Annotated in this window: 56 protein-coding genes and 1 pseudogene (2 of these 57 running past the window's edge); 29 read left to right on the top strand and 28 right to left on the bottom strand. The window is 37.7% G+C overall.

Annotated elements, in window-relative coordinates; translation table 11 throughout:
- A protein-coding gene (gene hrpA, locus Q9M50_01565; GenBank protein ID MDQ7089325.1) for an ATP-dependent RNA helicase HrpA crosses the window boundary here: on the bottom strand, positions 1-2,847 show its 5' portion. 1,038 nt of this gene lie to the left of the window's left edge; only the first 2,847 of its 3,885 coding nucleotides appear in the window; the start codon lies at positions 2,845-2,847; its stop codon lies beyond the left edge, outside the window.
- 389 nt (positions 2,848-3,236) lie between these two features.
- On the opposite strand from hrpA, the gene Q9M50_01560 reads away from it, so the two are divergent.
- From Q9M50_01560 to Q9M50_01530, 7 genes are all read left to right on the top strand, one after another.
- Positions 3,237-3,755: a hypothetical protein gene (locus tag Q9M50_01560; protein MDQ7089324.1), complete on the top strand. Its 519-nt coding sequence runs from the start codon at positions 3,237-3,239 to the stop codon at positions 3,753-3,755.
- 111 nt (positions 3,756-3,866) lie between these two features.
- Entirely contained in the window at positions 3,867-4,394 is a 528-nt protein-coding gene (locus Q9M50_01555; GenBank protein MDQ7089323.1) for a hypothetical protein, read from the top strand.
- Between the two features lie 72 nt (positions 4,395-4,466).
- Complete coding sequence (locus Q9M50_01550) at positions 4,467-4,844, top strand: hypothetical protein (GenBank protein ID MDQ7089322.1); 378 nt, start codon at positions 4,467-4,469, stop codon at positions 4,842-4,844.
- A gap of 280 nt (positions 4,845-5,124) precedes the next feature.
- Positions 5,125-5,583, top strand: a complete 459-nt coding sequence (locus Q9M50_01545; protein MDQ7089321.1) for a hypothetical protein — start codon at positions 5,125-5,127, stop codon at positions 5,581-5,583.
- 77 nt (positions 5,584-5,660) lie between these two features.
- Entirely contained in the window at positions 5,661-6,179 is a 519-nt protein-coding gene (locus tag Q9M50_01540; protein ID MDQ7089320.1) for a hypothetical protein, read from the top strand.
- 96 nt (positions 6,180-6,275) lie between these two features.
- The gene (locus tag Q9M50_01535) at positions 6,276-6,644 is read left to right on the top strand and encodes a transposase (GenBank protein ID MDQ7089319.1); all 369 of its coding nucleotides are present in this window, start codon (positions 6,276-6,278) and stop codon (positions 6,642-6,644) included.
- A gap of 184 nt (positions 6,645-6,828) precedes the next feature.
- On the top strand, positions 6,829-7,677 hold the full coding sequence (locus tag Q9M50_01530; protein ID MDQ7089318.1) for a metallophosphoesterase: 849 nt from the start codon (positions 6,829-6,831) through the stop codon (positions 7,675-7,677).
- Between the two features lie 235 nt (positions 7,678-7,912).
- Here Q9M50_01530 and Q9M50_01525 read toward each other — a convergent pair whose 3' ends face one another.
- The 4 genes from Q9M50_01525 to Q9M50_01510 form a co-directional block, all read right to left on the bottom strand.
- A complete protein-coding gene (locus tag Q9M50_01525) occupies positions 7,913-8,344 on the bottom strand; it encodes a transposase (protein MDQ7089317.1) in 432 nt (143 codons plus the stop codon).
- 63 nt (positions 8,345-8,407) lie between these two features.
- The gene (locus Q9M50_01520) at positions 8,408-8,542 is read right to left on the bottom strand and encodes a hypothetical protein (GenBank protein MDQ7089316.1); all 135 of its coding nucleotides are present in this window, start codon (positions 8,540-8,542) and stop codon (positions 8,408-8,410) included.
- Between the two features lie 47 nt (positions 8,543-8,589).
- Positions 8,590-9,234, bottom strand: a complete 645-nt coding sequence (locus Q9M50_01515) for a hypothetical protein (GenBank protein ID MDQ7089315.1) — start codon at positions 9,232-9,234, stop codon at positions 8,590-8,592.
- Between the two features lie 23 nt (positions 9,235-9,257).
- Positions 9,258-9,635, bottom strand: coding sequence for a hypothetical protein (locus Q9M50_01510; GenBank protein MDQ7089314.1), 378 nt, complete (start codon positions 9,633-9,635; stop codon positions 9,258-9,260).
- A gap of 379 nt (positions 9,636-10,014) precedes the next feature.
- Here Q9M50_01510 and gspG point away from each other — a divergent pair, with 379 nt between their 5' ends.
- The 7 genes from gspG (at position 10,015) to Q9M50_01475 (ending at position 16,940) form a co-directional block, all read left to right on the top strand.
- Positions 10,015-10,449 (top strand): type II secretion system major pseudopilin GspG, encoded by a 435-nt coding sequence (gene gspG / locus Q9M50_01505; GenBank protein ID MDQ7089313.1) that lies wholly within the window; start codon positions 10,015-10,017, stop codon positions 10,447-10,449.
- Positions 10,450-10,462: 13 nt separating this feature from the next.
- Positions 10,463-10,918 (top strand): GspH/FimT family pseudopilin, encoded by a 456-nt coding sequence (locus tag Q9M50_01500; GenBank protein ID MDQ7089312.1) that lies wholly within the window; start codon positions 10,463-10,465, stop codon positions 10,916-10,918.
- 15 nt (positions 10,919-10,933) lie between these two features.
- On the top strand, positions 10,934-11,335 hold the full coding sequence (locus Q9M50_01495; GenBank protein MDQ7089311.1) for a type II secretion system protein: 402 nt from the start codon (positions 10,934-10,936) through the stop codon (positions 11,333-11,335).
- Positions 11,336-12,267: 932 nt separating this feature from the next.
- Entirely contained in the window at positions 12,268-12,912 is a 645-nt protein-coding gene (gene can, locus Q9M50_01490) for a carbonate dehydratase (GenBank protein MDQ7089310.1), read from the top strand.
- Positions 12,913-12,959: 47 nt separating this feature from the next.
- Positions 12,960-14,549: a SulP family inorganic anion transporter gene (locus Q9M50_01485; protein ID MDQ7089309.1), complete on the top strand. Its 1,590-nt coding sequence runs from the start codon at positions 12,960-12,962 to the stop codon at positions 14,547-14,549.
- 166 nt (positions 14,550-14,715) lie between these two features.
- Positions 14,716-15,204, top strand: coding sequence for a hypothetical protein (locus Q9M50_01480; protein MDQ7089308.1), 489 nt, complete (start codon positions 14,716-14,718; stop codon positions 15,202-15,204).
- Between the two features lie 365 nt (positions 15,205-15,569).
- Positions 15,570-16,940 carry a porin gene (locus Q9M50_01475; protein ID MDQ7089307.1) on the top strand — a complete coding sequence of 457 codons (1,371 nt, stop codon included), beginning with the start codon at positions 15,570-15,572 and terminating at the stop codon, positions 16,938-16,940.
- Positions 16,941-17,310: 370 nt separating this feature from the next.
- Here Q9M50_01475 and Q9M50_01470 read toward each other — a convergent pair whose 3' ends face one another.
- The 4 genes and pseudogenes from Q9M50_01470 to Q9M50_01455 form a co-directional block, all read right to left on the bottom strand.
- Positions 17,311-24,495: an amino acid adenylation domain-containing protein gene (locus tag Q9M50_01470; protein MDQ7089306.1), complete on the bottom strand. Its 7,185-nt coding sequence runs from the start codon at positions 24,493-24,495 to the stop codon at positions 17,311-17,313.
- Between the two features lie 637 nt (positions 24,496-25,132).
- Entirely contained in the window at positions 25,133-25,855 is a 723-nt protein-coding gene (gene phoU, locus Q9M50_01465) for a phosphate signaling complex protein PhoU (GenBank protein MDQ7089305.1), read from the bottom strand.
- Between the two features lie 11 nt (positions 25,856-25,866).
- Complete coding sequence (gene pstB / locus Q9M50_01460; GenBank protein ID MDQ7089304.1) at positions 25,867-26,703, bottom strand: phosphate ABC transporter ATP-binding protein PstB; 837 nt, start codon at positions 26,701-26,703, stop codon at positions 25,867-25,869.
- Between the two features lie 8 nt (positions 26,704-26,711).
- Positions 26,712-27,220, bottom strand: a pseudogene (locus Q9M50_01455) (DUF2380 domain-containing protein).
- Between the two features lie 135 nt (positions 27,221-27,355).
- On the opposite strand from Q9M50_01455, the gene Q9M50_01450 reads away from it, so the two are divergent.
- Positions 27,356-28,066: a HisA/HisF-related TIM barrel protein gene (locus Q9M50_01450; protein MDQ7089303.1), complete on the top strand. Its 711-nt coding sequence runs from the start codon at positions 27,356-27,358 to the stop codon at positions 28,064-28,066.
- A 39-nt stretch (positions 28,067-28,105) separates the two neighbouring features.
- On the opposite strand, the gene fae is transcribed toward Q9M50_01450, so the two are convergent.
- The 7 genes from fae to glgC all read right to left on the bottom strand — a co-directional run bounded on the left by fae (position 28,106) and on the right by glgC (position 35,869).
- The gene (fae, locus tag Q9M50_01445; GenBank protein MDQ7089302.1) at positions 28,106-28,621 is read right to left on the bottom strand and encodes a formaldehyde-activating enzyme; all 516 of its coding nucleotides are present in this window, start codon (positions 28,619-28,621) and stop codon (positions 28,106-28,108) included.
- A gap of 38 nt (positions 28,622-28,659) precedes the next feature.
- Entirely contained in the window at positions 28,660-29,520 is an 861-nt protein-coding gene (locus Q9M50_01440) for a triphosphoribosyl-dephospho-CoA synthase (GenBank protein ID MDQ7089301.1), read from the bottom strand.
- A 59-nt stretch (positions 29,521-29,579) separates the two neighbouring features.
- The gene (locus Q9M50_01435; GenBank protein ID MDQ7089300.1) at positions 29,580-30,461 is read right to left on the bottom strand and encodes a RimK family alpha-L-glutamate ligase; all 882 of its coding nucleotides are present in this window, start codon (positions 30,459-30,461) and stop codon (positions 29,580-29,582) included.
- Positions 30,462-31,145, bottom strand: a complete 684-nt coding sequence (locus tag Q9M50_01430; protein ID MDQ7089299.1) for a TIGR04283 family arsenosugar biosynthesis glycosyltransferase — start codon at positions 31,143-31,145, stop codon at positions 30,462-30,464.
- 235 nt (positions 31,146-31,380) lie between these two features.
- A complete protein-coding gene (malQ, locus tag Q9M50_01425) occupies positions 31,381-32,853 on the bottom strand; it encodes a 4-alpha-glucanotransferase (GenBank protein ID MDQ7089298.1) in 1,473 nt (490 codons plus the stop codon).
- Positions 32,854-32,913: 60 nt separating this feature from the next.
- Complete coding sequence (locus Q9M50_01420; GenBank protein MDQ7089297.1) at positions 32,914-34,557, bottom strand: glycoside hydrolase family 57 protein; 1,644 nt, start codon at positions 34,555-34,557, stop codon at positions 32,914-32,916.
- A 28-nt stretch (positions 34,558-34,585) separates the two neighbouring features.
- Positions 34,586-35,869 (bottom strand): glucose-1-phosphate adenylyltransferase, encoded by a 1,284-nt coding sequence (gene glgC / locus Q9M50_01415; protein ID MDQ7089296.1) that lies wholly within the window; start codon positions 35,867-35,869, stop codon positions 34,586-34,588.
- Positions 35,870-35,962: 93 nt separating this feature from the next.
- On the opposite strand from glgC, the gene glgB reads away from it, so the two are divergent.
- The 3 genes from glgB (at position 35,963) to Q9M50_01400 (ending at position 40,446) form a co-directional block, all read left to right on the top strand.
- Entirely contained in the window at positions 35,963-38,137 is a 2,175-nt protein-coding gene (gene glgB, locus Q9M50_01410) for a 1,4-alpha-glucan branching protein GlgB (GenBank protein ID MDQ7089295.1), read from the top strand.
- 65 nt (positions 38,138-38,202) lie between these two features.
- Complete coding sequence (gene glgA, locus Q9M50_01405) at positions 38,203-39,636, top strand: glycogen synthase GlgA (protein MDQ7089294.1); 1,434 nt, start codon at positions 38,203-38,205, stop codon at positions 39,634-39,636.
- 18 nt (positions 39,637-39,654) lie between these two features.
- Entirely contained in the window at positions 39,655-40,446 is a 792-nt protein-coding gene (locus tag Q9M50_01400; protein MDQ7089293.1) for a type II and III secretion system protein, read from the top strand.
- 33 nt (positions 40,447-40,479) lie between these two features.
- Here the strand turns inward: Q9M50_01400 and nirJ are convergent, their stop codons facing one another.
- The 12 genes from nirJ to hldE all read right to left on the bottom strand — a co-directional run bounded on the left by nirJ (position 40,480) and on the right by hldE (position 51,316).
- Positions 40,480-41,625 (bottom strand): heme d1 biosynthesis radical SAM protein NirJ, encoded by a 1,146-nt coding sequence (gene nirJ / locus Q9M50_01395; protein ID MDQ7089292.1) that lies wholly within the window; start codon positions 41,623-41,625, stop codon positions 40,480-40,482.
- 95 nt (positions 41,626-41,720) lie between these two features.
- A complete protein-coding gene (locus tag Q9M50_01390; GenBank protein MDQ7089291.1) occupies positions 41,721-42,827 on the bottom strand; it encodes a tellurite-like stress resistance cysteine protease StiP in 1,107 nt (368 codons plus the stop codon).
- A gap of 8 nt (positions 42,828-42,835) precedes the next feature.
- Positions 42,836-44,386, bottom strand: coding sequence for a ubiquinone biosynthesis regulatory protein kinase UbiB (gene ubiB, locus Q9M50_01385; GenBank protein ID MDQ7089290.1), 1,551 nt, complete (start codon positions 44,384-44,386; stop codon positions 42,836-42,838).
- Positions 44,387-45,010, bottom strand: a complete 624-nt coding sequence (locus tag Q9M50_01380; GenBank protein ID MDQ7089289.1) for an SCP2 sterol-binding domain-containing protein — start codon at positions 45,008-45,010, stop codon at positions 44,387-44,389. It lies immediately after the preceding gene.
- A gap of 423 nt (positions 45,011-45,433) precedes the next feature.
- A complete protein-coding gene (locus Q9M50_01375; protein ID MDQ7089288.1) occupies positions 45,434-45,655 on the bottom strand; it encodes a hypothetical protein in 222 nt (73 codons plus the stop codon).
- Complete coding sequence (locus tag Q9M50_01370; GenBank protein ID MDQ7089287.1) at positions 45,655-46,848, bottom strand: AAA family ATPase; 1,194 nt, start codon at positions 46,846-46,848, stop codon at positions 45,655-45,657. The genes Q9M50_01375 and Q9M50_01370 overlap by 1 nt, the downstream gene beginning before the upstream one ends.
- Positions 46,849-46,978: 130 nt before the next feature.
- Positions 46,979-47,104: a hypothetical protein gene (locus Q9M50_01365; GenBank protein ID MDQ7089286.1), complete on the bottom strand. Its 126-nt coding sequence runs from the start codon at positions 47,102-47,104 to the stop codon at positions 46,979-46,981.
- Positions 47,105-47,147: 43 nt separating this feature from the next.
- The gene (locus Q9M50_01360; GenBank protein MDQ7089285.1) at positions 47,148-47,738 is read right to left on the bottom strand and encodes a Uma2 family endonuclease; all 591 of its coding nucleotides are present in this window, start codon (positions 47,736-47,738) and stop codon (positions 47,148-47,150) included.
- A 10-nt stretch (positions 47,739-47,748) separates the two neighbouring features.
- Positions 47,749-48,498: a bifunctional demethylmenaquinone methyltransferase/2-methoxy-6-polyprenyl-1,4-benzoquinol methylase UbiE gene (gene ubiE, locus Q9M50_01355; GenBank protein MDQ7089284.1), complete on the bottom strand. Its 750-nt coding sequence runs from the start codon at positions 48,496-48,498 to the stop codon at positions 47,749-47,751.
- A 51-nt stretch (positions 48,499-48,549) separates the two neighbouring features.
- Complete coding sequence (locus Q9M50_01350; GenBank protein ID MDQ7089283.1) at positions 48,550-48,927, bottom strand: DUF971 domain-containing protein; 378 nt, start codon at positions 48,925-48,927, stop codon at positions 48,550-48,552.
- A gap of 98 nt (positions 48,928-49,025) precedes the next feature.
- The gene (gene ubiA, locus Q9M50_01345; protein MDQ7089282.1) at positions 49,026-49,892 is read right to left on the bottom strand and encodes a 4-hydroxybenzoate octaprenyltransferase; all 867 of its coding nucleotides are present in this window, start codon (positions 49,890-49,892) and stop codon (positions 49,026-49,028) included.
- Positions 49,892-51,316 carry a bifunctional D-glycero-beta-D-manno-heptose-7-phosphate kinase/D-glycero-beta-D-manno-heptose 1-phosphate adenylyltransferase HldE gene (gene hldE, locus Q9M50_01340; GenBank protein ID MDQ7089281.1) on the bottom strand — a complete coding sequence of 475 codons (1,425 nt, stop codon included), beginning with the start codon at positions 51,314-51,316 and terminating at the stop codon, positions 49,892-49,894. The genes ubiA and hldE overlap by 1 nt, the downstream gene beginning before the upstream one ends.
- A gap of 69 nt (positions 51,317-51,385) precedes the next feature.
- Here hldE and arsC point away from each other — a divergent pair, with 69 nt between their 5' ends.
- The 11 genes from arsC to Q9M50_01285 form a co-directional block, all read left to right on the top strand.
- Entirely contained in the window at positions 51,386-51,736 is a 351-nt protein-coding gene (gene arsC, locus Q9M50_01335; GenBank protein ID MDQ7089280.1) for an arsenate reductase (glutaredoxin), read from the top strand.
- Between the two features lie 5 nt (positions 51,737-51,741).
- Positions 51,742-52,326 carry an NAD(P)H:quinone oxidoreductase gene (gene wrbA, locus Q9M50_01330; protein ID MDQ7089279.1) on the top strand — a complete coding sequence of 195 codons (585 nt, stop codon included), beginning with the start codon at positions 51,742-51,744 and terminating at the stop codon, positions 52,324-52,326.
- A complete protein-coding gene (locus Q9M50_01325) occupies positions 52,326-52,673 on the top strand; it encodes a DUF2069 domain-containing protein (protein ID MDQ7089278.1) in 348 nt (115 codons plus the stop codon). Before wrbA ends, Q9M50_01325 begins: the two co-directional genes overlap by 1 nt.
- A gap of 4 nt (positions 52,674-52,677) precedes the next feature.
- Positions 52,678-53,367, top strand: coding sequence for a DnaA regulatory inactivator Hda (gene hda, locus Q9M50_01320; GenBank protein MDQ7089277.1), 690 nt, complete (start codon positions 52,678-52,680; stop codon positions 53,365-53,367).
- 178 nt (positions 53,368-53,545) lie between these two features.
- Positions 53,546-53,812: a 30S ribosomal protein S16 gene (gene rpsP, locus Q9M50_01315; protein MDQ7089276.1), complete on the top strand. Its 267-nt coding sequence runs from the start codon at positions 53,546-53,548 to the stop codon at positions 53,810-53,812.
- 5 nt (positions 53,813-53,817) lie between these two features.
- Positions 53,818-54,321 carry a ribosome maturation factor RimM gene (rimM, locus tag Q9M50_01310; GenBank protein ID MDQ7089275.1) on the top strand — a complete coding sequence of 168 codons (504 nt, stop codon included), beginning with the start codon at positions 53,818-53,820 and terminating at the stop codon, positions 54,319-54,321.
- Position 54,322: 1 nt separating this feature from the next.
- Entirely contained in the window at positions 54,323-55,069 is a 747-nt protein-coding gene (gene trmD, locus Q9M50_01305) for a tRNA (guanosine(37)-N1)-methyltransferase TrmD (GenBank protein ID MDQ7089274.1), read from the top strand.
- A gap of 8 nt (positions 55,070-55,077) precedes the next feature.
- Positions 55,078-55,422: a 50S ribosomal protein L19 gene (rplS, locus tag Q9M50_01300; protein ID MDQ7089273.1), complete on the top strand. Its 345-nt coding sequence runs from the start codon at positions 55,078-55,080 to the stop codon at positions 55,420-55,422.
- A gap of 129 nt (positions 55,423-55,551) precedes the next feature.
- Positions 55,552-56,490 (top strand): NAD-dependent epimerase/dehydratase family protein, encoded by a 939-nt coding sequence (locus tag Q9M50_01295; protein ID MDQ7089272.1) that lies wholly within the window; start codon positions 55,552-55,554, stop codon positions 56,488-56,490.
- Positions 56,483-57,424: a GDP-L-fucose synthase gene (locus tag Q9M50_01290; GenBank protein MDQ7089271.1), complete on the top strand. Its 942-nt coding sequence runs from the start codon at positions 56,483-56,485 to the stop codon at positions 57,422-57,424. The genes Q9M50_01295 and Q9M50_01290 overlap by 8 nt, the downstream gene beginning before the upstream one ends.
- On the top strand, positions 57,417-57,671 hold the start of the coding sequence (locus Q9M50_01285) for a transketolase (GenBank protein ID MDQ7089270.1). It continues 573 nt past the right edge of the window; the window shows 255 of its 828 coding nt (coding positions 1-255); the start codon lies at positions 57,417-57,419; its stop codon lies beyond the right edge, outside the window. Before Q9M50_01290 ends, Q9M50_01285 begins: the two co-directional genes overlap by 8 nt.

The following is a 57,671-nucleotide window of genomic DNA, read 5'->3' as shown; positions in this document are numbered from 1 at the left end:
CGCCTCCCCTGTTAATTTACGCAAGCGGGTTGATAACCAATCATACAATGAGCCTTTAAAATCAGGTTCAATCAGTAGACATTCTTTTGCGGTTTCAGGCACAGGCACAAAATGTTTTCGACTGTGTTTAGGTAACGATTTAATTAACGCAATTACTTTCTCTTCTAATAAACCAAGGACTAGCCATTCAAAGGCTTGCGGGGTTAATTGATTTAATTGATGCACAGGAATAACCGCCGTCACGCCATCCTCATCATGCCCTGGATCAAAGCGATAACTGAGTTCAATACTTAAACGTCCCACTTGCTTATGATCGGGAAAATCCCATTCATTAATCGAGCCTTCATCTTCACGCGTTAAATCGGCTTTGGTCAAAAACAAAATTTTAGGATGCTCTTTTTCTTCTTGTTTCCGCCATTGATCTAAGGTAATCCCATTAACAATGGTTTCGGGTAATTTTTGGTCATAAAACTGATACAACCACTCTTCATCCTCGACTAAATCAACCCGTCGGCCTTTGTGCTGAATCATCCCCACTTCTTCTAATAAGCTTTGATTGGCTTTAAAAAAAGGGGCGTTGGTATGGTAATCTTGCGCGACCAAACCACAGCGAATAAAAATTTCACGCGCGGCTTTAGGATCAATGCGTTCATAAGGAATTTTACGTTTAACTTCTAAGGTCAAACCATATAATAAGGTGCGTTCATAAATTGCTGACCGCCGCGCTCTTCTTTCCCAATGAGGATCATAATAACTGCGTTTTACTAAGTGTTCCGCTGCCGACTCTATCCATTCAGGTTCAATTTTAGCCACATTGCGTGCATAAATTTTACTGGTTTCGACTTGTTCCGCCGCCATAATCCATTTAGGTTTGGGCTTATGCTGACTTGAACCAGGGAAAATAAAAAATTTTAAATTTCGCGCTCCTAAATATTGATATTGCTCATGACGAAAACCAATATTCGACAATAACCCCGCTAATAAAGCTTGATGAATTTGGGTGTAATCGGCATCACTGGTATTGAGGGTAAACTTTAATTCCCCTCGAATCACCTGCATAATTTGAGTGTGAATATCATGCCATTCACGCATTCTCATATAAGATAAAAAATTATCACGGCAATATTTACGAAGCTTACTATTGGATAAGTGTTTTTTCTTATCTTCAAAATGCGTCCATAATTTAAAAAAACTTAAAAAATCGGAATCCTCCGTTTTAAAAATTGCATGTTTTTGATCCGCTTGCTGTCTTTTATCGCTGGGTTTTTCGCGGGGATCTTGAATGGATAACCCCGATACAATAATCGCTACTTCAGCAACACACCCCAATTCATTAGCCGCTAATAACATACGCGCTAATTTCGGATCGGTTGGAATTTTAGCCAGTTGTTTCCCCATTTCGGTTAAATTGTCCTCTTTATCTAAGGCATTCACTTCATGTAATGAGGTTTTTGCATCCCGAATCATCTTAGCTTCAGGCGGCTCAACAAAGGGGAATTTTTCAATCTCACCTAATTTTAACGCCGTCATTTGCAGCATTACTGAGGATAAATTAGTGCGTAAAATTTCAGGTTCGGTAAATTCAGGACGGGCTAAATAATCATCATGTGAATACAGACGAATACAAATGCCGTCTGCAACTCGGCCACAACGGCCTGCGCGTTGATTAGCACTGGCTTGAGAAATTTTTTCAATCGGCAACCGTTGGATTTTACTCCGATGACTATAACGACTAATGCGTGCATGACCTGTATCAATCACGGTACGAATACCTGGTACCGTTAACGAGGTTTCGGCCACATTGGTTGCTAAAACAATTCGCACTGCGCCACTGGGTTTAAACACCCGCTCTTGCTCACTGACACTGAGTTTTGAATACAGCGGTAAAATTTCACAATGGGCAGGATGATGTTTCCGCAAGCTTTCAGCAGTTTCACGAATCTCATGTTCACCACTGAGAAAAATTAAAATATCACCGCGAATGTCACGATGTAATTCATCCACCGCCGTTAAAATCGCTTGCTGTAAATCAACGCTGGTTTCATCATCCTCTTCTAATTGTTGAATCGGACGATAACGCATTTCCACAGGATAAGTCCGCCCAGAAACATTAATCACCGGTGCATCGTTAAAATGCTTGGAGAAACGTTCAGGATCAATGGTTGCCGAAGTAATAATTAACTTTAAATCTTTACGCCTAGGCAATAACCAACGTAAATAACCCATCAGAAAATCAATATTTAAACTACGCTCATGAGCTTCATCAATAATAATCGTATCGTATTGCGTTAAATAAGGATCATTTTGCGACTCCGCTAATAAAATACCATCGGTCATTAATTTAATTAAAGAGTGTTCACGAGTATGATCATTAAAGCGAACTTTATAACCCACAATTTGCCCGATAGATTGGCCTAATTCATCCGCAATACGATCCGCTACCGTGCGGGCTGCAATTCTTCGGGGTTGCGTATGACCAATTAATCCCGCGGCGCCACGCCCAAGTGCTAAACAAATTTTAGGCAATTGGGTGGTTTTCCCTGACCCTGTTTCGCCACAAAGAATAATCACTTGATTATTTTTAATCAGTTCCGTAATTTCATCGCGCTTATCACTGATGGGTAAATCGGGAAATTCAATCTTAGGAATACTACGATGGCGTTGCTGACATTGTGCAATGGACGCATCAATTTTTTCAATTAAGGCGTTTAACTGTAGGGTCGGTTGTTGACCTTTTTGGTATTGACTGCGCAACCGATCACATTGAGATTTTAAACGGTGGCGATCTTTTGTAAGGCAACGGTTAATTTTTTGGGCGTGTTGTTTGAGGTGTTCGAGGGTAGACATGCAGATTTATAGAGGGTAAAAAAATAGACGATAGAAATTCATATTTAATATGCGTTATTTGCTGTAATAATCATTATAGCTAAATAAGGGCTAGTTTATCACTTTCAACCTTATTAAACTAAACGATGTTCCTTTAAAACGCACCCTTATAATTTATCTATTTCAAAGTAAGCGATAAATCAAGAGGCATTCAACAAGTTATCAATCAAGGAACGAGTAACCAAAAAAGAATGAAAATCAACCGTTCCGACTCCTTGAGTAAAATTTTTATAACGCATAGGAATGCGGATTTAATAAAACCCAAAAATTAATAAATTATATTAGTTGGTAACAAGCTTTGAATCAAGTATGCTCTATTGTTATGAAAATACAAAATTATCCAGTAAACATTGAAGCGCAAATGCGCAATTTTTATAATAGCTTATCGGAAAAAGACCGTCGCCGTTACTCGCGGTCAACAGGAATTAAAAACCGACCTATCTAATGAAAAGCAACGCATTCGCAAATCAGGAGGAGGACGTAACTTTTTACTGCCAACCCTTGATGGAATAGATGAGGTATTTTTAGACGTATTGAAAAATAACACGGCGGGATCTCCCATGGATGAAACGATAAAATGGACAAATTTATCGCGCCCTGCTATCGCGAAAAAGCTTGGGGAACAAGGCTTTCCAATGAGTGTAACGGTTGTTGATAGACTGTTGAAAAAACATAATTTTCGTCCACGGCAAGCTTTTAAAGCCGAGGCAGGAAAGTCTAATATCCCTTATCGAGACGAACAATTTAAGAATATTGAACGCCTCAAGCAGGAATATACAACACAGGGAGATCCTGTTTTGAGTATCAACACTTCGGACAGTTTTAAAAGTAGAGGAAATCTTCAATTCATAGGAAAATGTAGTTTCTAAAGCAACAATTTCCTGAAAAGAAGATTTCCATGCAACTAATAGAAACGATTTTAGAAAAAATGTCTAGTGGTTCTCAACCACAAAAAAATTTTATCTAGCCTATTAAGTAATTTGATAAGCTTTAGAGGTAAGGCTAACTATACAAATCTCAGCCGTTACAATGAGTTATCAGAAAAAACCTATCGTCGATGGTTTAATAAAAAGTTAGATTTTCTTAAATTTAATCAGGTAGGTAATAATGAAATTCTTTCAACGTCGGGACAAAAAATAGCGGCTTTAGAGTGTAGCTTTGTTAACAAAAGTGGTGAAAAAACTTACGGTTTAGCTAAGTTTTGGGATTCTAAACAAAAGTTTACCCATGGCGTGATCGCTAAAGGTTACCATCAAATTGGAAAATTACGTTGTGATGCTAATTTACGTTTACTCTACGAAGGTGAGCAAAAAGAAAAAGGTCGCCATAAATGTTATGACGGTAAGTGGATTGTGGGTGAGACGAGAAAATTAGAATTAGCAGGTAAACAGGGTGGTGTTAAGATTTATACAGCAATCGTTAATTCTGTCTCATTGAAATGTAATATTCGCATCGCTTATTTAGTTAAAACAACGTCACAAAGTACACATTATGCGTATCTACTTTAAATCTCAGGGTAAAGATAAAATTTCTAAAATAGATTTGACAACATATCATAAAAGAACGAACATTTACATACTTTGAATATCCACGACCTACAGGCTGAAACTAACGCCATTTATCAAGAAATCGCTCAAATTGAAAGTAGCGAAGCGCAGGATATTGTCAAAAAAATATTCAATCTTATTGAACGCTTAGCCAGTGATAAATTGTCTTTAGAAACTGAATTACAGCAACTTCGTGACGAGGTTAATCGCTTGAAAGGTGAGCAGGGAAAGCCTGATATCAAACCCAATAAAAATAATAAGAGTGATGATATTTCATCCGAAGACGAACGTAAAAAAGCACAAGTTGACGCGCAAAAAGAAACTAATAACGACACTGAAAATACGGACTCGGATAAGAAAAACGCCGCCGTAAACCCAAGATCCCACGAGTTAAAATCGACCAAACGCTAAAATGCCTACTCGACAAAACTGGCTTGCCTAGCGACTTAGTATCTAAAGGCTTTGCGGAAGTGGTGATTCAAGACATTGTCATCAAAACCAATAATATTAAGTATCTCCGTGAGATTTTTTATTCACCTTCTGAAAATAAGTATTACCGCGCCCAATTGCCTGAAGGCGTTCGAGGTCAGGGCGAATTTGGTATTGGAATTCGTAGCTTGATTCCCATGCTTAAGATGATGGGCGTGACCGAAAAACCCATGGTCGGTTTTTTGAAAATATTGGCATTGTGGTGTCGCCGACTTATGTTTCTCAGCAATGGACAGGCGGTTATGACTGGGCGCATCAGGAAAAAAGCGAGCTTTATCGCAGCGGCATTCTCAACAGTGATTATGGACAGATTGATGATACCAGTGCGCGAGTCAATGGTGATAACCACTATTGTCAGGTGGTCTGCAACGACTTGTTTACCGCTTATTTCACCACTAAAAACAAAGACCGTTTATCGGTTCTGGACGTGCTGACCGACTATGCGCCACGCCATTATATCTACAATCAACAAGCTCAATCCTTGCTTGACGAGTTCAAGTTAGCTGATAAAGCGCGGGCAAAAGTTGATGCTCAAATACCTGTCAATACAGTGATGAATGAAGCGCAATTTAAGTTGCACTTAGCGATCTTAAATACCTTAGGCGTAAGACAGGCAACGCATGTCACCGAAGCTTGCGCCATTGTCTATTATCAGCAATAAACGGATTTTCCTGTTATTGAAACCTTGCTTGCAGACGATGCGCCGCAATTCAAATTACTGACGGAACATTTGGGGTTATGCTGGGTTCACGATGCTCGCCACTACAAAAACTCCGTCCAATTCTGGAAATACATCAGCAAGCATTAGCCGATTTTCGAGGCGACTATTGGGAGTATTATAAGGAGTTGCTTAACTATCAAAAAAATCCCTGCCCCGATAAAAAGGCATGGTTGTTAACGCGATTTGATGAATTGTTTGCAACCACAAGCGATTATGAAGACCTCAATGATCGCATCGCCAAAACACTGGCGAAAAAGACCGAATTATTGCGAGTTTTGGAACTTCCGAAATTACCATTACATAACAATGCAGCCGAACTCGGCGCAAGAAGACAAGCGCGTGCGCGAGACATAAGCTTCCAGACTCGAAATGAGAAAGGCACGAAAATCAAAGACAGTTTTATGAGTCTTGCTGAAACGGCTAAAAAACTAGCCGTGAGTTTTTATGATTATGTTTATGACCGAGTTAGTGGTGAATTCAAAATGCCGTCTATGGCGAATCTTATCGCTCAAAAAGCGCAAAGTTTGCAGGTCTGATATTTGTTTTACCCTGAAATTTAAAGTGGATACTTGTCAAATCTATTTTAGAAATTTTATCTTTACCCTGAGATTTAAAGTAGATACCATTATGCCTTGTTGTTTTCAACAGATACAGAGATTGATGCAATGACACTTTATAATTATTACAAGGCACGGTTTCAGATTGAATTTCTATTTCGTGATGCTAAACAATTTACAGGACTTTGTGATTGCCAAGCACGTTCTGAACCTGCTTTACACAGCCATTTTAAGGCACGTTTTACTGCGCTAAATTTGATTAAATGGCATGACCGACTTTTAAGTCCTAAACGAAAACCAATTTCAATCGGTAGCTGGAAGACTAGATTTTTCAATGAGTTATTGATTAAACGTATTTTTTCAAACTCTGGGGTAGACCTGAGTTTAATAAAATGCTCTTCTCAATACGAGGAGCTTTGTCGCTTCGGGGTTATCTCGCATTAAAACTGTCCGAAGTGTTGAAATAAATAACCTACTGGTAATAAATAGATACCCTACTAAACTCATATTTTTCAGAACATACTATTGTCATATTATAGTGACATACTCAGTATTTATTAGTCGTAACTATACACACTTTGATACTAACGCTAAAAAAGTAATAAAATTAAAACGAAACGAAACGAAAATGAATATACTACACATCTCAGATATGCACTTTGGCCCTCGTCACTGGCTCGGAAAAAGTGAATTATTGTTGAAAAAAATAAACAGCTATGCCGCTGATATTGTCATCAACACAGGCGACAACACCACCGATGCTCTCGAAAATGAATTTGAAGCGGCTGGAAATTTTTTAAAGTCAATTGATTGCCCGCACGTTGTTTCAATTCCTGGAAATCATGATAAACGAAATATGCGCAGCGCTGACTATTTTCGCCAGTATATTGAGGACATCGACGTTGTTCGCCCACTAAATCGTGATAAATGTAAAAAGAATAATATTTTTCTTGATGGAAATACTAATGGTATCAAGGAACATTTTACGGATATTAATTTTCTTAAGAACATTACCCTCGACGGTAAGTCATTTCTAATAGTATGCTTAGACTCTAATGTACTCTACAAAGACAACGGTTTTGTTGATAATGAAATATTAAAAACACTTTCTGATGCCATTAATAAAACAAGTTACGATAAAATAATTTTGCTCAATCATCACTCTATTTTGGATACAGATTCAGACCCTCTTTTTAATTCAAGAATCGTTGTCGAATTTGTAAGAAAGCATAATATAGAACATGTTTTTTGTGGACATACGCATCATTTATCAATAATGCAATCAACTGATCTTTATCACAAGCACTCATTCACTCAATATAAGAATGGGTCACTATCAAGCGGTAATATGCTCAACGACACAAATATGTTTCTATACTATAAAAATTTTGGTAGCAAGAGGATGGAAATCCATGTGATTAGAGCGATTGTTGAAAATAAATCGATGAGATTTAAAGAAGAAGTAATTACCATTTAAGCCTAATAAGATAAGCTACAAGGATGTGTTAATGATAGGAGTAGTCAGCTGTTATTTAATTATTATCTATTTTTGTGTATAGTTATCTATATGGATAATTTATACACTCTAAGCTACAAGAAAAAAAGTGAATGTTTCAGCTAGTTGTAGATTATATGGGCTTAGAAGTTACAAAAAAATTTTAAAAAAGCATTAGAGAATGAAAGTGATACTTAGTCCAACACTTCGGACAGTTTTAATGCGAGATAACCCCGAAGCTACAAAGCTCCTCGTATTGAGAAGAGCATTTTATTAAACTCAGGTCTACCCCAGAGTTTAATAAAATACGTTCAATCGATAACTCATTGAAAAATCTAGTCTTCCAGCTACCGATTGAAATTGGTTTTCGTTTAGGACTTAAAAGTCGGTCATGCCATTTAATCAAATTTAGCGCAGTAAAACTTGCCTTAAAATGACTGTGTAAAGCAGGTTCAGAACGTGCTTGGCAATCACAAAGTCCTGTAAATTGTTTAGCATCACGAAATAGAAATTCAATCTGAAACCGTGCCTTGTAATAATTATAAAGTGTCATTGCATCTATCTCTGTATCTGTTGAAAACAACAAGGCATAACGTGTACCTTGTGACGTTGTTTTAACTAAATAAGCGATGCGAATATTACATTTCAATGAGACAGAATTAACGATTGCTGTATAAATGTATCTACTTTAAATTTCAGGGTAAAACAAATATCAGACCTGCAAACTTTGCGCTTTTTGAGCGATAAGATTCGCCATAGACGGCATTTTGAATTCACCACTAACTCGGTCATAAACATAATCATAAAAACTCACGGCTAGTTTTTTAGCCGTTTCAGCAAGACTCATAAGACTGTCTTTGATTTTCGTGCCTTTCTCATTTCGAGTCTGGAAGCTTATGTCTCGCGCACGCGCTTGTCTTCTTGATTCATCACTGTATTAACAGGTATTTGAGCATCAACTTTTACCCGCGCTTTATCAGCTAACTTGAACTCGTCAAGCAAGGATTGAGCCTGTTGATTGTAGATATAATGGCGTGGCGCATAATCGGTCAGCACGTCCAGAACCGATAAACGGTTTTTGTGTTTGGTGGTGAAATAAGCGGTAAACAAGTCGTTGCAGACCACCTGACAATAGTGGTTATCACCGTTGACTCGCGCACTGGTATCATCAATCTGCCCGTAATCACTGTTGAGAATACCGCTGCGATAAAGTTCGCTTTTTTCCTGATGCGCCCAGTCATAACCGTCTGTCCATTGCTGAGAAACATAAGTCGGCGACACTACAATGCCAATATTTTCAAAAAAACCGACCATGGGTTTTTCGGTCACGCCCATCATCTTAAGCATGGGAATCAAGCTACGAATTCCAATACCAAATTCGCCCTGACCTCGATCGCCTTCAGGCAATTGGGCGCGGTAATACTTATTTTCAGAAGGTGAATAAAAAATCTCACGGAGATACTTAATATTATTGGTTTTGATGACAATGTCTTGAATCACCACTTCCGCAAAGCCTTTAGATACTAAGTCGCTAGGCAAGCCAGTTTTGTCGAGTAGGCATTTTAGCGTTTGGTCGATTTTAACTCGTGGGATCTTGGGTTTACGGCGGCGTTTTTTCTTATCCGAGTCCGTATTTTCAGTGTCGTTATTAGTTTCTTTTTGCGCGTCAACTTGTGCTTTTTACGTTCGTCTTCGGATGAAATATCATCACCCTTATTATTTTTATTGGGTTTGATATCAGGCTTTCCCTGCTCACCTTTCAAGCGATTAACCTCGTCACGAAGTTGCTGTAATTCAGTTTCTAAAGACAATTTATCACTGGCTAAGCGTTCAATAAGATTGAATATTTTTTTGACAATATCCTGCGCTTCGCTACTTTCCATTTGAGCGATCGCTTGATAAATGGCGTTAGTTTCAGCCTGTCGGTCGTGGATATTCAAAGTATGTAAATGTTCGTTCTTTTATGATATGTTGTCAAATCTATTTTAGAAATTTTATCTTTACCCTGAGATTTAAAGTAGATACCTATAATGGTACTTAGTTTCAACCTATTTTATTTGTTAGCGAATCGTGGCTTGGGTAAGCAACGTAATGAGGGGATAAATTAGTAGAGCTGAAATGCATCGTATCGCTATAATGATGGATAGTGACTTTATTTTGAATTAATGATGAGCCTCGTAATGTGATTGAAACGAGTATTTATAACGGCTTATCTTGAAATAACACATTATTGATAACATATTACCTAATGCTTATAGATTATAAATATTGACAGCAAAATCTAATGTTACTTTATAAACAGACTTAAAATTTACTCCTATGATTAAACAAAAATTAAAGACTCAACAAGGTTTTACATTGCTAGAACTTTTAGTTGTTTTAAGTATTATCGCCTTACTCGCAGGGGTTGTTGTCCCTAAATCAATTGAGTATTTAGATGATTCCAAAATTAAAACGGCTCGTTTACAGGTTGAAGAGCTATCGGCGGCATTGGATATGTATAAACTCGATGTCGGTAGCTATCCTAAAACGGATCAGGGTTTACTGGCCTTAGTTGAAAAACCGAGTAATGGAAAACGCTGGAATGGGCCTTATGTTCGTAAAAATAAAAAAATTCCAAATGATCCTTGGGAACAAGACTACACCTATGTTTCACCCGGTGAACACGGTAAATTTGATTTATTTAGTTTAGGGGCCGATGGTCAAGAAGGCGGCGAAGGCACCGATCAAGATATTACCAGTTGGGAAGAATAGCCCTCATTAACAAATGATTGCTCATAAAGGGTTTACACTGGTTGAATTACTGATTGTCCTTGTTATTATGATTTTAGGCATCTCCCTTGTTGGACCTAATATCTCATCAGGAAGTGATCGTGCTAGTCTTAAAGCGGCGAGTCGTGATTTAAAATCCGCGTTAAGATATGCACGAGGTCAAGCCTTGATTAGCCAGCAAGAAATTACGCTAAGTCTTGATTTGGCGACAAATCAGTATAAAATTAATAGTCGCCATCAAAAGAACTATCAATTATCGCCTACAATTGAAATTACGCTACGGACGGCACAATCTGATATTCAGAGCGATCAACGAGGAAATATTCGTTTTTTCCCTGATGGCTCTTCAACTGGAGGTAGTATCATTTTATCGCAAGCTAAATTTGGAATAGAAGTGAGTATTAATTGGCTAACAGGTCATATTGAGATCAATGATGTTGATGAACCTTAGTTTTTATGATGAACAATGAAAAAATTTAAAAAACAACAGGGATTTTCACTACTTGAAATTTTAGTGGCCTTTTCTATTTTGGCCATATCACTAGGCATTATTCTTAAAATTTTTTCTGCGGGGTTACAAACGGCAAGCCTTGCAGAAAATTATACCCTTGCTGTCGAGATTGCAGAATCGTTATTAGCAAAAACAGGGGAAGAGACCCCCTTAGATTTAGGCGAGACACAGGGACAGGAAAATGAGTCTTTCAACTGGTTAATTCAGGTGACTCCCGCAGAATTAATGATGGGGGCAGAATTACCTGAAACGTTAAATGACCGAGTGGTACAAATTAAAGTGTCAGTTTCATGGGGGGATGAAAATAATGTACGTGAAATTGATTTAACGACGCTTAAAATAATGCCTATTAAATAGGGACTATTACGTAACAATATCTTCACCAATCATATAGAATACGTTGAAAATCCATTTTAAAAATTTGTAACTGATTAATTTTATTAAAACTCAAATATTAGGTTCTGAAAAATTTTAGCTCAAAATTCAAATTGGCGAAGGTATTGCTTTGAGCAACTGATAATCATCGAGCCTTCCTATCATCGAAGCCATCCTCTTTAACGTCGATTCCTTATCAGAAAGAGTCGTTGTCATTAATAACGTTAAATCACTTGAATACACCTTGTAAGAAATAGGGGTTAGGTCTTACATTTTGCGATCTCTCAATTCACCGTATAAAGTAAAACATTAAGAGTGAAAAATACAAGATATGTCCTCTTTTTCCTTCATGTTTTTAGGTTGAACTCAATAAATCGCCCTCTTAAATTTTACAAATAAAAAACCTCACTAACTAATATTTATATCTTTTTAGTATGTAATGAATCATTATAGTATCGACTCGACAATAATAAGATAGCTTTTTATAACTCAACAGGATACTATATCTTTTTTTATTTGCTTTATTCTGTTCATTCTGTTCATTCTGTTCATTCTGTTCATTATTTTTCTATTATGTCTAGTTTTATCAGTTAGGTCAGAAACTGTTTTCGAACATATTAACTTAACACAACATACAGTAGGTTTCATGGCACTGTTTGCAGTTGCCTATATACTCTAGGAGGCTGTCTGGCAATAACTAAGTAAAACTCAACTTATGTGAGTAAGTTTAGGTAAGCTTTAAAGAGCCGTTTATGTCTCAAGCCAACCTTGTATGTATATTAAATTTATCGCTTCAGCACAAAATTATTTAAGCCAAAAAATTTATAGTGATAATCGATTTCGAGGGAAATCGTTCCAGCCTCTACGCTACTATAATGCAAGACACCAAATATTTTTTTTATTGAGAGAATTCTATGCACACCTGTAACGATTTATTACAAAATAACAAGGAATGGTCTGAGCAATTAAAGACAAAGAACCCCTCTTTTTTTGAGCAGTTATCTAAAAAACAAACCCCTAAATTTTTATGGATTGGCTGTTCTGATAGCCGTGTTCCCGCAGAAATTATTGTCGGTGCAAAACCAGGCGATATGTTTATTCATAGAAATATTGCTAATCAGGTTATTCATACGGATTTTAATTGTCTGAGTGTCTTGCAATATGCGGTCGGTATACTTGAGATTAAACATATCATCGTTTGTGGTCACTACGGATGCGGCGGTATTATGGCGGCATTAAATAAACAGCGTTCAGATCTGGTCATTACCAATAAATGGCTAATGCATATTAAAAATACCTATCGTCTGCATCAGCAAGAAATAGATTCATTGGCGACCGAAGAAGAGCGAGGTAATCGGTTAGTTGAATTAAATGTAATCGAACAAATTCATGCTTTGTCTCATACATCCATCATTCAGGAGGCATGGAAAAATCATCAACGCCCGACTTTGCATGGTTGGGTTTATGGTTTAAATGACGGTCTAATTAATCCTTTAATTACTCTAAAACCCAATGACCCTATTAATCCAATTTTTCAGTATCAGGATGTTAGTACTTGATAAGTTTTACTTCTCTAAAAGTTTAATTATTAAAAAAGAGATAAATCGTGATTCATAAACATATCCATTATTATGCAACGTATTTAAAACAAGACATTCCAGCGGGAATAGTCGTATTTTTGGTGGCTTTACCCTTATGTCTTGGTATTGCACTAGCCTCTGGAGCCCCCCTTTTTGCAGGGTTAATTGCTGGTATGGTTGGAGGTATCATTGTATCTTGGGCGAGTGGTTCACAGCTTAGCGTTTCAGGACCTGCGGCGGGTTTAACTGTTATTGTACTGGGTGCTATTGAACAATTAGGCAGTTATCCTGGATTTTTAGTTAGTGTGGTTTTAGCGGGTGTTATACAACTCATTCTTGGTTACTTCCGTGCGGGTATTATTGGTGCTTTTTTTCCATCATCGGTCATTAAAGGCATGTTATCCGCTATTGGTTTAATTCTTATTATCAAGCAATTGCCTCATGCTGTCGGCTATGACTCTAGTTTTCAGGGAGGTGAAAGCTACATGAATGAAACGGCCTCTAGTAGTTTTTATGATGTACTCGAGGCTTTTAGCTCTATTTCCATGGGGAGTACTATCATTACACTGGGGTCTTTATTGATTCTAATTATCTGGGAAATGTCTTGGGCAAAATGTTTTAACTGGTTGAAACTAATTCCTGGACCCTTAGTTGTCGTAGGCTGGGGCATTGGTTTTAATAGTGCTGCCTTACAATGGTTTCCAGAATTTTCGATCAATGGTAATCATTTAGTTTCTTTGAAAATAACGGCCAATATTAGCGAGTTTGCTGGCTTATTTATACAGCCCGATTTTAGTTTTCTTAGTAACCCTCAGGTCTATTTCATAGCGGTCACATTAGCTATTATTGCCAGTTTGGAAACGTTACTGAGCTTAGAAGCGGTTGACAAACTGGACCCATTAAAACGAATTGCCCCCACTAATCGTGAGTTAAAGGCACAGGGGCTTGGTAATATTATCAGCGGAATGCTGGGCGGTTTACCCGTTACCGCAGTCATTGTACGTAGTTCCGCCAATATTAATTCAGGGGGTCGCACGCGTATTTCTAGCTTTTTTCATGGCATTTTATTGTTTCTCAGTATACTGTTTTTTACACACCTGCTTAATTTAATTCCTTTAGCTTGTTTGGCAGGAATTTTACTACACATAGGGTATAAACTAGCAAAGCCTCAGCTATTCATCTCACTTTACCGTCAGGGTTGGAACCAATTTTTACCCTTTATCATCACCGTCATTGCCATATTAACCACCGACTTATTACAAGGGGTCTTGATTGGTATCGGCTTTGGTATTTTTTTTGTTATCAAATCAAATTATCACGAATCCATTACACTGCATCATGAAGAAAATAATTACACCCTAACCATGCATAAAGACGTATCATTCTTAAATAAAGCGTTATTAAGGCGACTTTTGAATGAAATTAATGAAAATAGCACCGTAATAATTGATGCTTCTAAAGCAAAATTTATTGATTTTGATATACAAGAAACGCTGGTAAATTATCTGAAAACAGCACCTGATGATAATATTGTTATTGAAGTTTTTGGTTTGCCAACAGGACAAATACTGCAATCAAAAAGTGTGACTATTCACCCTGTTTTACCTAAAAAATAGGTTAAGATAACACGCAAAAAATAACCTCTATTGTAAATTACAAATGGGAGTACAAAACATGTTTTGTACTCCGATAAATACATTTATTGAGATATATTATTTGTTACGAGTTACCTAAATCACTGTTTACACAATGATCTTTTAAAAAATAAAGTCTAAATACATCATGAATATTTACAAGGTAATACTAACTGCTTGGCAACATGATAAAAAAAACGAGTCGAACCGACAAATGCTAATAAGAGTAGGCATAAATTTTCTATTGTTATTTTTTATTATTCTAATATTTGATTCATTATTAGATTGGTTTCTAGCGGGTATTCATTTCATTTTTGGACTTATTCACCTTTTTACCGAATCCATTGAGTATATCGTTGGAGCGATACTCGAACACTCATTGGAAACCAATTCTAAACAAAGTGACATCATCATCGCAAATAGTACGATTTTTATTGCCTTGTATCTGCTTTATCATTTTTATCGTGCTGCACCAAGGCTATGTGTTCGATTGAAAAAAATGTTATCGACTCTCTATGCAAGATGGGTAAGGAAAGAAACCGCTTATTGGCAAGCCTTACCGTTAAGCCAAAAAATTTACTGGATTATATCTCATATATCTGGTTTTAGTGGTCTGTTACTTCTGATGACACTTTAAAATAAAAAATTAGAGTTCAAGTCAATAAATCAAACCTAACCCATTAATAGTAAATTAGTTTTATGGGTTAAAATCTATATCCATCCCCCAAGTTACCCCTGTCCTCACTATAATTTCTCATATTTTTTACCTAACACTCAATCCTCAAATTTTTAGTTATTAACTTTTTAAAATAGCCTAAATTTCCCCCCAACAGGTGATTTTTTTGTGGTCTCCATTAGAATTCATTTTAATTTTTTTAAAGCGTTTGAATTTATCAAGAATAATAAAAATAGGAGGTTGTCATGGTTTTGTCATCTTGACCGATTATCCTTTGTGTAGATTTTACAACAAAATGTTTTTTATAATACAAAGGTATTTTTATTATGTTAATAAATAAAAAATGCGGCGCTTCTTTATTCGCTCTTGGTGTGATCGCTTCTGTAGCAAGCTTTTCCGCACAAGCGGCTGATAAAGAATTACTCAATATTCTATTGCAAAATGGTTCAATCAACCAATCACAATATAATACATTACTTAAAAAAGAAACCATCAGCAAAAAAGATGTCAATAGTATAATAACTAAGCTGGATAAAAATGGTTTGCAATTTGAAACCGCAGACAAAGAATTTAAAATGAAAATTGGGGGGCGTTTACATGCAGATGCCTCTTTTCATAGTGGTGATAATTATATTGCTGGCGATTCTGCAACCAATGGGACTGAAATTCGTCGCGCCCGCCTTTATATAAAAGGTGTTATGTGGGATGATTTTAAGTACATGTCTGAATTTGATTTTGCGGACAATAAGGTAGCTATTAAAGATTTACTTGTTACCTATACGGGTCTAAACTGGCTGGATATTACGGTCGGTAATCAAAAACAAGCTATCAGTATGGAATTACAAGAAAGTTCAAATGATATTATGTTTACCGAACGTTCTTTAGTTAATACGCTCACCGGCCCTGCATTTGATCGTGCTATTGGTTTAAATCTTAAATCATCAGGAAAAGACTGGTCAGCACAACTTGGGGTTTATAGTGAATCTATTGGCTCAAGCAGTTCTGCTGGGGGAGACGAGGGCTGGGGAATGTCATCTCGTGTTACTTATGCCCCCATCAATACTAAAAATCAGGTTGTTCATTTAGGTGCATACGGTGGTTTTAGAGAAACTAGCGACAATAACGATATATTAAATGGTGGAAAAAACACCCGTTTCAGCTACGAAACAACGCATTCATCTAATTTAAAGTTAACCGATACAGGCAAAATTAGCAACTCTGAAAATCTGTCAATAGCAGGGTTTGAAGCCGCCTATATGCAAGGTCCTTTTTCAGTACAAGGTGAATATGCCTACGCATGGTTAACGCGTGATGGAGAACCTAGTGTCGATTTCAATACTTTTTATGTACAAGCAGGCTGGACATTAACAGGTGAATCTCGTTCTTATAAAGGTTCTGATGGTGAATTTAAACGTCTAAAACCTGCTAAAGATTTTAGCTTAAAAAATGGGGGCTGGGGTGCATTAGAGTTAGCTGCACGTTATGATCAAGCAGATATGACTTCAGAAAATATCATTGGCGGTAGTGAAAAAGCAGTTACCCTTGCTTTAAACTGGTATCTAAACCAAAACGTTCGTTTAATGGCTGATTATCGCAGAGCATTTGATGTTGAAAATAGTGCAATTTTAGCTGCTGAAAATTCAGGTGATCTTGAAGGCGTGAATACCTTTTCTCTCCGTGGGCAATGGGCATTTTAATCTATAGTCAGCCTGATAATATTCATGCGTTTACTTTGCGTACACAGTGGGCCTTCTAAAGCGTCTAAAAACGGGGTGAGTTTTTTCAGCTTAGGAGTGCTTCAAACCTCCAAGGTCTTCAAGACCTTGGAGGTTTTAGTCTCGTGATTGCAGCTTATTCTCGTTACCAAGCTCCAGAGGCTGTGAAAGTATTCACCCATTTAATGCGATATAATAGCAGTATTATTAAGGGGTCGGAGTAATTTAAATGTATTTTATTTCATTGATTTACTAGTTTTAAACAACTCCGACCCCTTGATTTCGCCCCTTGATTTCTATTCCGAAGTTTCACTTGGGAATGCCTCTCCTTATAAACCACAACTCAATATATTTATTTTTTATATTTCGCCCCCCCCTGATCCCCCTGCATCTTATCTAAACACGCTCGTAACAACTTAGCCGTTGTTTTCACATCCTTCCCCAAATAAGTAATCTTTTCATGCTCACCTTCGGGCAACTGATAATCATCCACCCGTCCTTTCACCGAAGCCACCCACTTTAACGTCGATTCCTTATCTGAAAGAACCTTCGTCATTAATAAAGTTAAATTCCCTGAATACACCTTGGGCTGATAACGAAAAATACTATTTTTATGCGCCTCTTTGCGTAACCTAATCAGCTCATCTGTTGAAAGATTAACCGCTAATTCCGCATCAGGGAAAACTATTCTCAACGCTTTTTTACTTTTATCCACAAAATAATTAAGCCACTGGTCAAAGGAAAGCTGTAATAACGAGTTCCCATGCCGTTTAAATTTAGGCCACATTATATTAACCCATAAATCCTTAAAATTTTCACCCCCCGTGTGTAACGACGTTTCAATCAAAATTAAACGCTGAACGTCTTGCCCTTGTGCCTGTAATTGTTGAGCAACTTCTAACATAACTCGCCCGCCTAAACACTCGCCAACCAGCAAATAAGACCCTTGTGGCTGTATAGAACGAATCGCCTTAACACAATCTGCGGCCATTTCATTAACACTCGTATACGGCGCTAACACGCCATCTAACCCTCGCGCCTGTAATCCATAAACAGGTTGATCCTTCCCCAATAAATAAACCAACTTGACTAAATTCATCAACTCGCCTTCACCTGCACTCCCACCCGGCATAATAAATAGCGGCTTTTTAGTGCCTCCTTGTTGTAAAGGAACAAGAACCGACCCCTGTTTATTTTTTTGTGAAGACTGTTGTTGTAATTGCTCATCAATACATTGAGCCAACTCTGCAATCGTAGGATGCTCAAATAACGACCGTAACGGAATTTTTAGTTGAAAAACTTTTTGTATTTGAGCCATCAAATGAGCCGCAAATAAAGAATGCCCGCCCATCGTAAAAAAATCGTCATGAACATCAATATGAGTCGCGCCTGTGTCATCTAAGATTTTAATCCCTAAAATAGCCACCCAAATTCTCGCTAAACGCTCTTCGGTGAGCGTATGCGGGGATTGAAAATTATTCGCCTGTTGAGACTGATGAGTCACTTTGGGTAACGCTAACCGATTAATTTTTCCATTGGCGGTTAACGGTAAAGTCGGCAACACCTGTATTTGTGACGGCAGCATGTAATTGGGAAGCTTAGTTTTTAACCACGCCTGTAATTCGTCCTCTCTTAGATTATCCGATTCAGAGGTAATGTACGCCTGTAAACGTTCTTTTTCATCAACAATCACCACCGCTTCGTTCACTTGAGAATGCAAACATAAATTAGCTTCTATCTCCCCTAATTCAATCCGAAACCCATGTAATTTTATTTGATGGTCAATGCGCCCTACATACTCTAAATTACCCTCGGGCAACCATTGAGCAAGATCTCCTGTTTTATAAATACGTTCTTTTTTTCCCGCTAAAGTCAGTTCAATAAATTTTTCAGCGGTTAAATCAGCTCGGTTTAAATAACCCCGTGAAACGCCTGCGCCTGCAATGCACAATTCACCTATCATGCCTTCAGGAAGTAATTGATCGTTTGCATCCAAAATATAAAAACGCGTGTTAGCAATAGGCTGTCCAATAGAAGGCGAACGTTTTAAGGGCGACTTAATTCGATAGGCGGATGACCAAACCGTGGTTTCCGTCGGCCCATAAACATTCCATAATTCATCACTATTTTTTAATAAATAATTCGCTAATTCAGCAGGTAAGGCTTCGCCGCCACAAAGTAGGGTTAAGGGATGTTCGGCCTGCCAATCACTGTGTTTTAACAATTGCCATGTCGCAGGAGTCGCTTGAATTAAGCTAATTTGATGTTCAACTATCTGCTGTTGTAATACAAACGCATCGGTGGCCATTGCTTGAGTCGCAAGATATAAACACGCCCCCGAAATTAATGGCAAATAAAGCTCTAATGCAGCAATATCAAACGATAGCGTAGTTACGGCTAATAGCTTATCGTTATCCGTTATCTTGGTAAGCTGCTGCATCGCCTGTAAAAAATTCGTCAAATTCTGCTGTTCAACCATCACCCCTTTTGGCTTTCCTGTTGAACCCGAGGTATAAATAACATAAGCTAAATCGGTTGCTTTAATCGGATGAATAGGATTATTAACCGATAAGGGCGCGGTCTCTATTTCATCTAAACACTGAACCCGACAATCCTGTTTTAAGTCATTAAGGGGAAGCTGTTGTTTTAAATGACCTTGCGTAAGTAATAACGGCGCGGCACTGTCTTCAAGCATGTATTGAATTCGCGCCCGTGGGTAATGAGGATCAATCGGAATATAAGCCCCGCCGATTTTTAAAATCGCTAACAGCCCAATAACCATTTCAAAAGAACGTTCTACCGCAATGACAATTAAAGGATTATTTGTTAATAAGGGGCTGTCGTCCGTGTTTTTAAGATGAACTAAATAATCCGCCCATTGATTGGCCTGTTGATTAAGCTGTTGATAACTTAAGGATTGGTTTTCAAAAACAATCGCCACTGCATCGGGGGTATTTTTCACCTGTTGTTCAAATAAGCCGACCATATTCGTTGGCTCAGGGTAGCTAACCGTCGTTTGATTCCAGTGTTGCACGTTCTGATTATCATCGGCTGTCAATAGCGTTAACTGACACGCCGCTTGATCTGAGTGCATGACAATCGACCTGAGTAAGCCCTCAAAACGCTCACTCATTCGCGTTATCATTTCAGCATCAAATAAATCAACCGCATAACGCCATTTACAATAAAATTGCCCGTCTTTTTCTTCAATATCTAAACTTAAATCAAACTTTGCATAAGGATTTTCAACCGCTAAAGCGCGAATGTCTAAGCCCTCTAATTCCAAATTAACCGTTTCATGGGTTTGTAAGCTAAATAAAACTTGAAACAACGGACTATGGCTAGGGGTTCGTGTCGGTTGAAGCTCTTTTACAATCACTTCAAAAGGAATATCCTGATGACTATAGGCTTCAAGACACATTTTTCGCGTGGCCTGTAAAACCTCATTAAAGGTTTGTTCCCGTTTAAATTGAGTACGTAAAACTAAGGTATTGATAAAAAAACCGATTAGATTTTCTGTACTTTGATGAGGACGATTGGCAATCGGGCTGCCGATACAAATATCGTTCTGACGACTGTAACGTGATAACAACAGGCTAAACGCGCTTAATAAGGTCATAAAAACACTCACATTTTGTTGCTGACTGAGTGTGGCTATTTTTTGACTCAAGGACGGCGATAAAACCTGCTGAAAACTGTTCCCTTCATAACTTTGTTGTTCAGGACGAAGTCCTTTTAACGGAAGCTCCAATAAGGTGGGAATGCCTGTTAACTGGGTTTTCCAATAATCAATTTGTTGTTGTAAGACCTCTCCTTGTAACCAATTAATTTGCCATAAGGCGTAATCACTGTATTGAATCGGCAAGGGAGCGGAATCGGGTTGTTTATCCTGTTGAAACGCCTGATAAGCCTGTTGTAAATCCCGAGTAAAAACGCCAATAGACCCCCCATCACTAATGATATGGTGCATCGTCACCAGTAAGGTACTTTGCTGGGGATTTTGTTCAAATAAATCAAATCTAATTAAGCAATCATTGGCCAAATTAAACGGGGTATTGGCTTGCTGTTTGAGTTGTTTTTGAGTTTCTTCTAAAGTAGAAACCGAGTGATGAGTTAGACGCTTAGAAAGAGTATTTAAAGGACGCGTTTTTAGGTGCGCTTGACCTTCTTGCGTTAAAAAATTAGAGCGTAAGGTCGTGTGTCGTTCCAATACCCACGCTAAACTTTTTTGTAACACCTGATGATTTAAACCACCTGTTATTTGAAAGGCAAATGGAATGTTATAGGTCGCTTGATCCTCTTCATTAAATTGATTTAAAAACCACAGCCGTTGCTGGGCATACGAGAGTTGAATCGGGATATCGGTCGCTTGTCGTTCTATCGCAGGTAAACACACGGTATTATCAGTGCTGTCAATCGTATCCGCTAAGTTAATCAGTTTGGAATAATCAAAAATATGACGGATGGTTAATTCCACCTTAAATGCCGCTCTAATTCGGATAATTAACTGTATCGCTAATAATGAATGACCGCCTAGTTCAAAAAAATCATCTTCTTGATAAATTTTTTCATGATTGAACAGTGCCGCCCATAAACCTGCAAGCTTTATTTCTGTGGGCGAGGACGGTAAATGCGCGGCTACTTTGTCTTCTAAAGGCAGCGGTAAGGCATTCCGGTCAATTTTTCCATTAGGCGTGAGTGGGAAATGCGCCAATCTGATTATTTGTGCGGGAATCATATAATCAGGCAAGGTATTTTTTAAGGCGGCTCGTAATTCTTTTATTTCAATCGCCGTATTATCACTGGTTATATACCCCAGTAGACGCGGGTTTTCATCCTTTGAATATAAAATAACCACGGCTTCGTTCACATCGGACTGTAAGCATAAATTAGTTTCTATTTCCCCTAATTCAATCCGAAACCCATGTAATTTTATTTGATGGTCAATACGCCCTAGATACGTTAAATTTCCATCGGGCGACCAACGAGCTAAATCCCCTGTTTTATAAATCCGCTCCTGTTTGCCAAATAACGAAATCTCAAAAAACTTTTCAGCGGTTAAATCTAAGCGGTTTAAATAACCACGAGATACGCCTGAGCCTGCAATACATAATTCACCCATCACGCCAATAGGAAGAGGCTGATTCATTTGATTAACAATATAAAAACGCGTATTTGCAATCGGTTGTCCAATGGAGGGCAAGGTTGTTAACGGCGATTTTATTTGATACGCCGATGACCAAACGGTGGTTTCTGTCGGCCCGTAAACATTCCATAATTGAGTGCTGTTATTTAATAAATAATTCCCCAATTCCATCGGTAACGCTTCGCCGCCACAGAGAATAGTGAGGGGTTTTTCAGTTCGCCACTCACTGTGTTTTAATAATTGCCATGTGGCGGGCGTGGCTTGCATGATGCTAATGTTATTCAGCACTAATTCTTTTTGCAAAACAAACGCATCATTAGCGGTTTCTTGAGCCGCGAGGTATAAACGACTGCCTGAAATAAGGGGTAAATAAAGTTCTAAAGCGGCAATATCAAAGGATAAAGTGGTCACGGCTAATAAATGGTCGTTAGCTGTGATTTGAGTTAATTGCTGCATGGCTTGCAAAAAATTACTGAGATTAGCCTGTTCAACCATCACCCCTTTAGGTTTCCCCGTAGACCCTGATGTGTAAATAATATAGGCTAAATCATCGCTGTGAATTTGTTTTTTTGGGTTTAAAAATGACTGCTCGCTAAGATTAATTTCATCAATACACTGAATTAAACACGCGTGTTTAAGAGTCGCTAACGGCAGTTTATTTTTTAAAGTCTGTTGCGTTAAGACTAAGGGCGCGGCACTGTCTTCAAGCATATAGCGAATACGTTCACGGGGATAATGAGGGTCAATAGGAATATAAGCCCCGCCCATTTTAAGAATGGCCAATAACGTAATCAGCATCTCTAAAGAACGCTCGACTGCAATCACAATCAATGGATTCTTATTAAAAATGGCGTTGCCCTTAGCGTCCTTAAGTGTTGCTAAATAATGGGATAATTGATTCGATTTTTGATTTAATTGTTGATAACTTAACGATTTATTTTTAAAAAAAAGGGCGATGTTATCGGGCGTTTTCTCAACGTGCTGTTCAAAGCGGCGAATAAACGGTTGAAAGTCCGAAGTTTCAACCGCTGCGGTATTCCATCGTTGTAAGGTTGAAATTTCAGGGTCGGTAATAATCGGTAAATCACAAATAAGCGTCGTACTGTCCTTAATGACGGCTTTAAATAAATTAAATAAACTCGTTTGTAATGCACTGATTTCCTCAGCTTTAAAATACGCCCGATTGTAAACAAAATGAATTTTTACATCGGAATCGACATTAAAATCTTGAATATGAATCATTAAAGGCATTTGTTCCCACGCATATAATAATTGCGTGGTTTCGGTCTCAATATTAGCAAAACGCGCATCAAAACTAAAACGTTGATACGACACACTTAGACCAAATAAAGAAGTCGTTTTATGCGACTTATCTTGATTGATAATCCGCTTTATATCACTGGTGGGAAACGGCTGATGTGCTAAATCTTCTTTTAAGGTTTGATGAACTTTTTGTAATAAATCGGCAAAACTTAAGTGTTGACCAAAGTTAAAATGAGATGAACCGATTAGGGTAAAAAGACCTGCTATTTTTTTAAATTCAGATTCCGAGCGATTTAAAGTAGGGTAGCCAACCGCAAAATCATCCCGCTGTCCTGTTTGAGTAAAATAAACATAAAGCGTTGCTAAAAACACCCGAAAAAATGTAACACCCTGTTGATGGGCCAGTGAATTTAATTGCTGGTAAAACGAACGCGGCATAACCCATGTATTGCAATCACTGCCAATAAATTTTTCAGAGTATTGACTGCGATAATGCGGAATTAACAACGGTTCGGGCGCGGATTTATAGCGGTTTACCCAATACGCCTGTTTATCCGCAAAATCCTTTGAATCCACATAAGTACGATCATAGCGAATAAAATCGCTATAAGAAGGGCTTTCCAGTGATGGTTTTTTTTGATTGACTAAGTCGGTATAAATCTCAGCCAATGAGCGACTTAGATGAGCCATGCTAAATCCATCGACAATAAGATGATGGTATTGCATCAAGACGTAATAACAGTGAGAATCTGTTTTAATTAAGTCATACCGACATAATAATTCGGTTAATGAAAATGCATCGTCGGCTCGTTTTTCCATCCATTTTATCGCAACTGCATCTGAATTAGGCTCAGTTGAGAAATCCCATAAGGGGACGGTTACGTTAATGTCTGACACGTAAGTTTGTAATGGCGTGCCATCATTTGCGTATTCATCAGTAAGATGAGTGCGTAATGTATCGTGCTTTTTAATTAAACAATTAACAGCTTTTTCAAAGCGTTTAGGATTAATAATACCTGATATTTTGATATAACGCGCCCGATTATAAAGTGGAATGCTCTCGTGTAAAATTTGGTCAAACCAGATTTCACGTTGTGGCGCGGTCAGAGGAAAATTTTTTTTTGTCATAAAGGGTGATACTGTTTCTAATATTAACCCCTCTGAAAAGTTTAAAATAGAGGACAGTCGGTTTCACTCCGCCTAATAAATGAGGTGTAGTGAGGGAAGAATAGTAAATAAGGTTTAAAGGTTTCAGTGGCTATTATTAATAGTCTGTTTCCTAATTTTTCTTACCCTTTCAAACGATACCATTTGTCCTAGTATTCTTTCTAGATAATTTTGGGGTTTAATTAAGTTAAAAAGGTGATTAAACATTAACAGATGTAACGTAAGGAATCAAAATACTAAAAGAATTTGGGTTAAAATTCCATTTATATTTTAAAAGTGTGACTTGTATTCAATAAATATCACACTTTAATAAAATAAAAACTGAGGGTTGGGGATTTTTTTCGAGGATTTATGACCGCTCATTTCAAGGTTGAAATCAGGTGATAATTTGGCCTTCTTCATTTATCTAAAAAGGTAGTTTACTACTTTATTCTTAAAAATAGGGTGGCGTAAAATATGCGTTAACTATTTTCGTGACTCACCAACCGCTAATGCTATTAAATTCCAGTTTAAACTGTAAACCGAAAAATGAAGGATGCCCAAATAAGTGACCATAATGTATTGAGTCGATTCCCTTTACATTAAGCCACGCTAGTCGTTACGCTTTTGATTGAATTCGCTCGCTTAATTCTTCAGCACTTAAATGACGAACATCTTCCCCTTTAACCATGTAAATAATATATTCACTCATATTACACGCATGGTCGCCAACCCGTTCTAATGCACGGGCTGTCCATAATAAATCTAATGACTGGCTAATGCTTCTTGGGTCTTCCATCATCTTGGTAATTAATTGGCGTACAATTCCCTTATACTCACGGTTAACTTTTTTAACCTGTTCCTTAATCGTGACAACGTCATGAATATTTAAGCGTGCAAAGGCATCTAAGGCATTATGAAGCAGGGTACTTACCATTTCAGATATGTGTTGTAATTCATAATAGTCATCCTGATTTTCACCACCCGCTAAATGAATCGCCATTTCAGCAATACGTTTTGCTTGATCCCCTACTCGTTCAATTTCAGTGATTGTTTTAATCACTGAAATTAAGAGTCTTAAATCAAAAGCTGTCGGCTGGCGTAATGCAATAATTTTGATGCACTCACGATCAATTTCTAATTCTAAATTATTAACACGATCATCTTGTTTGATGACTTCTTCTGCAAGCTGAACATCCCCTTTGGAAAAAGCTTGCGTTGCTAATTTGATTTGTTGTTCAACTAAGCCGCCCATCGTTAACACTTTGTTGCGAATATCCTCCAGCTCGCGATTAAATTGTTCCGAAATATGATGCCCAAGTTTATTATTATTAGTTTCCATGACGATTTTCCTTAGCCGTAGCGACCTGTAATGTAGTCTTCTGTTTGTTTTTTAGACGGGTTAGTAAAGAGTTGATTGGTTTGTCCAAATTCAATGAGTTCACCCATATACATAAAGGCGGTATAGTCAGAAACGCGGGCGGCTTGCTGCATATTATGCGTGACAATTACAATGGTGTAAGTTTCTTTGAGTTCATTAATAAGTTCTTCAATTTTTAAGGTTGAAATGGGGTCAAGAGCTGAGGCAGGCTCATCTAACAACATCACTTCGGGTTTAATCGCAATGGCTCGCGCAATCACTAATCGCTGCTGTTGTCCCCCTGAAAGCCCTAATGCATTATCATTAAGCCGATCTTTTATTTCATCCCATAAAGCCGCGCCTCGTAAGGATTTTTCGACGGCTTCATCTAAGGTACGGCGATCATTAATCCCTTGAATTCTGAGACCATAAGCCACATTTTCATAAATTGATTTAGGAAAAGGGTTCGGCTTTTGAAAAACCATCCCGACACGCCGACGTAAATCCGCAACATTAACCGATTTATCATAAATATTATGGCCTTCTAATAAAATCTCTCCCTCAATTCTGGCACTATCTACTAAATCATTCATTCGGTTAATGCTGCGTAATAGCGTTGATTTACCACAGCCACTTGGTCCAATATAAGCCGTTACTTTTTTCTTAGGCATTTTCATATTAACATTGAAAAGAGCTTGTTTTTCACCGTAGAAAAAATTTAAATTTTTAACTTCAATGCAAGTGGATTCATTCTCAGAAGTCGGTTTTGTTTCCTCCCTTGCGAATGTGTTAATATTAATAGCATGGGTACGTGTCTGTTCTAGTGTCATAGTTGGTTTTATTTGCTGGGTTTAGGAGGGGTATAACGTCGGTCTAAATCATAATCAATTTTAACGGTTAAACTTTCAACGGCTTTTAGGGTTAATTTTTTCGCGCCCCCCTTTGGTTTCAGATATATAATTACCGATCAGTTTCTTATTACTGACCTTGATTAAATGGCCCATGAGGTAAGCAAATAAAAAGCTAGGTTTATGCAGCCGACCCACTAAAACATAATCAGCTCCGACCTCTTCTGCTAATTTAGCGGCACTATCATCATGATCAAAAAGATAACCCAATCCTGCATTCGCTTGCTGTTGTGCCGTTGAGTTAATCGTAATAATTTTATAACCTGCTTTTTTTTAATTCATTTTCTAGTAAGGGCTTGATGGATGCCGTACGCGCTAACTCTGAAGAAATTCTAGGGGTTAAGGTTAAATCTTTTAATTCAAAATCTAAAATAGCAATACGCGTTTCTGCATAGCTATTAATTGAGAGCAAGCATCCTAATAAAATTAAAATTTTCATCGCTGATTTTCCTAGTTTAATTTATTTAATAAAAAGGTATCCTCACTATAAAAGACCTATTTTTTCTAAAAAAATAATAGTCAGCCAATAAGGATACGCGATCATTATGACAACATTATTATAGAAATACTATTGATGAAAATTATTCCTGTTATTGATATTAAACAAGGGGTGGCCGTTCATGCTAAATTAGGGTTACGGCAACATTATCAACCGCTAAAAACTCCTTTATGCCACTCTTATAACGTCACCGAGGTTATTCAGTGTTTCTTACAATTGCATCCGTTCACGGTTATTTATTTGGCGGACTTAGATGCGATTCTCGACGAAGGGGATAATGATGCTTTAATTGAAACACTACGACAACACTATCCAAACATTACTTTCTGGGTGGATCGAGGATTTCAAGCGTCCCCGTCCTCATTATCCGTATTCAGTCATTATCAAACCGTTTTAGGTAGTGAATCCTATGGTGAAGACAAGGTCAGTTATTTAAAAAATTTTGAAAAAGAGTTTATTTTATCACTGGATTTTTCGGCCAACGGGGAATCGTTAGGGGCAAAACAATTATTTTATGAACAAGATTTGTGGCCGAAAAAAATTATTCTGATGACACTCGGTCGTGTTGGTAGTTATCAGGGCGTTGATTTGGATCTATTGATGCGCTATCAGCGGTTAAATTCTAAAATAGAACTCATTGCCTCAGGGGGGGTTCGAGGAATAACCGATTTATTCGCATTACAAAAAATAGGGATACACGCTGTATTATGTGCTAGCGCGTTGCATAATAAAGCAATTTCGAGTCGGGCTATTAAAAAATTACAGGCAAAAAAATACCCCGAATAAATCGAGGTATTCTTTATCAATTTTATTTGAAACTAATAATTAAACTTTATTAGCTGCAAATGGATGCTCAGAAGAACCTTTTGCTGCAACAACTTCAGCCGCAGTAGGTGATTGAGCGACTGCATTTTTGATAGACTGTTTAACAGCATCATAGTTGTTTTTCTCAATGGCAACATCATCTTCTGCTAACCAATGAATGAAAACACCAACAGAGATAAATAAATCTTCTGCTTCGTCGGCTGGAATTGTGCCATCTTCAACACAATCAGCAACAGCCATAGCAACACCACGTTGTGCAGGGCCAAACATTTGTACTGCTTGCTTAGAACCTTTGATTGTTACTTTGTTAAACATAACTGTAGCAGGCTTAACCATTAGGTTAGGCGCAACAACAGCTAAAAGACTAGAAAAACCATCTTTGTTGTTAGTTAAGCAGTTAGCGAATGCAGATTCAGCTGCTGAACCACGAGGCCCAATCATTAAATCAATGTGTGCAACTTCGTTTCCATCACCGTTTAAAGACTCGCCTACACGAAGGTTGTTAATTTTAGCCATTTGTTGTTATCTCCTAATTGAGAAAAATAAAAAATTGTTTATAGTCCGACTGTACGAAGCATTCTTTCTGCTAAAAAAACAAAAATAGTGGCAACGGTTAAATCGGCAGTTGTTCCAGGGTTAATCCCAGATTTTTTAAAGGTAGTGTCTATTTCATACAGCATCGCTTCATGCTGCTGCGGTTTATCTGTACTTAACAGGATGTCATTGAGTAAACGCATTTGTATTTGTACTTCTTCCGTATATTTATTTCCATATTTTCGCTCGATATGACTATCGGGAAATTTACTCAGCAGGGCAGAATAAGACGCAACCGCAGACCAATTTAGGTCTCCCCACTTCTTGAAAGCGTCATTATACCTTAAAATTGAAAAATCGAAAATATCTTTAAAATTTGTGGTGTATTGTAGGGCCACTCTATCTTTATTTTCAGCAATTTTCATAGCGTCAATTAAAGTAATTTGTGCGACCGTATGAACATCCGCTTCAGCAGATTCACCTAACCCACCTGGTGAGGCCAGTGTGATGGCCTTAAAAACCCAATTAGCATCACTACGCGTGGTTGCGTGTAACACCTTACTCAGTCTCTCTCTAAAATCCTCGCCTTTACTCATCGTGGATAACGCCTGTATCAGGGGCGCGCACAATAATATTATCCCTAAATTAGTGTTACAGCCTACTCTATCTCGTGTATTTTTAACGGCATAATATATTTTTTCACCCAATGAATAATTAGGGTTGGTGATAGGGGTCATACTTGCCATTGCACTCAGCTGAAAATCTTTTATCGTCATGTCATGCCCTTCAGCATAGACACTTACATTTCCTGGTTTAAAGGCCTGTAATTCTATATCACAGGCATCGTGGTAAAGCTTACTTAATTTAGAGGCTGAAATCATAAAAATAAAGGATGAGCTTGCACACATTAAGTGCGTAATAACGGGTTAAAAGGGGGGATTTATTTCATGCGTAACATATCATTAACTAACAATTCAGCCACGTTAAGATCACAAACCGATTCCAAGCCTTTCCACGCGGGAATGCTATTGACTTCAATAACATGATAACACCCTGCTTTATCTTGAATAATATCAACGCCTGCATAATCCATTTTTAAAGCCGCCGTGGCTTTAATCGCTAATTCAGATAAAACCGAGGTTAATTCAATAGGCTCACAACGCGCCCCTCTAGCGACATTATTTAACCAAGACGTTCCACGCCGACACATCCCAGCAATGGCTTGATCCTGAATAACAAAAACGCGTATATCTGAAAAATCATCACCGACACATTCAATGAATTGTTGTAAATAATAAATACCATTGCTTGCGGTAAGCCAAAATAAATCCGTCATTTTTTCAATACGTCTTAAACCCACCCCTTGTGAGCCAAACAACGGTTTACTAATTAAATGACTGCCTTGTTTTAATTGCTGTTCCGCGATAATTAGAGCGGTTTCGCGGTCTCTCAATACCCAAGTTATCGGGGTCGGTAAGCCTGCTTGTTTTAGTAAAAAACTCGTCATTCCTTTATCAACACTGCGCTCGATTGCGTAGGCATCATTATAAACAGGTATATTAAGTTGTTTTAACGCATGAAGTATATCCAAATAAAACACAACTTCTTGTAATGATCCTCCGGGTACGCCACGAACAAAAACACCGTCGGGCAAAGCCTGTTCAAAGTCTTTAATCTGAATCGGTACTTGTTCCGATTCTAATTGAATTTTACAGTCCGTTAACGAGACATACGCACTGTCATAGCCATGGTCTGTAAAAGCACGCTTGAGTTGTTTTCCATGCCAACCGGGTTCATCGGTAAAAATAACTATTTTCCCCATCTAACCTTGCTCTTGATAATAAAGTTTAGCCAGTTTATCTGGGGATTGTCCCAACCAATAACGCAATCGTAAATTCCACATTAAAAGAATGGTTTGAAATAGACCAAACTGTTGCCAGCGTCGCCCAGAACTTTGCACTTTATCCTTTAAACAAAAGGGGGTGCTTTCTGATTTTAATTTTTTAGACAGGGCAATATCTTCCATTAATGCAATTTCAGGATAACCCTTAACGTATTCAAATAGCGTTTGTCGAACAAAAATAACTTGATCGCCTGTGGCAATTCCCGTTAAAGAAGATCGCCAGTTCATCATTTGTGAAATAATTTTTAATACGGAAGGGCCTGTTAAATTGATATTGAATCGCCCCCAGTGTTTATTTGAATGCAATCCCTGTTCGATTAACGTTAATGCATTGTCGGGTAAAAAAGTATCGGCATGTAAAAAAATAAGTACCTCACTTTGAGCGAGTTTTGCGGCCGCATTCATTTGTTTTGCACGGCCTTTATCCGCATGAACGATTTTATCAACAAGCGGGGTTGCCATACTTAAGGTCTTATCCTGACTTCCACCATCTGCAATAATCAAGGTTGCTTGCTGACGTAACGGCTGTAATGCAAGTAGACATTTCTTAATAATCGGCTCTTCATTGAACGTTGGAATAATGATAGAAAATTTTTTATACATAACAACTTTAAAGGGGGATTCTTTGTATCTTAAATAGGAAGCTAATCATTGGGCATTCTTCATTTTTCGGTTTACAGTTTAAATCGGAGTTCAATAGCTAAAGCTATTTTACGCCACACTATTTTTTAAGCTAAATGAAAAATACCAATAATTGAACAAAATCTATATCTTTATCAATGAATAGCTTCCCTCAACCCCCCCGCCTCTTAAAATGGGGGTATTTGTCACTCTAAACTTATCGACCAAATAATCTAACTAAATGCGATAATTTATTTGCTTTTTCTGCGGTAAGTTGATTCCAATCAAATCGCCATTTCCAGTTTCCAGTCGTGGTTCCTGGAACATTCATTCGACCTTCTGAGTTTAATTCTAAAATATCTTGCAAAGGAATAACGGCAAGGTTTGCAACCGATGAAAAAGCGGCTTGAATTAAAGCCCACGGCATTCCTTCATTCGGTTTACCCAGCAACTCATAAATACGATGTCTCTCATGATCGTCTAAAGGCTCATACCAGCCTAAAGTCGTATCGTTATCATGGGTTCCCGTATAAACAACGCTGTTATTTTCATAATTGTGCGGTAAATACGGATTATTGGCATTATCGCCAAACGCAAATTGTAAAATTTTCATCCCTGGAAGATTAAAATCAGTTCTAAGTTTATCCACTTCATCGGTGATTTCACCTAAATCTTCAGCAACCAAGGGAATGTCACTAAATGCGTTTTGTATTGCATCTAAGAGAGCGTCACCAGGTGCTTTAACCCATTTCCCTTTGATTGCTGTTTTTTCACTGGCAGGGATTTCCCATGCCGATTCTAGGCCCCTAAAATGATCGATACGAACAATATCAAATAATTCTAGCTGAGTTTCTAAGCGTTTCACCCACCATTCAAATCCTGTTTTTTGTAAATATTTCCAGTTATAATGAGGATTCCCCCAACGCTGGCCTGTTTTTGAAAAGTAATCGGGCGGAACCCCCGCAACAACAGGCATTTCACCGTCTTTATTAAGTTTGAAAACTTTACGATCCACCCAAACATCAACGCTATCATACGAGACAAAAATAGGAATATCACCCAGCAATAGGACATTGTATTCGGCAGCAAACTTTTTTAGCTCTAGCCACTGGGTAAAAAAGATATACTGTTCAAACTTTATAATTTCAATAAAATGTTTTAAGCGTAATTTAGCTTCTTTAATTGCTTTTGAGCGCCGTTGCTTGATCGGCTCTGGCCATTGATTCCAGCACTGTAAATTGTATTCTGCTCTAAAGGCCATGAATAAAGCAAAGTCATCTAACCAAGCGGCTTTATCATCACAAAACTGTTTAAACTCATTTTTTTCTTCTAGCGTTGCTAAGGATTGAAACCCATAAAAAGACTTGGTTAATAAACATTTTTTTGTAAAATTATCTTCCGCTTCACAATGCTCACAGCTTTCTGTGTGATGTAGCCAGCCTTTTTCTTTAAGCCATTCTAAGCTGATTAACGCAGGGTTTCCTGCATGGGCTGATAAGCATTGATAAGGGGAACCGTCACTATGTGGGACACCTAAAGGGAGTGTTTGCCAAACGGTGATACCTGAGTCATGTAAAAATTTGATGAAATGATAGGCTTCTTTACCCATATCCCCTTTTACATAATTTCCAGGTAATGAGGTAATATGTAGCAATACACCCGCCCGTCGTTGTTCTAAAAGTGTTGCCACGTTTATTATCTCCTGTTTGAGAGGCAAGAGCTATTTTGACAATAGCTCTCATTGATTAAGTTAATGTTCTGTTCCAGGTCGCATTGCGCCACCCATGACAGGTGTACCTGAACCTTGGGTAAATGAATGGGTTAAATAACTAGGGGGTTGTTCACCCAATAATGAATAGAGGTTGGTTAAATTCAGACGAAACTGTTTTTCAAAATCACTGACGGCTTCATTTGGGTTGTAATCACCAAACCACCAAAACCAATCAGAGCCTTCACAAACAGCCAGTTGTATTTCCGCTTTTTTAGTTTGTTCTGCATTTAAACGGCCTGTGGGAATAACGTTATCAAAACATTTTTTAACATCACCCAACATATCCCAGCCACGGTTTTTATCATTATCACCAACCCATGTTGAAAATGTCCCGTAAACCCAACTGCCTGCAATGAGTTTATTCAGTGTTTTTACGTCTGATTTTTCCGCTAAACACTCTGAAAAGGTACTCAGTTCAATGGTGGGATGATCGGCTAAACGTTTATACAGCGCGTTTAAAAAATGATAACCATTATTAGGAAAATATTCCCACGCATTTTCACCATCCATAATAATGGATACAATATCATTTTCTTTATTCGTGCCAATGTTTTCTAAATGTTCAATTAAATTATTAACCGCATCATCTGCATGCCATTTAGAGTATTCAAAACCAATTAAATCCGATAAGCCATCATCTCTAAAAAAACAAGCAATATTAGTTTCTTTTAATTTAAAGGGTTGATGAATACTTACTCCCTGTTGCTCTGAACTATTAAGGCTATTGTGTAAGACGCTTCCCCCTGTTGCCGCCCAATCAAACCCAAAATCAGCCAGAATTTTTAACGTTTCGGAACTAACCGCTCCCTCTGAAGGCCAACAGCCTTTAGGGGTAAAGCCAAAAAAATGATTAAAGGTTTCAACCCCTTTTTTCAAATGCCATTGTACGCGCTCTTCGCCCCCAGGATAATTTTCTAACTGAGGTAAGGGCGCATCAGGCATCGCTTCACACGTCGTTTTAATATCCAACATTAAAGGCACAATGGGATGGGCGTAAGGGGTGACCGAAAGTTCAATTTGTCCACTTTGTGCTAATACTTTATAGCGATTAAGCACATGAGAGAGTAAATCAGAAATAACTTTTAAAAGATGAGTCCTATTTTCTAAGCTAAAGTTAGATCCTTGTTCAATTAATTTTTGAATGTTTTTGTCGGATAACTTAACCGTTTCACCCATCCAAGCAAGATGATACCAAACTACAATATCACTCATAAATTGTGAACTAATGTAGTCCATAGCACAGTCAGTTTCTTCTAACTCATCGGCTATTTTAAGAAGGTCTGAAAATTTAGAATAACGTTCAATTTGGCGTTCTTTATTGGCTTTTTTACAATTTTTAATGATTTGTAAACGATCATCCGCATTTGTAATGGCTTCAGGATTAGCAAGAGCGGCTAATAAACTGTCTCTTAGCGGTTTTCCATTACGTAAATAATCGTGTAACTGGTGACTATAGTCTTCAATTTGTTCAAGTAAAATCGGTGCAAAATTAACAACGGCTTTTGCATTGGGAGTCGCTTCTAAATGGGCGACCATATCGACATAGTCTTTGATGACATGTAAATAAGTCCAAGGCAATTTATAATCGCCACTTTGTAAATTTCTATACTCAGGCTGGTGCATGTGCCAGCATAAGACTAATTTTAATTTTTTACATTCTGTCACGAAATCGTCCTTGCCCTAACATGGTTGCTGTTACTAATACTACGCCGCTTTCACTGACTTCAAATCGTCTTTCATCTTCGGCTCTATCTTCACCAATAATCGTTCCTTCAGGAATTTTACAGCCTTTTTCAACAATGGCTTTCGTAATTCGGCAATGGCGACCGATGGTGACTGACGGTAAAATTATCGCATCTTTTAAGTGGCTATATGAATTCACACGTACATTTGAAAATAACAAGGAGTGGGTTACTTTAGATCCAGAAATAACACAGCCTCCTGAAATCATGGAGTCAACTGCTTCCCCTCGACGGTCATCATCATTAAATACAAATTTTGCAGGCGGGGTTTGTGCCTGATAAGTCCAGATAGGCCAGCTATTATCATAAAGATTTAATTCAGGATTAACCCCAATTAATTCCATATTTGCAGACCAATATGCGTCAATGGTACCGACATCGCGCCAATAACTTTGCTGACCGCTTTGTAAGTCTAAAAATGGGTAGGCATTAACTTTATGGTCATTAATCACTGAAGGGATAATATCTTTACCGAAATCACGGCTAGAATTAGGGTTTTCAGCATCTTTGGCTAATTTCTCAAATAAGAATTCGGTTTTAAACACATAAATTCCCATCGATGCTAATGCGGTATTACTACGTCCTGGCATGACTGGCGGATTTTCAGGTTTTTCAACAAAAGCATTAACCCGTCGATTTTCATCAATACCAATAACCCCAAATGCGGTGGCATCTTCCAATGAAACTTCAATACACCCGATGGTTAAATCAGCATCTTTAGTCACATGATCGGCTAACATTTGCCCATAATCCATTTTGTAAATATGGTCGCCCGCTAACACTAAAATATATTCAGGGTTGATCGAACGAAGAATATCAATATTTTGATAGATGGCATCGGCTGTACCTTGATACCATGAACTTTCATTAATCCGTTGTTGTGCAGGTAATAAATCGACAAATTCACCAAATTCACCGCGTAAAAAACTCCAACCTTGTTGAATATGGCGAATGAGTGAATCTGATTTATATTGGGTTAAAACCCCAATTTTACGAATGCCTGAATTGACACAGTTAGAGAGTGGAAAATCAATTATTCGAAATTTACCTCCAAAAGGAACAGCAGGTTTTGCCCGCCAATCGGTCATTTGTTTTAGCCTTGACCCTCGGCCTCCTGCTAAAATTAATGCAACTGTGTTACGAGTTAGATGGCTAACAAAACGCTCATGAGGTTGATTTGTTAAATCTGACATTTTTATCCTCTTTATGAAATTGACTGTTACAGACTAAATTTAATTTGGTAACATGACTTACTAATCCATTTTACTACACTGAGGCAATACAAAGTGAACAAGCAACAAAAAAAAATTACGCTTGATTCTGATTCAATAAAAATCAGTGAGGCAACCCATCATGACCCTTTTTCAATTTTAGGTCGTCATACTAAAAATAAGCAAACCAAAATAACTGTTTATTTACCTTACGCAGAAAGCGTTTCTATTACAGGCTATGGCGAGTTACAACGCATTAATGGAACTGATTTTTTTGAATGTCTTTTAGTAAATACAAAAACCTTAAAACATTATGAATTACATGGGGTTGATAAAGAGGGTCACCCCTTTAAATTTTATGACCCGTATGATTTTCCATCACAATTACCTGAGTTTGACCAACATTTATTTAGTGAAGGGAAGCACTGGCACATTTATCGGAAACTAGGCGCACATTCACGCACGGTTGATGGTGTTAGTGGTATTTATTTTGCCGTTTGGGCCCCTAATGCGCAGCGTGTTAGTGTTATTGGTGACTTTAATCGCTGGGATGGCCGTTGTAATCCTATGCGAAATTTAGGCAATTGTGGAATATGGGAAATTTTTATTCCTAATTTAAATTCTGTTTGTTTGTATCGGTTTGAAATTCTTAATCAAAAAACCCAAGAAATATTAACCAAAGTGGATCCTTATGGGCAAGAGTTTGAATTTAGACCGCAAACGGCTTCGATTATTAGACAAAAAAAACCGTATCAATGGCAAGATGGTCAATGGGTGGATCAGCGTAAAGATTATGATTGGTTACATGCGCCGATGTCTATTTATGAAGTACACCTAGGGTCTTGGCAACGTGATGTACGCGGTAATTTTTTAAATTATCGTGAATTAGCCGCCCAGCTTGTTGAGTATGTTAAAAAATTAGGCTTTAGCCATATTGAATTATTACCGATCACGGAACACCCGTTAGATGCTTCGTGGGGCTATCAAACCACAGGTTATTTTGCCCCCAGTAGTCGTCATGGATCACCTGATGATTTTCGTTATTTTGTTGATTATTGTCACCGCCACGACATTGGCGTAATTTTAGATTGGGTGCCTGCTCATTTTCCAAAAGATACCTTTGCATTGGCGCGTTTTGATGGCAGTCCCCTCTATGAGCATGAAGATCCCCGCAAAGGCGAGCATCGTGATTGGGGAACGCTCATTTATAACTACAGCCGTAATGAAGTTAAAAACTTTTTACTGGCCAGCGCTATTTTTTGGTTAGAAGAATTTCATTTAGATGGTCTGCGAGTCGATGCGGTTGCCTCTATGCTCTATTTGGATTATTCCCGCGAAGAAAATGATTGGGTACCCAATATGTATGGGGGGAATGAAAATTTAGAAGCGATTGATTTTCTAAGAGATTTAAATTCTGTGACCCATGAGCAACATCCTGGTACCGTAATTATGGCCGAGGAATCAACCTCATGGCCTCAAGTTACACGTCCAACATGGACAGGTGGGTTAGGTTTTTCGATGAAATGGAACATGGGCTGGATGCACGACATGCTGTCGTACATGAGTTTAGATTCGGTTCATCGAAGTCATCATCACGATCAGTTAACCTTTGGAATGCTTTATGCATTCACTGAAAATTTTGTGTTACCTTTTTCGCATGATGAGGTCGTTCATGGCAAAGGCTCAATGCTCTCTAAAATGCCAGGAGATGAATGGCAAAAGTTTGCTAATTTACGATTATTATATTGTTTTATGTTTACCTACCCAGGTAAAAAACTTTTATTTCAAGGCTGTGAATTTGCACAAGGGGCGGAATGGAATTTTAATCAAGCTCTTGATTGGTTTCAACTGGATTACCCACAACATCAAGGCATTCAAACTCTAATAAGAGATTTAAATAAACTGTATTCTAAACACCCCGCACTTTTTCAACATGACTTTGATAATGAAGGCTTTGAATGGATTGATTGTCATGATGTGCAACAATCGGTGATTAGCTATCGTCGTAAAACTGCGGAAGAGGATTTAGTTATTATTTTAAATTTCACCCCCGTTCCTAGAGAAAATTATCGTATCGGGGTGCCTATCGCAGGAAGTTATACTGAAATTTTAAACTCTGATTCCAGTTATTACTGGGGAAGTAATATCGGTAATGGTCAAATCATTTCGGAATCTGAATCCTGGATGAATCACCCTCATTCGATTACACTTACCTTACCCCCACTAGCGGCGATTGTATTGAAATTATAGTCTTAAGTCATGTAGGATAGTTAATAACTATCCTACATTATTAAAATCTTGCAACATCAAAATTTATGAAAAAAATACTTTTTGTCAGTAGTGAAGCCCATCCTCTTATTAAAACAGGTGGTCTTGCCGATGTTTCGGGAAGTCTGCCCAAAGCCTTAAATGAGCTTTCACAAAGCATTCACATCTTACTGCCTTATTATCAAAGTTTAAATATCACCGAACCCGTTCATCATCGTTGTACGATTTGTATTGATAATTCTGAAGTCCATATTTTAGAAACCAAGCTTCCCAATAGTCAGGTAACTATTTGGCTCGTTGATTACCCGCCTTTTTTTAATTTACCTGGAAATCCTTATAGTGACCCGAAAGGTAATCCTTGGGAAAACAATTTAGAACGTTTTACGCTATTTTGTAAAGTTGCAACCGAAATTGCCATGAATAGAACGTATTTGGAATGGAAACCTGATGTTGTCCATTGTAATGACTGGCAAACAGGGTTGGTTCCCGCCCTTCTAAGTCTTGAGTTACAGCGTCCTGCGACCGTATTTACTATTCATAATTTAGCGTACCAAGGCTTATATCCTGCGGATAAATATTTAACGTTAAATTTACCGAATCAGCTTTGGCATCCTGATGGCTTGGAATTTTACGGAATGCTGTCGTTAATTAAAGGGGGGTTGGTTTATGCTGACCATATCACCACTGTCAGCCCTCGTTATGCTTTAGAAATACAAACCTCAGAACTGGGCTATGGACTTGAAGGCTTACTGCATTACAAGCAAGACAGTTTGTCAGGAATTATTAATGGCATTGATACCCAAGTATGGGATCCAGAGACCGATGAACATATTACTCAACATTACAATGTCGATAATTTAGACTACAAACAATCCAATAAAATCGCCTTACAAAAACGACTTTTCTTACCCATTGACAAGGACATTCCTATTTTTGGGATGATTAGTCGATTAGTTGAGCAAAAAGGAATTGATCTTATTTTAGACTGTTTAGCTGAAATGTTACTCTTACCCATTCAGTTTGTTTTATTAGGCAGTGGTGAGCCTGACTTTGAACATCGATTACATAACCTAACCTTGCTCCATCCTGATAAAATTTCAGTGACGTTAGGCTATGATGAATCCCTTGCGCATTTGATTGAAGCAGGCATTGATATTTTCATGATGCCTTCGCGTTTTGAACCCTGTGGTTTAAATCAGCTCTATAGTCAGCGTTATGGGACGATTCCCATTGTAAGAAAAACAGGAGGGTTGGCCGATACAATTAAAGATACCTTGCCTGAAAGTATCGCTAATAATACCGCGACAGGCATTGCTTTTCATGATGCCAGTGCAGATTCTTTAATCGAAGCCGTTAAGCGGGCATTGATTTTATTTTATGACAAACCCGTTTGGAAAAAATTGCAACGTAACTGTATGAAAAAAGATTTTTCATGGCAAAATAGTGCTAAACAGTACTTATCACTTTACAAAAAATTATAACGATTTTTGGAGGGCTAGATGGGGCGAATCCTATTATTTTTAAGTTTATTTTTACCCCATTTAGCGACTTTTGCCGCTGAAACGGTCATGGAAATTATTCCACTTTCTAACCGACTTGCCTCAGAAATAGAACCGATCATCGCCCCCTTTTTAGATGAATCTGATAGTTTAATCCCTGATGGTTTTAATTTAATCATTCAAACCCGTCCTGAAAAACTGCGTGAAATTAAAGCGGTTATCAAACAACTGGATAGCGTCCTAACAAATTTGACGATCACGGTTATTCAGAGTGAAGACTTGAGTGCCGAACAGTTAAATGCAGGGATTAACCTTAACATTTTAGTGGGTCAGAATTCAAACCTACAAGGACAAGTGACCGCGAATTATCAACAGCAACAAGACAATGCGAATCATCAACAAATATTAACCACCTTAGAAGGAACAGCGGCTCATATAAATGTGGGTCGTTATCTTCCTATTCATCAGACACACCGCTATATAAACCGTTATGGTCAACGGGTTGTTAGGCAACAGCAACAACAAATTGAAGTCAGTACGGGCTTTGCCGTATTACCCCGATTGAACGGTGAACAGGTTCTCTTGGAAATCTCTCCGTGGTCTGAACGTTTACACACGAATACGGATATAAAAACACATCAAGCTAAAACAACGTTGAAAACACGGTTAGGGGAATGGATCGAAATTGGTGCGGTCAATCAACAGCAGCACTCTGAAAAAGAGGGGCTGTTATCGCATCAACAAAGCCATCAAACGAAAAATTTACGCATTTTAGTTAAAGTTGAAAAATAAGGAAAGTTTACGGGTATCAAGGCGAGTAACCCTCTACACCCTAGGACTAATTTCATCCTCAGTAAGGTAGCAACCTGGATCTTCAGCCCACGGGTTATTAAATACTTGTTGCGCTCTAACCCGTGTATTACCATTGCATATTTTTTGATAATGACACGACCCACAACGTCCTTCTAAAGGCCGTGGAGTTTGCTTTAAACCGGCCATCAGTGGATCTGACGTATCTTGCCATATATCCGCAAACGTTCTTTCTTTAACGCTACCTAACGAGTGATTCCACCAAAAGGTATCAGGATGAACATGGCCTAAGTTATCAATATTTGCAACATTAACCCCTGACGCATTGCCGCCCCATTGTTCTAATTTTAACTGTAAATCATGGACACGTTGTGGGAAATGTTGATTAACCCAATGTAGAAAATAAACCGCATCTGCATCATTATTGCCTGTTACAATTTCCCGCTTCCCGCCTTGTTGCTCCCATTGTAAACACTGGGTGAATAATTGATTCATGACCTCCCGCGTCATTTTAAAATTGGCATCATCCTGACGATTTTTATTCCCACGTCCGCCATAATTCAAATGCGATAAATAAAATTTATCAATACCCTCATCATCCATGAGTTTTAATATTTGAGGAAAATCCTCCACATTATCTTGCGTTAAGGTAAACCGAATGCCCACTTTAATTCCCTTATCGTGACATAAACGTATCCCTGCTAAAGACTTTGCAAACGAGCCTTTTTGTTGACGAAAATCATCGTGCGTTTTGCCAATACCATCTAAACTAACCCCCACATATTGATAATTCATTGCCGCAATTTGTTCAATGTTATCGGGGGTAATTAAAGTTCCATTACTGGATAATGCGACATAAAAACCTAACGCTTTAGCCCGTTTTGAAATGGCAAATATATTAGGATGTAATAACGGTTCACCGCCTGATAAAATAAGTACGGGGACGTTGAAATCCTTTAAATCGTCCATTGTTTGATAGATTTCAGCGGTCGTTAATTCACCTGGAAAATGAATATTAGCCGACGTGGTGTAACAATGCTTACAGGTTAAATTACAACGACGAATTAAGTTCCAAATAACGACGGGCGCAACGGGTTTACGCACCGATTTTAAAGCGGTGGGTTGTAAAACTTCACGCATATACTGGCTTAATCGAAACATCGTTAACCTATCCTTAATCCTATTTTTTAAAATACGATGATGATACACACCATCATCGCTTGAATTTGTGCCTTATTAAGGTTGACTCATCGCTCTTATAACGTTAATTGCGAAACAATTCCTACCGCTTGATAGGGCATCGTTTTAACTTCTTCAACCGGCACATTCTTTTCCTCAGCCAACACTAAAAAAGGGCTAATATCGGTAGAATGTCGATCTTGAACTAAAATTCTATCGGGAACACGTCGGAGTAAAATACGAATAGCCTCGCCTATCCCCGGTCGAATTAAGCGACGATTTCCGATTTTATACGTCACCATGACCTGTTGAATAAATTGATTATTTTGTTGCTGTAATGGGTGTTGATTAACATTAATACATGCGCGAGGTTCATCCAACGTTTTTATTTCTATCATCATTTGCTCAACAAACCATAATGATAAATCATAAGGTTCAAATTCAGGGTAAAGTTTACAACCATGAAAATCATCCTCATTAAGATAATTTTTATTTAATATCGTCCGACTGACCAGTCCATTAATGGTCGAATTTAATAACGCTGATGGGATAACATAATCCTTTGTCGTCGCCGCAACGGTCGCATAACCTGCAATATCGGCCACCGTATATAAGTCTGTGGAAATATTTGTTTCATGTTGTTGGTTAAAACGGTCAACCCATTTTTTCACTTCACGCGCAATTCCCCCCTTACCCGTCCAACCATCAATAAAAACAATATCCGCGCCTTGTTTATCATGGTGAGACAAAATATAACGCAGGGCATTTTCATCAATCCCTTTATCTAAAATAATTGAAATGGAATAATGAGCCACTTCACGATGAAATAAATCTCGTAAACAGCGTTTTAAAATAACCCCAATCGGTGTGCCTGCCCGTGCTAATGACACCAGTACCAAGCTTTTCTTTTGATTCAAACGATTCGCCAGTGCAAAAATATGCTGGGCCAAGCGGTGTTTATTGAAATCAAACACCTGATAAAAAATAGCTTGATACTGTTTTGAAGGTAAATATTCTTTAGGCAATAACTCACTATAATGCCGCCCTTCAATTTGCATAATTCGTTCGCGTTCTTCAACGTCGGTATAAGGGATTGAAATAGGCTTTAATAAAAAAGAAACATCGTCGGTTAAATAACTACCCGAAAATATAGAATGTTCCAATCGGTTTATATTTATTTGCATAATATTTGCTACTGAACAAGTATTGCTAAACCAAGCAAGGTCGCGCTTGCAATAATGGCCATAATCGTCCCGTTATAATTACTTTCGAGCTGTTTCCTAATACGTTCCATTTCCTGATTATGCGCGGATAATTGACGATTTGCATTGGCCGCCCCATCTAAAGCTTGAAATAATAAATTAGGCATTTCTGGAAAATGTTCCGCTACTTCGGGGAATTTTTTTAACGCTTCCTTAATTTTTGCTTTAGGGCCTAAACGCTCATGAAACCAATTTTCTAAAAAAGGTTTTGCGGTTTGCCATAAATCCAATTCAGGGTATAAATCACGCCCTAATCCTTCAATATTTAATAACGTTTTTTGTAATAAAACCAACTGCGGTTGGACGACCATATCAAAACGGCGTGCGGTTTGAAAAAGTCTGAGTAGCAATAAACCAAAGGAAATATCTTTTAATGGTTTTTCAAATATAGGCTCACAAACACTTCTAATCGCCATTTCAAAATCTTCTATCCGTGTTGTATGCGGAACCCAGCCTGATTCAATGTGCATTTGGGCCACTCGATTATAATCACGATTAAAAAAAGCGAGAAAATTTTCAGCTAAATAGCGTTGATCGGTTAAGGAAAGTGATCCCATAATACCAAAGTCCACTGCGATATATTTATCAGGAATATCGACAAAAATATTACCTGGGTGCATATCAGCATGAAAAAAGTTATCTCTAAAGACTTGGGTAAAAAATATTTGCACACCGCGTTCAGCAAGGGTTTTAAAATCAGCCCCTTGTTCTGCTAATTTTGGAATATCGCCAATAGGAATACCATGAATACGCTCCATCACCATGACTTTTTTACGCGTATAATCCCAATAAATATCAGGAACATATAAGGAGTCTGAATCTTTAAAGTTACGGCGTAATTTAGCGGCATTTGAAGCCTCATGCACTAAATCTAATTCATCTAAGGTGGTTTTTTCAAATTCCGCGACCACTTCAACCGCACGTAAGCGTCTAGCATCATCCCAAAAGCGTTCAGCAAATTTGGCGACTTCATACATCAAACGGACATCCGCATGAATGCGTGTTTCTATATCAGGCCGTAAAACTTTAACAACGACGTGTTCACCGCTATGTAATACCGCGCTATGAACTTGAGCAACCGATGCTGAGGCTAAGGGTTTAGACTCAAATTCAGCAAAGGCTTCACTCACCGACATAGTTAATGATTGTTCAATAATTTCAATCGCAACATGGCTTTCAAAAGGGGGAACTTTATCTTGAAGTTTAACCAATTCATTGGCGATATCTTCAGGCAACAAATCTTTACGCGTTGAAAGAGCTTGACCAAACTTGACATAAATAGGCCCTAAATCTTCTAAGGTGCGACGTATTCTTACCCCTCTATTTTCTTTTTCCTTTTTAAACCAATAATGAGGGGATAGATAAACCAAATAACGAATAGGTCGAAATAAATGCGTTTTTAAAACAAGTTCATCTAAACCGTGGAACATCATCACCCAATTAATATGGATAAGGCGTATTAAAACTTTAGGGTGTATCACTTAAGAGTCCTTGTTAGTGTTAAGTGTTTGTAACCGATTAACATGGGCGCAAAGGCGGTCAAAATCCATGCGTAAACTATCAACCTGTTGATAAAAAATATCCGCTTCGGCATTTGCGGGTAAGTCACGGGTTTCTTCTTGTAAAAACTCGGTCGCATTGAGTTTAAAGGTTTCAATGGTTTCTTGTGTCCAGTGATGGCTTGAACGAAATAAGTTACTTAACGTATGCGCGACAACTTCACCTGTGAGATGAGAAAGGTGTTCTTCCCAGTCAATCTCTAATTGCTCAAAAAGTTGCTGGAATCTTTGTCCAAGGCGAGTGTCCCCAGTAATTTTCACATCCCCTGAAAATAAAGAACGCATCGGGGTTTTTGAAAGTCCCATGACTCCGAAAGCGGCGATTGAACCTGAAAGTGTGGTATCAACGTCGCCTACAAAATTTTCTAAACATTGAATATGGGTTTTAGTCGGGCAGAGGTATAAGGTTTCATTGAAAGGTTCAATCGTAATCGCAATAACCTTATCGGCTAAGGGAGTTAAAAATAAATGAGCCTTATCATCTAAGGTGAGGTATTGATTAAGTACGGTTTCTAAGGCACTGCTTAAGAGGGGTTTGATTAGCATAGATAGATAAAGGGGTGGAAAAAGAGTTTAAAAGATAACATTATTTATTTTTACAACGCCCTATACCCACAAAAAGAATAACTTTTTTTAGTTTGAGGTTTAATGTTTAAAATAGCTTCCGAATCATCCTTGAAATGCGGATGTTGAATTAAACCCTTTAATCGACTTCTTTCTAAAGTTACCTGTGTTTGCATACCAATGTATCTAAATTTATGAGTTAAAGTAATTTATATGATTTTTTGAGCGTGCCGAGTATGTAAATTTAAATTGATCCCAGTTTGTTGTCTAAACTTCTTTTTTAATACTTGTGTTCCCGTTCCTAACTTAGGAATTATTGAGGCAACAACATGACACTCTTTTAGTAAATTTTGATGACGATTTTTACAGGCTATAATCGTTGTTTTTAACTGGTCACACGCTTTCTCAATAGCCTTCCCTTTTTAATTCAACATAATATATTTGTCGTATTGGATCACCTATTTCAAACAAATAATCACAACGTTTTCCTGTTTTAATCAAACAATTATCAACGACAACCTGAAAAACTAGTTTTTGATGAGGATTATTCAGGGTAAATTTCCGAGTATTTTCAGAAATTGTGATAATTTTATCTGTTCTCTTTCGACCACAGGCTTGAAAATCCATTATTCTGCTTGCAAATCAAGTAAATTATCAAAATCTGTTTCAAAATCATCTGACACAGAATCAATAATAGTGGCACCAATGAATCGCGCCTCATCATCCATAATACTTATTAAACGTCCGTCTTCAATAGTATAAGCATTTACATCCTCATATTTAATCGAAAAATCAGGATCAAAAATAGCTTTAACCGCCTCCTTGCCTTTTTCTTCGATAACATCTTGTGCTAAAATTGCATTATTAATCGCCGTTAAAATATAAGGACTATGGGTTGTTAATACAAAATCATAAGAATGGTTATAAATTACCCCTAGTAAAGAAATAATATGCTTTTGAGAAACAGGAAATAAATGCGCTTCGGGTTCTTCAATAAAAATTTTAGCGTTGCTTCTCTCATCTATTATATCTATAAAAGAAACCCATACAGATAAAATAATCAGCATGGGTAAAGACTCTTGTTGCCCTGATGACGAATGAAAAAGATTAACGATCTCTCCTGTCTGCATTTCTATCCAGTCTTGTTCGTCTTTACGAAAATAATTTCCTTTTAAAATAGAGTGTATTATAGACTTTGTTTTTTGTTGTAGTTCACTTTTGCTAACAATACCATCATGTTCAATAAATGACCTTTTTGCATTTTCATATAATGAGCCAAATTTTTTCAAAAAAGGGTCTATTTTTATATCATTATCCAGAAGATAAAAAATATTTTTTTGCATAATGGCAAAAAAAGAACGTGTTGCAGGAATAAATAACACAGGGTAAAGACAAGAAAATTCTTTTTTTAATTTCGTAAGCTCTAATATAGAATCCAAAGAATCTTCTACGTTATTTAATTTTTCTAACGCTTCAGTCATTCTTACAAATTCATCCGATAAAACGACCTCTATCGTCCCCTCATGGGTATTTATTAAAGAAATACCTATATTATTAATTTCATAATCAATTTGAAAGTTTTGATCTTTCCACGTATATTCAGGAAAATACTTCTTAAAATTTTTATAAAGCGTTGTTTCTACATTATATTCTGAAACACTTAATAATTTAGCCTTATAAAAAATTTCTTTAAAAAAGTACAATACTTTACTGATAACACTTTTACCACTGGCTTGAGAGCCAATAATAATATTAAACCTACCGACTTCAAAATCAGCTTCTTTAATACATAAAAAGTTTTTAATACTTAAACGTTCCATTAAATTATCTCTTAAGACCAAATATACTTTCAAAACCGACTTTAATCAATTCCGATTCAACCACCGTATAAACCTAACTCTGCTTTTCTTTTGTCATCACAAAAATAGTGTGTGTAAAAAGCTCAATTGCCTATACGACGTTAATACCCGCTTCAATTAAACGTTTTGCTTCTAACGACACTTGAATAAGTTGGCTCGAAGAAATAACGCCAATGACTAACATAGGCATCTGGACTAATTTATTGACATCATGCAAAAAATTGGGGGCATCACCTTAGTAGGATAAAGACAACACACCCTCATGTTTTGACTACTTTACGTTGTAATTCCAACATTTCTTCATTAACCACTCGCTGATAAATAGACTCAACCGATAACGTTATTTCTAATGATTCAAATGTCACTTTATCCCCTAAAAAATAATGTTTGGATTGCCAATGCGAAGACCTACGACAAATTTCAATATCAACAAAATTTTGCTCAATAAGAACATATTCTTGTAATGTTGGAATAGTTCGATAAGCATTCATTTTTGTCACTTTGTCACGACCACGGGTTGAATTCGATAAAACCTCAATAATAATAACGGGGAATTCAGTATAATAATCATCCCCTTTATCATCATCACAAACCACCAATACATCAGGGTAATAAAAAGCATCATTAGCCTTTACTTTCATATCGGCAACAAATGTTGTACAAGGCGTATTTTCTAAATGATTACCCAATTGCCTGGCAATATTACTGCTGATAATATTGTGATTTCGACTCGCCCCCGCCATCGCATAAACGTCACCCTCACTATATTCATGCTTAATTTCGCTGGTTTTTTCGCCTTCCAAATACTCAGCTTCGCTCAAATGATATTTCGTCGCTAAATTGGCAACCATATTGCACCTCTTAAAATTTATAACCCCGATGTACGGCAACAATCCCTTGCGTCATATTAAAATACTCACAGCGTTCAAAGCCTGCCGTTTCCATCATTTCTTTTAATTCATCTTGCTTAGGGTGCATCCGAATAGACTCCGCTAAATAACGATAGCTTTCTTCATCTTTTGCGACAATTCCACCAATTTTGGGTAACAAATTAAAGGAATAAAAATCATAAACCTTTTCAGTTAATTTATCAGTAGGATGAGAAAATTCTAAAACAATCAGCCGTCCACCGGGTTTTAAAACGCGTAAAATAGAACGTAATGCCGCGTCTTTATCGGTAACATTTCTTAAACCAAAGGCAATACTCACGCAGTCAAAGGTGTTATCTTCAAAGGGTAAACACTCGGCATTGACTTGGGCATATCGAATATTCCCGATAAGTCCTTTATTAATTAAACGATCACGCCCCGTGCGTAACATTTCTGAATTAATATCGGCTAAAACAACTTCCCCTGTTTTACCGACACGCTTTTCAAATTGAATCGTTAAATCCCCCGTGCCGCCCGCTAAATCTAGGATTTTATCGCCATTACGAACATTGGCAAGCTGTATCGCGACGCGCTTCCAAATTCGATGAATCCCCAGTGACATTAAATCATTCATCACATCATATTGCGCCGCGACAGAATCAAAGACTCCTCGGACTAATTTAACTTTTTCTTCAGTATCGACTTCTTTAAAACCGAAATGGGTGGTGTCTTGATTGCTCATAATAGTAATAATAGTATTGAATTTTGTGTAAAAATAAACGGAAAGAAATAACTAGGCGGTACGACTTTTCCCTGCGTCTTCAAGCTGTTTCAAATAACTTCCCCATAAAGTTTCATAGTCAGAACCCAGTTTATAAAGCAATTCCCATGTATAAATCCCCGTTTGATGTCCATCCGTAAACACAGGGCTAATACCGTAATTTCCGATGGCTTTAATTTCATTAATGCCTATGTCTTGTTTGCCTGTTTGCAAAATTTCTTGTCCAGGCGCATGACCTAATGCTTCTGCGGAGGGGGTAAATACCCGTAAATATTCACAGGGTAATTTGAAAACTTTACCATTATCAAAACTGATTTCTAAAACTTTAGAGAGTTTATGAAGTTTAATTTCAGTTAAATGGCAATGAATAGGATCGGCTTTTAAACGCATAGTTTGAAGTTTGATTAGTTAATATAAAACATAGGGGGCTTAAAGCCCAGCCTACAATAAAGTTTGGGATGTTATTACATTATTAGTCCTTATGGATTTTACCCATAATCAATCATCAACCCTATAAATATCGCCATTCCAAAATAATTACTATTTAAAAAGGCTTTAAAACATAAGTCTTTATCACGCTGAAAAATTAAAGTTTGCTGGTAAACCGATAATCCAGCCGCAATAAGAAGACTAAAATAATAGAAAAATCCAAGGGCTTGCAGTTGTCCAACAATCGCTAAAAGACTTAAAATAACCAACTGTAATAAGGCAATAATTTCACGTTCTCTATCACCAAATAAAATAGCGGTTGATTTAACCCCAATTTTTAGATCATCTTCTTTATCGACCATGGCATACATGGTGTCATAAACAATCGCCCATAAAGCAACGGCTAAATACATAATCCAAGCAACCGTTGGAATATGGTTAGTCTGTGCTGCAAATGACATGGGAATAGCCCAACCAAAAGCAATGCCTAAATAGGCTTGGGGCAAATGCGTATAGCGTTTCATAAAGGGATAACTGGCAATTAAAAATGCACCAATGAGCGATAATAAAATGGTCATGACATTTAATAATAACACTAATAAAAAAGCACTCCCAATCAAAATAGCAAATAGTTTTAAGGCTTCTGAAGGGCTTACTTTTCCTGATGCAATCGGTCGTTGTTGGGTGCGTTCGACATGGCAGTCAAAATCACGATCTGCATAATCATTAATCACACAACCTGCCGCTCGCGTTAAAATAACGCCTAAACAAATGACCGTTAAAACCAGTAAATTAGGCTTGCCGTCACTCGCAACCCACAATGCCCACAGGGCAGGCCATAATAAAATTAAAATTCCAATCGGTTTATCAAAACGTGCTAATAACCAATACTGATGAGCCCGATCTAATAGTCTATCTTTAGTCATTAAGGATTCCCTTTAATCGTTTCAATAATCTGACTGGTTGAATGCCCGTCAACAAAGGTTAAAACTTTAACTTCACCGCCATTATCAAGCACTTCTTTATGGCCTGCAATGGTTGTAATATCCGCATAATCGCCGCCTTTCACCAAAATATCAGGCAATAATTGTGCGATAACGTTTTGCGGCGTATCATCGGTAAAAAACACGACCCAATCGACGCATTCTAATGCCGCTAACATTTCCATCCGTTCATTCAAATGGTTAATCGGTCGATTTTCACCTTTTAAACGTTTAACAGAGTCATCACTATTAACCAAGACGACCAGTCGATCGCCCAACGCTTTGGCTTGTTTTAAATAGGTAATATGGCCTAAATGTAAAATATCAAAACAACCATTGGTTAATACAATTTTTTCACCATTCTTTTTAGCATGATTGACCGCATTGATAATTTCAGGAAGCGTCCCTACGCCTTGATGATCAACGCTTTCTCCATTTAAGGCTTCATTAAATTCTTTTATGGTTACAGTCGCGGTTCCCAATTTACCTACGACAATACCTGCGGCTATATTCGCTAATGTGATGGCTTCAACTAACGAGCTATTAGCGGCAAGACTCGCGGCTAAGGTTGAAATAACCGTATCTCCTGCCCCTGTTACATCAAAAACTTCTTGTGCATGTGTGGGTAAATGTAACGGCGGTTCACCATTCGCTAATAAGGTCATTCCATGCTCACCTCGCGTAATGAGTAAGGAACCTAAGTTTAATTCAACCAAGAGTCGCCCCCCTTTAGTCACAATGTCATCTTCATCAGCACAATGACCAACAACTGCTTCAAATTCACTTAAATTAGGGGTAATTAAAGAGGCACTACGATAGCGGGTGAAATCGGTTCCTTTCGGGTCAATTAACACAGGAATATTCATTTTTCTAGCGAGGGTTACAAACCCGGGAGTATCGTTAAGTGTCCCTTTATTGTAATCCGATAAAACCACTATTTGTGCGTGTTCTAGTTTAGTTTGGTAATGAGACAACAAGGTCGTACTATCAACATGATGAAAACCATCTTCAAAATCCATCCGAATGAGTTGTTGATGGCGACTCATAATGCGGAGTTTAGTAATCGTAGGCAAATCGTCTAAAGCCTCAAACGAACAGACAACACCTGCTTTGTTTAATAGTCTTGTTAACTTTTTAGCCGCTTCATCTTTGCCGACAAAACCCATTAATGAAACGGTTGCTCCTAGTTTAGCCATATTTAAAGCCACATTACCCGCGCCTCCTGCACGTTGTTCATCATCTTTAACGTGAACAATAGGCACAGGGGCTTCGGATGAGATACGTGATGTCGTCCCATGCCAATAGCGGTCTAACATTACATCGCCAACGACAAGGACTCGTGCAGAAGAATAATCAGGTAATTTCATAGCTTTACGAGCCGTTAGTAATACAAAATGTTATTATAACGTTTTTTATGTTATCCAAGAATGCAATCTATGCCTATTTCTATCATTCATAACCCACGTTGTAGTAAATCAAGACAGACATTACAACTGTTAAGAGACCAAGGCATAGAACCTGAAATTATTGAGTATTTAAAAAATCCCTTATCAGCCAAACAGCTTACTGAGATCTTACAAAAACTCGCTCTTGAACCGCGTGAATTAATGCGAAAAAAAGAAGACATATATAAAGAACTCGGCTTGAATAATGAATCCTTATCATCTGAACAACTCATAAACAGCATGGTGTGTCATCCTAAATTAATTGAACGGCCGATTGTTTTGGCTAATGGAAAAGCCGCCATAGGAAGACCCCCTGAAGCCGTTTTAGCTATTTTGGAATAATCAACATGCTAAAAATATTAGTGCTTTACTATAGCCGTGATGGACATACTGAAAAAATGGCCAATTATATCGGACGTGGAATAGAATCTATAGAGGGCGTTGAGGCTATACTACGTACCGTTCCAGCTATTTCAACCGTCTGTGAAAAAAAGGAGGCCGATATTCCTTCCAAAGGGGCTCCTTATGCCACGCTTGACGATTTAAAACAATGCGATGGTTTAGCTTTAGGGAGTCCTACGCATTTTGGTAATATGGCCGCGCCTTTAAAATATTTTATTGATAATACCACAGAAATTTGGTTATCAGGCGCATTAACAGGGAAGCCCGCCGCCGTCTTTACCGCAACAGGGAGTATGCACGGCGGACATGAAAGCACCTTATTATCGATGATGCTACCGCTTATTCATCATGGCATGATCTTAATGGGCGTTCCTTATAGTGAAAATTCACTACGAGAAACGACAACAGGCGGAACCCCTTATGGAGCAAGTCATCTATCCAGTGGTGATGCTGATTTAAGTCAAGATGAAAAAAATATTTGTAAAACATTAGGCCTTCGATTGGCTCATACCGCTTTAAAATTAACATAATGAACCCACGCTACCTTTATTACATTGCTTTAACAGGTTATTTCGGACTCTTTTTTTTAATGATGTTATGGAATACCCTATTAGCTCCCTCGCGGTATTTTCCCGTGAGTATCGTCCTTATTGTCATGGTCACCCCCTTGTTACTCCCTTTACGCGGCTTACTTGAGGCAAAACCTAAAAGCTGTGCATGGGCTGCTTATGTGAGCTTATTGTATTTTATTCATGGCTCAATAGAAGCGTTTGTTACAGCAGACCAGCGATTACTTGCTATACTTGAAGTTATTTTTAGTTTATTACTTTTTTTTGGGGCGAGCTTTTACGTACGCTTAAGAAAAAAAACACCCTAAAATCATGAGCATTCAATTTCCACTCGCGTTTGAATTTCAATCAAATCAAGGTTTTAACACCTATTTTCCCGCATCCAATCAAACTATTGTTACCCAATTACAAGATTTGATTTTAGGAACAGGTGAACGACAGATTTTTCTTTATGGCGATGCTGCGTTAGGGAAAAGCCACCTCTTACAAGCCTGTTGTCAATTAGGGCATACCGAGGGGATGAACCCTTTTTACTATCCTTTTGAAAAAAAGCGACTACCCCCCCTTTCCATGCTTGAAGGACTCGAAGAGGTCAAACTCATCTGTTTCGATGATGTGAATGAAATTGTCGGTAACTTAGATTGGGAGCAAGCCTTATTAAATTTTCTCAATCAGCATTTAGAAAATAATAATCGTCTAATTTTAACCGCTCGTGAACACCCCGAAGCAAGTAAAACTAAATTAGTGGATCTTAAAAACAGTCTTAATGCAGGATTAGCGTTAAAATTAAATCCGTTAGAGCAAGATGAAATTATTGCCGCCTTAATTCATAAAGCAAGTCACATGGGAATTATCGTTTCGCATAAGGTAGGGCATTTTTTAGTGACACATTATGCCAGTGATATGCCATCCATGTGGGTTTTATTAGAACAACTTGATAAAGCCACTCTGTCAGCCCAGCGTAAATTAACCATTCCATTTCTTAAGCAAATTTTAGAATAATCATTGATAGAGAGCCATTTCCGCCTAACGTTTCTCCCTTAATAATCGTTTTTAATGGCACAAAATAACACGAGCGTCTCTAATAAAAATGATAAAAATTATTAATTTATATTTCACATCTTAAAAAAATCGCGTAACATAGATAGATTAATTTGATTATTGTTTAAGGAATTTATCAATGGTACGCATTCGTCTTTCTCGCGGTGGCGCGAAAAATCGTCCATTTTATCATATTGTTGTTACTGATGGTCGCAACAGCCGTGATGGACGTTATATTGAACGTCTTGGTTTTTTTAACCCATTTGCAACAGGTCAAGAAGAAAGATTACGTTTAGATACAACTCGAATTGAACATTGGAAAATAAAAGGGGCGCAACCTTCTGATCGTGTTTCTAAACTCATTAAAGACCATAAAAAGTCTGAAGCTGTTGCAGTTGCAGCCTAAGCGCATTGTCTACAAAACTGATTACACTAGGTGAAATATCGGGTATTTTTGGTGTTCATGGCGCGTTAAAAATTTTTTCTTTTACCGAACCCCGTGAAAATATCTTAACGTATTCACCGTGGTTGTTAAAAAAAAATAATGAACTGACTGAAATTAAAGTAGCTGGCGGCAAACGCCAAGGAAAAACAGTCATTGCCCGATTAAAAGGAATAGGTGATAGAGACGCTGCCGCACAGTTGATCGGGAGTGAAATCCTTATTCCAAAAGATTTATTACCGGCAACAGCAGGCGATGAATATTACTGGCATGATTTAATCGGCTTAAAAGTTGAAACGCTGGAAGGCGTTCAGCTAGGTGATGTTGACTCTATTTTAGAAACAGGCGCGAATGACGTATTGATTGTTAAAGGTGAAAAAGAACGGCTCATCCCCTTCCTACAACCTGAAACCATCGTTAACATCAATCTTGAAACAGGAATTATGCGTGTTGACTGGGATATAGACTTTTAAGATGCAATTTGATGTCATTACCTTGTTTCCTGAAATGGTCAGCGAAACAGCACGTTATGGTGTAACAGGTAGAGCCCTCGAAAAAGCCTTAGTAAGCCTATCTGTTTGGAATCCTAGAGAGTATACCCACGATAAACACCGTACCGTTGATGACCGCCCTTATGGCGGTGGCCCTGGCATGGTGATGAAATATCAACCACTTGCCGATGCGGTAAATGATGCAAAACGCAGCATGAACGCAAAAAACTGCAAAGTGATTTGTTTATCACCTCAAGGGAAACCTATTAATCACGCTTTACTTTCGACAACAAGCACCGACGTTGATCAACTTATTTTAGTTGCGGGTCGTTATGAAGGCATTGATGAACGTTTTATTGAAACCATTTGTGATGAAGAATGGTCGTTAGGCGACTATATCATCAGTGGCGGTGAACTCGGCGCATTAACTATTATTGATGGAATCACTCGATTAATTCCAAAAGTATTAGGGGATGAGAACTCCGCTAAACAGGACTCTTATAGCGATGGGATTTTAGATTGCCCTCATTATACAAGACCTGAAAAACTAGAGCAGGGCGAAGCCGTTCCCGCAGTTTTATTAAGTGGCGATCATGCAAAAATAGAACGTTGGCGTATGAAACAAGCTTTAGGACGGACGTGGTGTAGACGGTCTGATTTATTAGAACATAAAAAATTAACCGCAATGCAGGAAGCATTGTTAGACGAATTTAAATTTGAAGTGAAATAGGGTTTGGTATGAGTAATATTATTGATGAATTAAATAAAGCACAATTGAGAACAGATCTTCCTGCGTTTAACCCAGGTGATACGGTTGTGGTTCAAGTCAAAGTAAAAGAAGGCGAACGTGAAAGATTACAAGCCTTTGAAGGGGTTGTCATTGCAAAACGTAATCGGGGTTTAAACTCGGCTTTTACGGTTAGAAAAATTTCTTATGGTGTGGGTGTTGAACGTGTTTTCCAAACACATAGCCTCATTATCAGCAGTGTTGATGTTAAGCGTCGTGGAGCGGTTCGTCGTGCAAAATTATATTATTTGCGTAACTTAACAGGTCGTGCTGCAAGAATTAGAGAAAAACTTTAAGCTCTTAACGTTGTTAAAAGCAAAAAAGACAACTTTCGGGTTGTCTTTTTTTTTGGGTTGATAAAAGTTAATAACGATCTACAATAAGCGAGTATCATTCGTTTATTTAATTATATTTAAAGGTAAAAAATGAGTTTTAACATATTAGTCACGGGTGGCGCAGGCTACTTAGGATCAGTCATCGTTCCTGAATTATTAAAATTAGGTCATAAAGTCACTGTTTTAGATAACTTTATGTTTTCCCCGACCTCGTTAGCGGACTGCTGCTATCAAGATAACTTTGAAGTCGTTCGAGGCGATGCACGAAACAAAGCCTTATTAAAAAAATTAGTTAAAGATAAAGATGTGGTCATTCCATTAGCCGCTTTAGTGGGTGCGCCTTTATGTAATCGTGATGAAATTGGCACATTAACCACCAATCGTGATGCGATTAAAACCTTAGCGGATATTTTATCGCCTGAACAACGTATTTTAATGCCGATTACCAACAGCGGTTATGGTGTTGGACAAGATGGGATTTATTGCACCGAAGAAACCCCGCTAAATCCAATTTCAACCTATGGACAAACCAAAGTTGATGCTGAAAAAATCGTTTTAGATCGTGGCAATGCAATTAGTTTTAGATTAGCGACCGTCTTTGGAATGAGTCCACGAATGCGTCTTGATTTATTAGTCAATGATTTCGTTTATCGTGCGGTAACAGATCGCTTTATCGTCATTTTTGAAGGTCATTTCAAACGTAATTACATCCATATTCGTGATGTTGCCAATGCGTTTATCATGGGATTAAATAATTTTGAGACCATGAAAAATGAACCTTATAACGTCGGTTTATCGGATGCTAATATTTCTAAATTAGAATTGTGTGCAAAAATAAAAGAACAAGTCCCTAATTTTACGATTATGGAAGCTGAAATCGGTAAAGACCCCGATCAACGCAATTATATTGTTTCCAATGATAAAATTGAAAAACACGGTTTTAAACCTCAGCATTCGTTAGAAATGGGGATTAAAGAATTAATAAAAGCCTACACTATTATTAATAATAGTAAATTTAGTAATGTTTAACCCCGATTCTAAAATCTACCTAGCAGGTCATACGGGCCTGTTAGGATCGGCTTTATTACGTGTTTTAAAGGCTAAAAATTATCAAACTATAATAACTCGAACGCATGAGGAATTAGAGTTAACCGATAGACAACAAACCGAAGATTTTTTTAAAACCGAACGTCCTGAATATGTCTTTTTATGTGCAGGAAAAGTCGGGGGCATCATAGGTAATAAAACTCGTCCTGCGGATTTTTTACATCAAAATTTAGCCATACAAACCAACGTATTTGAAATGGCCAATAAATACGCCGTTAAAAATTTAATGTTCTATGGCTCATCATGTACCTACCCTAAATTGTGCGAACAACCGATGCAAGAAAAACATTGGCTAACAGGGGCCATTGAAGAAACCAGTATGGGTTATGCAGCGGCTAAAATTGCAGGTATTATCGGCTGTCGTTCCTACAATACTCAATATGAAACCAAGCGTTTTATCTGTGTCATTCCCAATTCGATCTATGGTGAAAATGATAATTTTGATTTAGAAAATTCGCATGTGTTTTCAGCTTTAATTAGACGTTTTCATGAAGCCCAAAAAGCAGGTAATTCTGAAATCACCTTATGGGGAACAGGCAGCCCACGGCGTGAATTTATTTTTAGCGAAGATGTTGCTGATGCTTCACTTTTTCTGATGAAAAATGCTGACACGTTAGAAAATCAACATTACAACTTAGGTTCAGGCACGGATTATTCGATTAAAGAATTAGCCGAAAAAATTGCTCATGTAACAGGTTTTGAAGGAACGATTAATTGGGATACCTCCAAACCCGATGGCACACCGCGAAAATTATTAGATAGCTCCCAGTTATTAGCCCTAGGCTGGCAACCTCAGATGAAGTTTGATGAGGGTTTAAACGCAACTTATCACTGGTTTAAAAAACATTATGATTGATACCGCTTATTTAAAACAACAGGCAAAATTTTTAAGAGTAGAAACCTTAAAAATTCACAAAGCGGCACCCGAAGTGCGTGTCGCGTCATCCCTTTCGCCAATAGAAATATTTGCTTCGTTATTTTATGGCAAGTTGCTCAATTACAACCCAAAAAATCCACGTGATGAAAATCGAGATCGCCTAATTATCTCCAAAGGGCATGGCTCAATTTGCATGTATCCCTTGTTAGCGGATTTAGGTTTTTTT

It is taken from the genome of Methylococcales bacterium (genome assembly GCA_030949405.1).
Classification (GTDB): domain Bacteria; phylum Pseudomonadota; class Gammaproteobacteria; order Methylococcales; family Methylomonadaceae; genus WTBX01.
Note: the sequence above shows the minus strand (reverse complement) of the source record. Positions and strands in the feature narration are given on the sequence as shown.

What these genes read in the sequence shown, in the direction of transcription:
- Q9M50_01495 (MDQ7089311.1), top strand. Translation starts at nt 10,934, where the DNA reads ATGAAAAAATTTAAAAAACAACAGGGATTTTCACTACTTGAAATTTTA.
- Q9M50_01380 (MDQ7089289.1), bottom strand. Translation starts at nt 45,010, where the DNA reads ATGCTAATCAAACCCCTCTTAAGCAGTGCCTTAGAAACCGTACTTAAT.
- gspG (MDQ7089313.1), top strand. Translation starts at nt 10,015, where the DNA reads ATGATTAAACAAAAATTAAAGACTCAACAAGGTTTTACATTGCTAGAA.
- Q9M50_01435 (MDQ7089300.1), bottom strand. Translation starts at nt 30,461, where the DNA reads ATGGGGAAAATAGTTATTTTTACCGATGAACCCGGTTGGCATGGAAAA.
- Q9M50_01295 (MDQ7089272.1), top strand. Translation starts at nt 55,552, where the DNA reads ATGAGTTTTAACATATTAGTCACGGGTGGCGCAGGCTACTTAGGATCA.
- Q9M50_01500 (MDQ7089312.1), top strand. Translation starts at nt 10,463, where the DNA reads ATGATTGCTCATAAAGGGTTTACACTGGTTGAATTACTGATTGTCCTT.
- Q9M50_01400 (MDQ7089293.1), top strand. Translation starts at nt 39,655, where the DNA reads ATGGGGCGAATCCTATTATTTTTAAGTTTATTTTTACCCCATTTAGCG.
- rplS (MDQ7089273.1), top strand. Translation starts at nt 55,078, where the DNA reads ATGAGTAATATTATTGATGAATTAAATAAAGCACAATTGAGAACAGAT.
- glgA (MDQ7089294.1), top strand. Translation starts at nt 38,203, where the DNA reads ATGAAAAAAATACTTTTTGTCAGTAGTGAAGCCCATCCTCTTATTAAA.
- ubiE (MDQ7089284.1), bottom strand. Translation starts at nt 48,498, where the DNA reads ATGAGCAATCAAGACACCACCCATTTCGGTTTTAAAGAAGTCGATACT.
- Q9M50_01450 (MDQ7089303.1), top strand. Translation starts at nt 27,356, where the DNA reads ATGAAAATTATTCCTGTTATTGATATTAAACAAGGGGTGGCCGTTCAT.
- Q9M50_01440 (MDQ7089301.1), bottom strand. Translation starts at nt 29,520, where the DNA reads ATGATTTCAGCCTCTAAATTAAGTAAGCTTTACCACGATGCCTGTGAT.
- arsC (MDQ7089280.1), top strand. Translation starts at nt 51,386, where the DNA reads ATGCCTATTTCTATCATTCATAACCCACGTTGTAGTAAATCAAGACAG.
- Q9M50_01370 (MDQ7089287.1), bottom strand. Translation starts at nt 46,848, where the DNA reads ATGGAACGTTTAAGTATTAAAAACTTTTTATGTATTAAAGAAGCTGAT.
- Q9M50_01290 (MDQ7089271.1), top strand. Translation starts at nt 56,483, where the DNA reads ATGTTTAACCCCGATTCTAAAATCTACCTAGCAGGTCATACGGGCCTG.
- pstB (MDQ7089304.1), bottom strand. Translation starts at nt 26,703, where the DNA reads ATGACACTAGAACAGACACGTACCCATGCTATTAATATTAACACATTC.
- Q9M50_01420 (MDQ7089297.1), bottom strand. Translation starts at nt 34,557, where the DNA reads ATGCACCAGCCTGAGTATAGAAATTTACAAAGTGGCGATTATAAATTG.
- Q9M50_01430 (MDQ7089299.1), bottom strand. Translation starts at nt 31,145, where the DNA reads ATGTATAAAAAATTTTCTATCATTATTCCAACGTTCAATGAAGAGCCG.
- Q9M50_01530 (MDQ7089318.1), top strand. Translation starts at nt 6,829, where the DNA reads ATGAATATACTACACATCTCAGATATGCACTTTGGCCCTCGTCACTGG.
- glgC (MDQ7089296.1), bottom strand. Translation starts at nt 35,869, where the DNA reads ATGTCAGATTTAACAAATCAACCTCATGAGCGTTTTGTTAGCCATCTA.
- fae (MDQ7089302.1), bottom strand. Translation starts at nt 28,621, where the DNA reads ATGGCTAAAATTAACAACCTTCGTGTAGGCGAGTCTTTAAACGGTGAT.
- nirJ (MDQ7089292.1), bottom strand. Translation starts at nt 41,625, where the DNA reads ATGTTTCGATTAAGCCAGTATATGCGTGAAGTTTTACAACCCACCGCT.
- hda (MDQ7089277.1), top strand. Translation starts at nt 52,678, where the DNA reads ATGAGCATTCAATTTCCACTCGCGTTTGAATTTCAATCAAATCAAGGT.
- phoU (MDQ7089305.1), bottom strand. Translation starts at nt 25,855, where the DNA reads ATGGAAACTAATAATAATAAACTTGGGCATCATATTTCGGAACAATTT.
- can (MDQ7089310.1), top strand. Translation starts at nt 12,268, where the DNA reads ATGCACACCTGTAACGATTTATTACAAAATAACAAGGAATGGTCTGAG.
- Q9M50_01350 (MDQ7089283.1), bottom strand. Translation starts at nt 48,927, where the DNA reads ATGCGTTTAAAAGCCGATCCTATTCATTGCCATTTAACTGAAATTAAA.
- trmD (MDQ7089274.1), top strand. Translation starts at nt 54,323, where the DNA reads ATGCAATTTGATGTCATTACCTTGTTTCCTGAAATGGTCAGCGAAACA.
- Q9M50_01325 (MDQ7089278.1), top strand. Translation starts at nt 52,326, where the DNA reads ATGAACCCACGCTACCTTTATTACATTGCTTTAACAGGTTATTTCGGA.
- Q9M50_01520 (MDQ7089316.1), bottom strand. Translation starts at nt 8,542, where the DNA reads ATGAGTCTTGCTGAAACGGCTAAAAAACTAGCCGTGAGTTTTTATGAT.
- Q9M50_01360 (MDQ7089285.1), bottom strand. Translation starts at nt 47,738, where the DNA reads ATGGTTGCCAATTTAGCGACGAAATATCATTTGAGCGAAGCTGAGTAT.
- rpsP (MDQ7089276.1), top strand. Translation starts at nt 53,546, where the DNA reads ATGGTACGCATTCGTCTTTCTCGCGGTGGCGCGAAAAATCGTCCATTT.
- Q9M50_01390 (MDQ7089291.1), bottom strand. Translation starts at nt 42,827, where the DNA reads ATGCAAATAAATATAAACCGATTGGAACATTCTATATTTTCGGGTAGT.
- hldE (MDQ7089281.1), bottom strand. Translation starts at nt 51,316, where the DNA reads ATGAAATTACCTGATTATTCTTCTGCACGAGTCCTTGTCGTTGGCGAT.
- Q9M50_01375 (MDQ7089288.1), bottom strand. Translation starts at nt 45,655, where the DNA reads ATGGATTTTCAAGCCTGTGGTCGAAAGAGAACAGATAAAATTATCACA.
- ubiA (MDQ7089282.1), bottom strand. Translation starts at nt 49,892, where the DNA reads ATGACTAAAGATAGACTATTAGATCGGGCTCATCAGTATTGGTTATTA.
- Q9M50_01540 (MDQ7089320.1), top strand. Translation starts at nt 5,661, where the DNA reads ATGCTGGGTTCACGATGCTCGCCACTACAAAAACTCCGTCCAATTCTG.
- wrbA (MDQ7089279.1), top strand. Translation starts at nt 51,742, where the DNA reads ATGCTAAAAATATTAGTGCTTTACTATAGCCGTGATGGACATACTGAA.
- Q9M50_01475 (MDQ7089307.1), top strand. Translation starts at nt 15,570, where the DNA reads ATGTTAATAAATAAAAAATGCGGCGCTTCTTTATTCGCTCTTGGTGTG.
- Q9M50_01470 (MDQ7089306.1), bottom strand. Translation starts at nt 24,495, where the DNA reads ATGACAAAAAAAAATTTTCCTCTGACCGCGCCACAACGTGAAATCTGG.
- Q9M50_01480 (MDQ7089308.1), top strand. Translation starts at nt 14,716, where the DNA reads ATGAATATTTACAAGGTAATACTAACTGCTTGGCAACATGATAAAAAA.